The 57671-nt window shown below is 40.4% G+C and carries 47 protein-coding genes and 5 pseudogenes (1 of these 52 running past the window's edge); 16 read left to right on the forward strand and 36 right to left on the reverse strand.

Annotated elements, in window-relative coordinates:
- A pseudogene (locus tag MMP72_RS10075) lies at positions 1-133 on the forward strand (IS5/IS1182 family transposase); the annotation flags it as partial.
- Positions 134-162: 29 nt separating this feature from the next.
- On the opposite strand, the gene MMP72_RS10080 reads toward MMP72_RS10075, so the two are convergent.
- The 4 genes from MMP72_RS10080 to MMP72_RS10095 form a co-directional block, all read right to left on the reverse strand.
- Positions 163-798, reverse strand: coding sequence for a hypothetical protein (locus MMP72_RS10080; protein WP_241316912.1), 636 nt, complete (start codon positions 796-798; stop codon positions 163-165).
- A gap of 39 nt (positions 799-837) precedes the next feature.
- Complete coding sequence (locus MMP72_RS10085) at positions 838-1149, reverse strand: hypothetical protein (protein ID WP_241316914.1); 312 nt, start codon at positions 1147-1149, stop codon at positions 838-840.
- Between the two features lie 89 nt (positions 1150-1238).
- Complete coding sequence (locus MMP72_RS10090) at positions 1239-2663, reverse strand: hypothetical protein (RefSeq protein ID WP_241316917.1); 1425 nt, start codon at positions 2661-2663, stop codon at positions 1239-1241.
- Positions 2664-2665: 2 nt separating this feature from the next.
- Positions 2666-5446 carry a type VI secretion system Vgr family protein gene (locus MMP72_RS10095; RefSeq protein WP_241316920.1) on the reverse strand — a complete coding sequence of 927 codons (2781 nt, stop codon included), beginning with the start codon at positions 5444-5446 and terminating at the stop codon, positions 2666-2668.
- Positions 5447-5632: 186 nt separating this feature from the next.
- On the opposite strand from MMP72_RS10095, the gene MMP72_RS10100 reads away from it, so the two are divergent.
- On the forward strand, positions 5633-6430 hold the full coding sequence (locus MMP72_RS10100; protein WP_241316921.1) for an RnfABCDGE type electron transport complex subunit B: 798 nt from the start codon (positions 5633-5635) through the stop codon (positions 6428-6430).
- Positions 6431-7117 (forward strand): endonuclease III, encoded by a 687-nt coding sequence (nth, locus tag MMP72_RS10105; RefSeq protein WP_241316923.1) that lies wholly within the window; start codon positions 6431-6433, stop codon positions 7115-7117.
- Here the strand turns inward: nth and MMP72_RS10110 are convergent.
- From MMP72_RS10110 to MMP72_RS10125, 4 genes are all read right to left on the reverse strand, one after another.
- Positions 7114-7296: a hypothetical protein gene (locus tag MMP72_RS10110; protein ID WP_241316926.1), complete on the reverse strand. Its 183-nt coding sequence runs from the start codon at positions 7294-7296 to the stop codon at positions 7114-7116. The genes nth and MMP72_RS10110 overlap by 4 nt on opposite strands.
- 61 nt (positions 7297-7357) lie before the next feature.
- Complete coding sequence (gene adk, locus MMP72_RS10115; RefSeq protein ID WP_004670460.1) at positions 7358-8011, reverse strand: adenylate kinase; 654 nt, start codon at positions 8009-8011, stop codon at positions 7358-7360.
- A gap of 82 nt (positions 8012-8093) precedes the next feature.
- Positions 8094-9407, reverse strand: a complete 1314-nt coding sequence (locus tag MMP72_RS10120; RefSeq protein ID WP_241316928.1) for a hypothetical protein — start codon at positions 9405-9407, stop codon at positions 8094-8096.
- Positions 9408-9468: 61 nt separating this feature from the next.
- Positions 9469-9987 (reverse strand): hypothetical protein, encoded by a 519-nt coding sequence (locus tag MMP72_RS10125; protein ID WP_241316931.1) that lies wholly within the window; start codon positions 9985-9987, stop codon positions 9469-9471.
- 239 nt (positions 9988-10226) lie between these two features.
- On the opposite strand from MMP72_RS10125, the gene mrdA reads away from it, so the two are divergent.
- Both mrdA and rsmD read left to right on the forward strand, forming a co-directional pair.
- Positions 10227-12254 carry a penicillin-binding protein 2 gene (gene mrdA, locus MMP72_RS10130; protein ID WP_241316933.1) on the forward strand — a complete coding sequence of 676 codons (2028 nt, stop codon included), beginning with the start codon at positions 10227-10229 and terminating at the stop codon, positions 12252-12254.
- On the forward strand, positions 12254-12805 hold the full coding sequence (rsmD, locus tag MMP72_RS10135; RefSeq protein ID WP_241316935.1) for a 16S rRNA (guanine(966)-N(2))-methyltransferase RsmD: 552 nt from the start codon (positions 12254-12256) through the stop codon (positions 12803-12805). The genes mrdA and rsmD overlap by 1 nt, the downstream gene beginning before the upstream one ends.
- Here the strand turns inward: rsmD and MMP72_RS10140 are convergent.
- Positions 12802-13200: a hypothetical protein gene (locus MMP72_RS10140; protein ID WP_241317096.1), complete on the reverse strand. Its 399-nt coding sequence runs from the start codon at positions 13198-13200 to the stop codon at positions 12802-12804. The two genes, rsmD and MMP72_RS10140, sit on opposite strands and share 4 nt — an antisense overlap.
- A gap of 143 nt (positions 13201-13343) precedes the next feature.
- Here MMP72_RS10140 and MMP72_RS10145 point away from each other — a divergent pair, with 143 nt between their 5' ends.
- Together MMP72_RS10145 and MMP72_RS10150 are read left to right on the forward strand one after the other, a co-directional pair.
- Positions 13344-13679: a hypothetical protein gene (locus MMP72_RS10145; protein ID WP_241316937.1), complete on the forward strand. Its 336-nt coding sequence runs from the start codon at positions 13344-13346 to the stop codon at positions 13677-13679.
- Positions 13680-13729: 50 nt separating this feature from the next.
- On the forward strand, positions 13730-14368 hold the full coding sequence (locus tag MMP72_RS10150; RefSeq protein ID WP_241316939.1) for a DUF2238 domain-containing protein: 639 nt from the start codon (positions 13730-13732) through the stop codon (positions 14366-14368).
- A 27-nt stretch (positions 14369-14395) separates the two neighbouring features.
- Here MMP72_RS10150 and blp2 read toward each other — a convergent pair whose 3' ends face one another.
- The 8 genes from blp2 to MMP72_RS10190 all read right to left on the reverse strand — a co-directional run bounded on the left by blp2 (position 14396) and on the right by MMP72_RS10190 (position 26081).
- Positions 14396-16573, reverse strand: coding sequence for an Ig-like repeat protein Blp2 (blp2, locus tag MMP72_RS10155; RefSeq protein WP_241316941.1), 2178 nt, complete (start codon positions 16571-16573; stop codon positions 14396-14398).
- Between the two features lie 348 nt (positions 16574-16921).
- On the reverse strand, positions 16922-17884 hold the full coding sequence (sohB, locus tag MMP72_RS10160) for a protease SohB (RefSeq protein ID WP_241316943.1): 963 nt from the start codon (positions 17882-17884) through the stop codon (positions 16922-16924).
- Positions 17885-18064: 180 nt separating this feature from the next.
- The gene (gene pstB / locus MMP72_RS10165; protein ID WP_241317097.1) at positions 18065-18976 is read right to left on the reverse strand and encodes a phosphate ABC transporter ATP-binding protein PstB; all 912 of its coding nucleotides are present in this window, start codon (positions 18974-18976) and stop codon (positions 18065-18067) included.
- A gap of 14 nt (positions 18977-18990) precedes the next feature.
- Positions 18991-20385 carry a phosphate ABC transporter permease PstA gene (gene pstA, locus MMP72_RS10170; protein ID WP_241316946.1) on the reverse strand — a complete coding sequence of 465 codons (1395 nt, stop codon included), beginning with the start codon at positions 20383-20385 and terminating at the stop codon, positions 18991-18993.
- On the reverse strand, positions 20382-21761 hold the full coding sequence (pstC, locus tag MMP72_RS10175; RefSeq protein WP_241316948.1) for a phosphate ABC transporter permease subunit PstC: 1380 nt from the start codon (positions 21759-21761) through the stop codon (positions 20382-20384). The genes pstA and pstC overlap by 4 nt, the downstream gene beginning before the upstream one ends.
- Before the next feature lie 98 nt (positions 21762-21859).
- Positions 21860-22891: a substrate-binding domain-containing protein gene (locus MMP72_RS10180; protein ID WP_241316949.1), complete on the reverse strand. Its 1032-nt coding sequence runs from the start codon at positions 22889-22891 to the stop codon at positions 21860-21862.
- 283 nt (positions 22892-23174) lie between these two features.
- Entirely contained in the window at positions 23175-24707 is a 1533-nt protein-coding gene (locus MMP72_RS10185) for an aspartate aminotransferase family protein (RefSeq protein WP_241316951.1), read from the reverse strand.
- Positions 24708-24710: 3 nt separating this feature from the next.
- Positions 24711-26081 (reverse strand): diaminobutyrate--2-oxoglutarate transaminase, encoded by a 1371-nt coding sequence (locus tag MMP72_RS10190; protein ID WP_241316952.1) that lies wholly within the window; start codon positions 26079-26081, stop codon positions 24711-24713.
- Positions 26082-26549: 468 nt separating this feature from the next.
- Between MMP72_RS10190 and MMP72_RS10195 the strand changes: the two genes are divergently transcribed.
- Complete coding sequence (locus tag MMP72_RS10195; protein ID WP_241316953.1) at positions 26550-27251, forward strand: SIMPL domain-containing protein; 702 nt, start codon at positions 26550-26552, stop codon at positions 27249-27251.
- Positions 27252-27435: 184 nt separating this feature from the next.
- On the forward strand, positions 27436-29649 hold the full coding sequence (locus tag MMP72_RS10200) for a TonB-dependent siderophore receptor (protein WP_241316955.1): 2214 nt from the start codon (positions 27436-27438) through the stop codon (positions 29647-29649).
- Between the two features lie 77 nt (positions 29650-29726).
- Here the strand turns inward: MMP72_RS10200 and MMP72_RS10205 are convergent, their stop codons facing one another.
- Positions 29727-30359, reverse strand: a complete 633-nt coding sequence (locus tag MMP72_RS10205; protein ID WP_241316957.1) for a TetR/AcrR family transcriptional regulator — start codon at positions 30357-30359, stop codon at positions 29727-29729.
- 111 nt (positions 30360-30470) lie between these two features.
- Here MMP72_RS10205 and MMP72_RS10210 point away from each other — a divergent pair, with 111 nt between their 5' ends.
- Complete coding sequence (locus tag MMP72_RS10210; protein ID WP_241316959.1) at positions 30471-30938, forward strand: hotdog fold domain-containing protein; 468 nt, start codon at positions 30471-30473, stop codon at positions 30936-30938.
- Positions 30939-30987: 49 nt separating this feature from the next.
- Here MMP72_RS10210 and MMP72_RS10215 read toward each other — a convergent pair whose 3' ends face one another.
- The gene (locus tag MMP72_RS10215) at positions 30988-32082 is read right to left on the reverse strand and encodes an acyl-CoA desaturase (protein ID WP_241316961.1); all 1095 of its coding nucleotides are present in this window, start codon (positions 32080-32082) and stop codon (positions 30988-30990) included.
- Positions 32083-32096: 14 nt separating this feature from the next.
- Entirely contained in the window at positions 32097-33164 is a 1068-nt protein-coding gene (locus MMP72_RS10220; protein ID WP_241316963.1) for a ferredoxin reductase, read from the reverse strand.
- A 140-nt stretch (positions 33165-33304) separates the two neighbouring features.
- Here MMP72_RS10220 and fabR point away from each other — a divergent pair, with 140 nt between their 5' ends.
- Positions 33305-34000, forward strand: coding sequence for an HTH-type transcriptional repressor FabR (fabR, locus tag MMP72_RS10225; protein WP_241316965.1), 696 nt, complete (start codon positions 33305-33307; stop codon positions 33998-34000).
- Positions 34001-34201: 201 nt separating this feature from the next.
- Complete coding sequence (gene dps / locus MMP72_RS10230) at positions 34202-34699, forward strand: DNA starvation/stationary phase protection protein Dps (RefSeq protein WP_241316966.1); 498 nt, start codon at positions 34202-34204, stop codon at positions 34697-34699.
- 47 nt (positions 34700-34746) lie between these two features.
- On the opposite strand, the gene rapA is transcribed toward dps, so the two are convergent.
- The 7 genes and pseudogenes from rapA to MMP72_RS10265 all read right to left on the reverse strand — a co-directional run.
- The gene (rapA, locus tag MMP72_RS10235; protein WP_241316968.1) at positions 34747-37575 is read right to left on the reverse strand and encodes an RNA polymerase-associated protein RapA; all 2829 of its coding nucleotides are present in this window, start codon (positions 37573-37575) and stop codon (positions 34747-34749) included.
- A 188-nt stretch (positions 37576-37763) separates the two neighbouring features.
- Entirely contained in the window at positions 37764-38408 is a 645-nt protein-coding gene (locus MMP72_RS10240) for an RluA family pseudouridine synthase (protein WP_241316970.1), read from the reverse strand.
- Between the two features lie 142 nt (positions 38409-38550).
- The gene (locus MMP72_RS10245; protein WP_241316972.1) at positions 38551-38967 is read right to left on the reverse strand and encodes a heme-binding protein; all 417 of its coding nucleotides are present in this window, start codon (positions 38965-38967) and stop codon (positions 38551-38553) included.
- A gap of 328 nt (positions 38968-39295) precedes the next feature.
- Entirely contained in the window at positions 39296-40594 is a 1299-nt protein-coding gene (gene hemL / locus MMP72_RS10250; protein WP_241316974.1) for a glutamate-1-semialdehyde 2,1-aminomutase, read from the reverse strand.
- 62 nt (positions 40595-40656) lie between these two features.
- A complete protein-coding gene (thiE, locus tag MMP72_RS10255) occupies positions 40657-41268 on the reverse strand; it encodes a thiamine phosphate synthase (protein ID WP_241316976.1) in 612 nt (203 codons plus the stop codon).
- 298 nt (positions 41269-41566) lie between these two features.
- Positions 41567-41856, reverse strand: a pseudogene (locus tag MMP72_RS10260) (DUF935 family protein); the annotation flags it as partial.
- A pseudogene (locus tag MMP72_RS10265) lies at positions 41856-42185 on the reverse strand (DNA adenine methylase); the annotation flags it as partial. The pseudogenes MMP72_RS10260 and MMP72_RS10265, both read right to left, overlap by 1 nt.
- A gap of 194 nt (positions 42186-42379) precedes the next feature.
- On the opposite strand from MMP72_RS10265, the gene MMP72_RS10270 reads away from it, so the two are divergent.
- Positions 42380-43120 (forward strand): DUF4145 domain-containing protein, encoded by a 741-nt coding sequence (locus tag MMP72_RS10270; RefSeq protein WP_241316978.1) that lies wholly within the window; start codon positions 42380-42382, stop codon positions 43118-43120.
- Here the strand turns inward: MMP72_RS10270 and MMP72_RS10275 are convergent.
- The 3 genes and pseudogenes from MMP72_RS10275 to MMP72_RS10285 all read right to left on the reverse strand — a co-directional run.
- Positions 43117-43509, reverse strand: a pseudogene (locus MMP72_RS10275) (hypothetical protein); the annotation flags it as partial. The gene MMP72_RS10270 and the pseudogene MMP72_RS10275 overlap by 4 nt on opposite strands.
- A pseudogene (locus tag MMP72_RS10280) lies at positions 43491-43640 on the reverse strand (subtype I-F CRISPR-associated endonuclease Cas1); the annotation flags it as partial. The pseudogenes MMP72_RS10280 and MMP72_RS10275, both read right to left, overlap by 19 nt.
- 123 nt (positions 43641-43763) lie before the next feature.
- A complete protein-coding gene (locus tag MMP72_RS10285) occupies positions 43764-44135 on the reverse strand; it encodes a DUF962 domain-containing protein (protein WP_241316980.1) in 372 nt (123 codons plus the stop codon).
- 266 nt (positions 44136-44401) lie between these two features.
- Here MMP72_RS10285 and MMP72_RS10290 point away from each other — a divergent pair, with 266 nt between their 5' ends.
- Entirely contained in the window at positions 44402-45850 is a 1449-nt protein-coding gene (locus tag MMP72_RS10290; RefSeq protein WP_241316982.1) for a CYTH and CHAD domain-containing protein, read from the forward strand.
- Between the two features lie 318 nt (positions 45851-46168).
- Here MMP72_RS10290 and MMP72_RS10295 read toward each other — a convergent pair whose 3' ends face one another.
- Positions 46169-46801 (reverse strand): hypothetical protein, encoded by a 633-nt coding sequence (locus tag MMP72_RS10295; protein WP_241317099.1) that lies wholly within the window; start codon positions 46799-46801, stop codon positions 46169-46171.
- A gap of 103 nt (positions 46802-46904) precedes the next feature.
- Here MMP72_RS10295 and MMP72_RS10300 point away from each other — a divergent pair, with 103 nt between their 5' ends.
- Positions 46905-47288, forward strand: a complete 384-nt coding sequence (locus MMP72_RS10300; protein ID WP_241316983.1) for a DUF3144 domain-containing protein — start codon at positions 46905-46907, stop codon at positions 47286-47288.
- A 32-nt stretch (positions 47289-47320) separates the two neighbouring features.
- Here MMP72_RS10300 and MMP72_RS10305 read toward each other — a convergent pair whose 3' ends face one another.
- From MMP72_RS10305 to icd, 3 genes are all read right to left on the reverse strand, one after another.
- Positions 47321-50095, reverse strand: coding sequence for a pitrilysin family protein (locus tag MMP72_RS10305; protein WP_241316984.1), 2775 nt, complete (start codon positions 50093-50095; stop codon positions 47321-47323).
- Between the two features lie 432 nt (positions 50096-50527).
- Positions 50528-51346, reverse strand: coding sequence for a PhzF family phenazine biosynthesis protein (locus MMP72_RS10310; RefSeq protein WP_241316985.1), 819 nt, complete (start codon positions 51344-51346; stop codon positions 50528-50530).
- Positions 51347-51510: 164 nt separating this feature from the next.
- Positions 51511-52767: an NADP-dependent isocitrate dehydrogenase gene (gene icd, locus MMP72_RS10315; RefSeq protein ID WP_241316986.1), complete on the reverse strand. Its 1257-nt coding sequence runs from the start codon at positions 52765-52767 to the stop codon at positions 51511-51513.
- 191 nt (positions 52768-52958) lie between these two features.
- Between icd and MMP72_RS10320 the strand changes: the two genes are divergently transcribed.
- A complete protein-coding gene (locus MMP72_RS10320; protein ID WP_241316987.1) occupies positions 52959-53771 on the forward strand; it encodes an rRNA large subunit pseudouridine synthase E in 813 nt (270 codons plus the stop codon).
- A 152-nt stretch (positions 53772-53923) separates the two neighbouring features.
- Here the strand turns inward: MMP72_RS10320 and MMP72_RS10325 are convergent, their stop codons facing one another.
- Both MMP72_RS10325 and MMP72_RS10330 read right to left on the reverse strand, forming a co-directional pair.
- Entirely contained in the window at positions 53924-56155 is a 2232-nt protein-coding gene (locus MMP72_RS10325) for an NADP-dependent isocitrate dehydrogenase (RefSeq protein ID WP_241316988.1), read from the reverse strand.
- Positions 56156-56353: 198 nt separating this feature from the next.
- Positions 56354-57671, reverse strand: partial view of a PDZ domain-containing protein gene (locus tag MMP72_RS10330; RefSeq protein WP_241316990.1) — the 3' portion only. 386 nt of this gene lie beyond the right edge of the window; the window shows 1318 of its 1704 coding nt (coding positions 387-1704); its start codon lies beyond the right edge, outside the window; it ends in the stop codon at positions 56354-56356.

Here is a 57671-nt window from a genome sequence, read left to right on the forward strand (position 1 = left end):
TTGCATCAAATTATTAGGAGATAAACTCAGTGCAAGGAGTTTTGATAGCCAAGTGAATGAGATCCATGCACGTGTAGCAGTCCTTAACAGATTTACGGAATTAGGTCGACCACTTACCCAAGTTACGCCTTAAATTTGGCTCAATTAGGGGCGCTTTGCATTTCAAATCTTTGTGCAACAAAGCCCTTTATCATACATATATCCCGCACCAACACCAGCAATTTCTGATGCACCTTTTGTAGCAAGTGCAGCTGATGCAGCTACAATCCCGATAACAATTAATCCTGTACCACCTGTAGCCAAACCAACAATTAATGCTGCTGTAAATGTGCCAGCAATAATTCCAGTTCCTAGCTTTGCTGTCTCAACAACCGTTGTTCTTGCTTTATCCCCGGGTGCAGCTTCATAAACTTTTACGCTTGAACTCACAACATCCGTAGCAATAGACACATATCCTGCTATTTTTAGTTGTGTCGCAAACTTACCAATTTTTCCCATTTCTTTGGCATATTCTTTGAGTCCACCTTTAAAGTTATTGTCTCTAACTAATGCCGATTGCTTCAGCATACGGCGCATATTGGTGGTTTTGATGGACTGATCCCAACGTAAGAACTTTTTAGTTGCTTCTTGATCAATCTCTTTGTACAAGCTGGCATACTTTTGCTTAAATTGGGTGAAGTTTTTGGGGTTTGCTAGCCCTGAACCTTTGGCTTGTTCTTCTGCATACTTTAGAGCGAGTTCGCCATGTAATCTATAAACCCTATGTGCGACCTTCCACGAGAGATAAAGAGGCGTCAACAGCCATCTTTTGAGTGAAAAAACTATCCCCTGATTAACTTAAATCATCAACAAAATCACTAAAAATGCAGCCATTAAAACTCCAAAAAAAGTTGACCAATATATATTAATAATTATTTTTTTATAATGGTTATTTATGTATTCAGCATTCTTTGAATCCAAGGCAGGAAATAAAGGGTGTTTTCTTTTATCGAACAACCCAAACTTTTCGGCTTTATTCCTATTTAAAAATGATTGCCCTGATATGATTATTAAAGCAGTAATAACTGCCTGAATATTCGCGATATCCATTCCTTTCTTTTCATATAAATCAAAACCATACAACCTAATTCTCAACTCTTTAGATTTCACAATTCCTCTTGATACCAGTTGATGAAAGATACAGAAAAGTATAAAGAAAATGAGTATTAATATAACGAAAATATCTTGAACATTTAACATTATTCTTTTGTTAACCTTTCATAAGCATATTCAGTTAATGATGCACCAGCAACTCCCCCGAAATATCCAACGCCAACAGTTAAACCAACAGCAACAACACCTACAATAACTAAAACAGGTAATCCTGCTGTTCCTGCAACTGCTGTAACTAACATACCGCCAACAGCAGCTCCTAAACCTGCGCCAGCTAATCCACCCTCAATTTTTCCAGTTTGCACTAATATTTCCTTTCTTGTAGCATCAGAATCTCCAGTTTTATACACATCAGCTACAGCCATTCCACTTTGGGCAACTTCAGCAGTAAATATCAAACGTCCCCCCCATTTTAATGTTTTACTTACTTTTGAAGTTTCATCCATTTTCTTAATATAATCTTCGAGACTACTGCTGTTCTTTGTTCGCATAAAAACAGTTCTACGGATTGAGTCTCTATTATTTTTATAATTTATACCATGATTCCATGAAAAAAACCGTTGACCTGCTGCTTGGTTCATTCTATTAAACTCACTAGCATATTTTTGTTCAAAGAGATAAAAATTACGTCGATATGAATGCTCACTTTTTAAGCGCTTTTCATAATCCATTTTTCTCAATAAGTCAGTATAGCTATTCATTGCCTCTCTATTTGCTTCTCCAACTACTCCCACAGCACTATCTATAGCTACTTTTGAAGAAAAAATAAAAGGATCCTTTTCCATATTCTTTTTAAAGATTTCTGAAAAATCACCGTTTATAGATTCTTTGCTCAATCCAACTAAATCACTTTGAACCTTAATGTCCTGTAATGGATCATAAATTGCAGCAAAATATGCAGGATCAAAATCTTTATCCTTTTTCATTTGCTCCAAATTGTCATGCGCTTGTTGTGCTTGTTTTTTATATACAGGTAATTCCTTCGCTGTGGTTGAATTTGAAATAATCACCACTTGCCCAGGCTGCAAGACCCCCATTGAGACCAAATTAGTCAAATGTGGATTGTTCGCTTTTAAAATTCCCCAGCCTTTTTCAGTCAATGGTTTTTTAAATACCCGCTGTGCCCAAGTCATCACAGGTTCATTTTGCTTAACTAAATACCAAGCTACCTCTCCGTCATTGATTTGAATCTCTTGAACATGTTCTTTGGCTTGCTTAGTTGTTCCAGTGGTCGTTTTAAGCTCAAAAAGACTCCATTTATTGGGTTCAGGATACGCTTTTGCCGTGATGGTTTTTACTACTTTGCCACGATATATAATTTTATACATCAACACTCGATTCGGTTGATAGATATGAAACCATTTGCCAAATCCTTTGTCATCAAAACTTCCCTCATCTTTATAAATGGTCTTACCTAACTCTCTATTTACGACCAAAAATTGAAAGGAAAAGTCTTTATATTGTAGAGCTGGATTTACTTTGAGTTGTAATCGAGAGTAATGCGTTGCCATTGTTATTCTTCTTCCCCGCCCACTTCTTGTGCATCTTCAACTTCGCCATCCATTACATAAGTAATCAAATTTTGCGCCGTTTCTGTTGTCTTTAGCTTCATCAATCCCTCGGAGTTGGTCACTCCTTCTTGCATATTGCCCTCTTGATCTATAATTAAATAAGGCTTATTTGCAAGTGGGATATTGTCTTTATTTTTAACTAAATATTGGAGAACATAGGGTTGATTCGCTACAGGTAGCGTAGGGAGTTTAGTTGAAACTTTCGCCCCACTCTTAAACAAATGCTGCCCAGCTTTCACTTCAAACTTGCCACCCATCGTTGGGAAAATTCCATCACTACTGATTTCAATTTGTGACCCACCCGCAGTAATAATAATTTTCTTTGGGGCAGTAATCTCAATACGCCCTTCAGTTGAGATCACCTGTATTTCTTTACGAGCAATAAAATCAGCAGCATCACCTTGTGCCTGTATCTCAAACTTACCTTTTGCCGCAACCTGCTTAATCCCAGCTTGTGCTGCAAATAGGCTGATCTTTTGACTGGCTTGGGCAATTAGGTTCTTTTGTGTGGTCAGGTTGATGCTATCCCCTGCAAATTGGTTCAATTGCCCATCCGCAGATAAGTGAATGTCTTCTGAAGTACTGAGTCCAATACCACTCGGAGAACTCAGCAGTAGCATGGCTTGTTCGAAGCGAGCAATTTTGTCTTGAATCTGCTCTGCAAAAGCCTGTAACTGCTCAACTGACTCTAGTTCATCAGTTTGTTGATTCTTTGCCACCTCACTCAGGGCTTTAGCGTTGTTTTGGTTGCCTTCTAGTTGTTGCTTGGCAGTTTGCGCTTCGAGATGATCACCCTCGGCTTGTTCTTGTTGGTGAGTAGTAATCAGTAAGCCTTCTCCTGCTCGGACTGCTCCCCATTGGTCGGTACGTAGCTCAAATCCCTCGCCTCGGTCTTCACTTTCTGCTTCTGCTTTGGGGTGGCTGAGTTTACCGAGATTGAGTTGGCTCGCTGCATGGCTGCTTTGTAGTTGGGCGCTGATCTGTCCAGTAGTGTCGTCAAAGCGCAGTTGGTTATAGCCTGTGCCTTGATATTCTTTGGATTTAATCCCTGCCAGTTTTTTGGTGTCAGGTAGTTGTCCGTGGTCATCGAATTTGGTTGGGCTGCGTTGTGCTTCGTGTAGTCGTCCTGTGACATAAGGACGGTCAATGTTGCCATCAAAGAAGTCGATCACCACAATTTCACCGATACGCGGTAGAAAGCGTGCACCATAGCCTTCGCCTGCCCAAGGGGTCAGTACATCCACCCATGCTGAATCGGTGTCGTTGTCATTACTGCCTGCTCCACCATCGTGGCTATGGTCATCGTTTCGGGTAAACAGGAATCGAACTTTGATTCTGCCCCATTCATCGACATGGATTTCTTCGCCTGCTGGTCCGACCACTTTGGCACGTTGTGGGTGGGCCGCTGGACGGTGTTGTAATGGCTGGTATTCGGGTACAGTTTTGATGTTACGGCGTTGCAGGGTCAGTTGGTTGGCTTGGCGTTCTGCTGTGTTATTTTCGGTGCTGCTGTTTTGCCAGTTGCTTTGGCTGATCAAGCTTTGGATTTGTTGGTTTAAATCTTTGGGTAGGTTGTTTTGGTTGTAATAGCTTTTGGCGGTGATCAGAAATTCTTGGTCTGATCCGCTGTGTTGGTCAATTTCAGGGTGTTCGTTGAGTTTAAACCAATAGCCGACTTGGGTATCGCGTACTGTGCTATGTGCGACGAAGTGTTTGGCTTGGGCATCATGGTAGTGACTGAGGTTTTGATTGAGTTTTTCAATTTGGCTATTGCCTGATTTTGTTGCGCCATCTTCGCCATTGAGGTCTTGCATCCATGCTGGAGTGAAGTGCCATGCATCTTCGAGTCCTAGGCTGGCATTGTCATGTTGTTGACTATGCTGATGTTTGCTTTGCACGCTACCTGCGCCATCTTCTTGTTCTAGAGCATCGGCTTGCCAGCGTTGGATATGCACGGCTGTCGGTTGTAGACTGCGTTCGGCAATCAAGCTGGTCATGCTGTCGTATTGTTCGGTGGCACTGCTGCGGTGATAGCGAATTGTTCTTCGCTTTAAAGCTTGGTATTGGTTGTTATCGTCAATCAAACGCAGTTTTTGGGCTTGGATTGGAGTATTACTGTTTGCAACGGTGAGTTGAGCTTCGTCAATCAGCCAGTTAATCCCTTCACTTCTGAGCAGTCGAGTAATAAAGTCATAGTCGCTTTCATTGGCTTGCATCACAAATGGACGGATATCGTAATCTTGTGTCAGTCCACTGATATCAAGGCTTAAACTAGATGCAAATAGTGAACTACGCTGCTGCCATTCCTTGAACAGTATTTGCACTATATCCACAACCGTTTTATTCATAAACACGCGGCTGTTTCTACGTTTGTGCCACAGTGCAGTTGCATCTTGTAGTTTAAGTTTGTACAAGGTCAATGAACCATCACTTTGCCCTTGTACAGCCTCAGTAATAATCCCTGTGGTGCGAAATAAAGTATCTGTGTCAGTGACTTGATTAATTGCAACCTGACTACCGATGAATTGTTTTAATGGAATGGTCGCGTTCGTTGATAAGCATATAAGCTCGGCAGTAATCCCCTCATTGAGGCAATGTGTACCTTCAATACGTTGCAGAAATACCTGATTGGCTAAAGCAGAATTAGAAAATTGAATATGAATGGCACGTTTTTGTGCAGTTAAGCCCAATTGCGTTAATGCTTGGAATATGTTGTTCAACATTTTTTATAAAATATTTACTAAAATCTGGTCGATTCTATAATAAACATACAGGTTAGTCTATATTTTTAATGTCAAACTTTTGAAACGATCACTTTACACAAAGTAAAATCCAATGCATTGATGACTCGTCGCGCTAAACTATTATTTGCTATACTATCTGTCCTGTTTTACGCAACACCCTTTTCCATGTCGCCATCTGCACAACGATCTCTTATTGTCCAAATTGACCAACTTTTACCACAGACACAGTGCGGTTTATGTGGGCATCGTGATGGGTGTTTGCCTTATGCCAAATCGATTGCGGAAGGTGAAGCAGCCAATAAATGCGTTCCAGGTGGGCAGCCTGTTGCCGATGCACTTGCGATATTACTACAACGCCCTCATCTCACTGCCGAGCCAAGTGTTTGGGATATACAAACAGATGGCCGACCGCAAAGAATGAAGGCGATCATTCGCGAAGATGAATGTATCGGATGTACTAAATGTATCAGTGCATGTCCAGTTGATGCCATCATCGGCAGCGGTAAACTGATGCATAGTGTTTTGACTGACCTCTGTACAGGATGCGAACTGTGTATTCCCCCTTGTCCTGTCGATTGTATTGATCTAGTTGCAGATCCTGACCCTATACTCACAGCAGAACAACGTAATATTGAACAAGATGACCTTAGACATCGTTACTATGCACATATCCAACGTGAAGAAAAACGTCGTCTTAGCCGTAAAGGACCTATTGTTCGTGCTGAAATTGATATTGAGTTCTTTGCTCAATTTTCACAGACATTCAATAATATACCTGTTATTACACTAGCAGATAAAGCGAAAGAAAGCCCTACGCTTGATGCCAAAACAACCATTGAACTTGCTAAAATTCGCACTCAAATGAAGAAGTTAGAAAAGCAACTCAGTGTTCGTGCAGATGAACAAAAACAAGCTCAATTCGTTGCTTTACAACAACGTTTAAATGAATTGCAGGATGTCTAAATGCCCGTTAAAAACATGACCAAAAAGCAAATTCAAACCTTTTTTGAGCGTTTGCGCGAACAGCGACCACATCCTGAAACAGAACTCAATTATTCTTCACCCTTTGAGCTATTGATTGCGGTGATGCTCTCAGCACAAGCCACCGATGTCAGTGTCAATAAAGCCACAGATAAGTTATATCCAGTTGCGAATACAGCACAGGCCATTCTGGATCTTGGTGTAGAGGGCTTAAAAAGCTATATTAAAACCATCGGACTTTATAATTCCAAAGCCGAAAATGTCATCAAAACCTGCCGTATTTTGTTGGAACAACATCGAGGACAAGTCCCTGAAACACGTCAGGCGCTTGAAGCGTTGCCCGGTGTAGGTCGAAAAACAGCGAATGTGGTGTTAAATACAGCTTTTGGACAACCTGCAATGGCGGTAGATACACATATTTTCCGTGTGGGTAATCGCACAGGTTTGGCTGTTGGAAAAAATGTTTTAGAAGTTGAACATCGCTTAGTTAAAGTCATTCCTAAAGAATTTATTTTAGATGCTCATCATTGGCTCATTTTACATGGCCGTTATTGCTGCATTGCGCGCAAACCCAAGTGTAATGAATGCATCGTTTCTGATGTATGCAATTGGCCTGATCGTTTTGAGTTTGGCGCAGCCAAAGCAATCTCAACCAAAACGCTCAATTAATCCTGAACATCTTTATTCTTTTTCAATTCAGGATGTAGCTGACGTGCTTTGCCATTTTGCTTATTTTCCAAAGCCTGTTGTGCTTGTACATGACGAAGCATTTTTTGACTTTGATACAATAAAAATAACAGTAATGCAAAACTTAAAATAACAACGATAATCAGGACAATTTTTAGCATTGTTTTCTCCAAAATAAAAAGAGCCCTATATTCAGAGCTCTTTTCCAATCAGCAATTCAGATTATTTATCTAGGATTGCAAATAAATCTGTTTGTACATTTTCGATCGCACGTAAACCATCTAGCTTATTGTACGTAGGTGCATTTTCACCAGAAGCAGCGCGGCCTTGATAGAAACCAACCAATTGCTCAGTTTCCGTATGATAAGACGTTAGACGCTTACGAATGGTCGCTTCTTGATCATCAGGACGCTGTACAAGTTCTTCACCTGTTTCATCATCTTTACCTTCCACTTTCGGTGGATTGTAGACAATGTGATACACACGACCAGAAGCTGGGTGCTGACGACGACCTGAAAGACGTTGAACAATTTCTTCATCTGGTACATCAATTTCAATCACATGATCAATACTGATACCCGCTGATTCTAATGCTTCAGCTTGTGGAATGGTACGTGGGAAACCGTCAAAAATACAACCATTTTCACAGTCAGGCTGAGCAATACGTTCTTTAACCAAGCCAATAATCAGCTCGTCCGATACTAAGCCACCTGACTCCATCACACTTTTCGCTTTTAAGCCAAGTTCAGTACCTTCACGAATTGCAGCACGGAGCATATCACCGGTTGAAATTTGTGGGATATTGTAGCGCTTACAGATCAACTGAGCTTGGGTACCTTTGCCTGCCCCAGGTGGTCCGAGTAAAATAATGCGCATAAAGAACATCCTCATCTAAAAACAATAAATTTTAAATTGAGCAATATCATACAGAGTTATCACTCAACCAACATCAAATTAATTATAAGAAAGCAACAAATAAGTGAATTAAACCAGCCAAGAAACCAGTTACACCACCCAGTACAATTAAAATCCATTCATCTTCTTGGAATGCAGGGCGTAATAAGTTCTGGAACTCTTTCGGTGTTAGTTCACGAATCCGCTCTCTAAACATATGAAAGATTTTCTGCGCACGACTTGCATTCAAGGCTGGATCACATACTGGACCCATGGTAATTTCAATCGAACGATCAATCAAGTCGGTCTTTAGTCTAGCATACTCCCTAGGACCTAAAGATAACTGCAACGATGTGCGGACCAATGGTGTTTCCATGATTTCATTGATATGACGTTTAACGATACGGCGTGTTTTATCTTTCTTAGTCCCGTACATCATCTCGGTCATAATCGACTTCAAGGTAATGAGGTCTTCTGTCACGACACTCGCAAATACATCAGAAACCTCTTCCTGACGCTTCATAAATGCACCTTGAACATTATAAGTACCGATCTTCAGAACTGGTACGACCCAAGGGAATTTACGGTCTTTGGTTAAACGAAAAAACTGCGGATAACGAACTGGATGAGGTTGAATTGGATTGAACACCATCCAAATCGCGATCCAGTTGGTCAAGAAGCCCCAAATCGCGGCCCAGAACGGAACGGTCCAATGCCAAGGCACGACGAACCATACAATCATCTGGAAAACACCGAAGAACATCCCGATGAGTGCACTAATATGCCAAATAAAGTTAATTTCTTTTTGACCAACCTTGAGGAACATACGCACCATTAAACGACGATCGCCTTCCATTTGGCTGACCACCATTTCACGCATATCAACCAATGACTCAACATTCAACGTTAACTCAGTGACAAGTTCTCTCAGGGTATTGGGTAACTGCTTATGTGCTTGTGCATAAATACGGCGTTTAATGGAATAAGGTAAGTTTTCCCATAGTACTGCATTACGATCAATCATGACTTCATCAATGAGGTGCTCAAGCTCAAAACCAACTTGCTCACCAATGATCATCGCCATGTCTTCAGGATCCATTGCTTCTAAAAACTCGCGCAATGACCCCAGTTTAGACAGTGTATTATCAGTAATAATGCCTGAAATACGCCCCGCTTTACGTGGCACGATTCCTTGCCATCCCACAGGCAATGGCCCTAAGTGAAATCCCCAAAAATTAATCGGGTAAAACACCATTTTTAAAGCCATCCACACATGTGCCCAAGTCACAAAAGCAGTTACAGGTATAATACTGAGGACTGCCCAAAAATCTGGACGTGCTAAAAAAATCTGCCACAATTCATTGACGTAATCAAACATGTATGACTCTCAGAATTATTGATACATTATGACTTATATAAAATGAACAGTGTGCTCACCCCTATAAACCAAAACTTAACGAATATGAAAATTGCAACGTTGGTTCAGTTTTCTCAATCACATCCCCACGGTCGTTTTTGAGTTTCTCACCCGCTCCGATTCCCACACTAAAGGTGCTGATGCGTTCTGAATTTAACCATACGAACGCAAGATCTACACCCGCGCCTAAGCGCGCTTTTTCTTCACCATTAATCTGTTTACTTTCTATATGGCCTGCATAAGCACCAACGTAATAACCATTTTTATCTGTGCCAGTGAGATGATATGGATAGCGAAATCCAACTTGCCCCCCTGCTGGATTGTCATCATTTAAGAAAACACCCGCTTTGGCATAGGCAATACCATAAGGATTTACCCATTCAAGATTGGCATGTAATAATTTTTTGGTAAAACCAGCCCCAACATTCCAAGTTGAAACATTTGCCCCTGTCAATTTTGCTTCGGGAAGAAATGCATTTTCACCAGCATGTGCGAAACCATTCGATGCTAAAACCGCGAGTAAAAGATAAATTTTTCTCATTATTTTCTCCATTTTCCCTAAGAGTGTATATTGGTCTTTCCATTTCAAGCAGTTTGTGACTTTAACAGAATTATTTTGCATCTAATATACAAGACCGTACAATTTTAATGTCTGCAAAGTCAAAAACTGTCGCATCATCATTTGCGTGAAGTGTTGAAAATTCTACAGTAAGATCATGCAACTTACGTTAAAATGTTCAGTCAATCTACTCCTCAATCGTATAATTAAGTCGACACCTTATGAAACAGCACTTTCTTTTAAAAAACATGCAACAAGAAAAGCGCATTTATAAGGGTCGAATTTTGTTTGCAATGTTTGTTGTTACGACGTTTTTACTTCTATTGGTCTGTCGTTATGCATATTTGCAGATTGTTCATTACGATGATTTTACAACGGCCTCAGACAAGAACAGAATTCGTCTACAACCACTGCCACCTGCTCGCGGTTATATCTATGACCGTAATGGTATCTTGTTGGCAGATAATTATCCTGTATTTACAGCAACGCTCAGTCGTGCTGATGTCAATGATATTGACGATACCATTGAGCGCCTAGTTCCACTCTTAAATCTCACAGAAGAAGATGTTGAACGCTTTAAAAGCCGCGTAAAAACAGCGCGCAAGACTGAACGAATTACCATAAAACTTAATCTCACTGAAGCAGATATTGCCAAATTCAGTGAAGTCAAATATGCATTTCCCGGTGTGAAAATTGAAACGCAAATGACGCGTTATTATCCATTTGGTGAGTTGTTTGCCCATGTGATCGGCTATGTAGGGCGTATCAACGACAAAGAGCTAAAAAGCATTGATAAAGATTTATATGCTGGTACTAACCTCATTGGTAAAATCGGGGTAGAAAACAGCTACGAAAACTTGTTACATGGCATCCCCGGTTATGAGTCTGTTGAAGCCGATGCTCACGGCAACGTACTTCGTAATTTGGGGCGTAAAGACCCTACTCGCGGCAATGATTTATATTTATCCCTAGACTATGGCTTACAAAGCATTGCATCAGAGCAACTGGCAGGGCGTCGCGGTGCAATTGTTGCAATGGACCCACGCACAGGCGAAATCCTAGCGCTGGTTTCAAGCCCAAGTTTTAACCCGAATCTATTCGTGACTGGCATTAGTTACAAAGATTATGGCGAACTACGTGACAACCTAGATCAACCCCTATTTAACCGTGCAGTTCAAGGGGTGTACCCCCCGGGATCAACCATTAAGCCAATGTTTGGCTTAGGTGGTATTCACTATGGCTTGGTGGATTGGAATACCGCGATTTCCGATCTGGGTTATTTCTCATTGCCTGGGGATAGTCACCGTTTCCGTGACCATAAAAAGAGTGGTCATGGTCTCGTCAATATGCACAAAGCACAAATTGTTTCATGCGATACCTATTTTTATGTCCTGTCTTATCGCATGGGCATTGAAAGAATGAATGAATGGATGCGTCAATTCGGTTTTGGTGAAAAAACAGGAATTGATTTGCCGAGTGAAAGTACAGGGTTATACCCAAGTCCTGCATGGAAAATGCGAACTCGAAATGCCAAATGGTTAAAAGGTGAAACGATTTCTGTGAGTATTGGACAGGGTGCTTTTACCTCAACACCACTGCAATTGGCAATGGCAACTGCAATTACAGCCAATCAAGGTGCCCACGTCACACCTCACGTATTACGTGAAACAAAAGGGACTAAAAAATATGATGTCCACAATGCACCAGATGGGCAAATTCAATTTAATGGAACCCTCGATGACTGGATCAAAATGCGCGAGGCCATGGTTGATGTCATTCAATCAGGTACAGGTCGAGGCATCAAAAGTGGTCTACAATATTCAATTGCAGGTAAAACAGGTACGGCCCAAGTTAAAAGTATTGCACAAGGCAAACGCTATAACGAAGCAGCACTTTCTGAACGTCAGCGCGATCATGGTCTATTCGTTGGTTTTGCGCCTGCTGAAAATCCAGAAATTGCAATTGCTGTGGTTTGGGAAAATGGTCGCAGTGGCGGTGCAGCAACCCAGATTGCTCGTCCAATCTTTGATTATTGGTTAGTACAACGTAAAAATAATCCATTGCGCCCAGCCAACCATCAAGTCAGTGGTGGTCTCATGACCGCTGGTATTAAACCGGGTGAATTACCTAGTGGTAATGGAATAATCGCAGCCACCCCAAATACACCTGCGTCCACACCCACGACATCTACTGGTAATAGTCCAGTGACGACACCTGCTGTTCAATCAAATGATGGAGCAACTGAATAATGAAAAATCAGTTACGTATTATTGGTGGAGAATGGAAGCGCCGTACCTTGCCATTTGCCAGCATAGATGGTTTACGCCCTACGCCTGATCGGGTGCGTGAAACGTTATTCAACTGGCTGATGTGGGATATTCAAAATACGCAGGTCTTAGATTTATGTACTGGATCTGGTGCGCTTGCTTTTGAAGCCCTGTCACGCGGTGCTACAAAGGTGATCATGATCGAACCAAATACCACTCAAGCAGGCTTTTTAAAAGACAACATTCAATTGTTAAAAGCGCAAAACTGTCAATTAATCGTATCGACAGCACAACAGGCTTTAAAAAAATTAAGCGCTTCATCATTTGATGTGGTCTTTCTCGATCCCCCGTATAGTCTTGATCTCTGGCAAGAACTGGCTGAACTGGCTGATCCCATGATTGTAGAAAAAGCTTATATTTATGTTGAAGCTGACCGCGACTTAGCACAGCTAAAACTTCCAGCCTCATGGCAAAAAATCAAAGAAACCAAAGCAGGTCAAGTCAGAGCAGGCCTATATCAAAAAATGACTTAGAAAATACCCAGCCAAAAGAATCGAATCCATTGCCCACGATCATAGGGAAAACTGGATAGATATTCATAACCAATACGATGACGAGGATTGAGTTGATACGCGATGCCGTAGCCGAGGGAAATTGAAAAATCATCTAAGGCAAAATTGGTGGTATCCCCTGTCAGCATTTTTTCATTGAATCGATTGGTTTCATATGCGGTATAGTTATACACTCGCCAGCGCTCATCCTGAAAAAACAGATTATGCAAAATTGAATAATCTGTTTTCATTTGTTGTGGATAAGCTGAATCAAACTTTTCGTTAGTATCATCATTTATCTCAGCAAAAAAATCATAATCTTCCGCATTTGCATGACAAGATACAAGCAACAACAGCACAATCAGAAAACCTTGCATCATTTACATAAAAATCTTATTGATCATAGACCCACATAGCATAACGCTTAAAATAATTTTTATCATGTTAGACATAAATAATTAATATATAAAATCAATCTTTTATACAATAATGCGAACTCTTAAATTTCACCTTATCTCTCATGAAGCTTTTTTTCTTATCTATTGTCACTTTAAGCTTAACGGGTTGTATCTTTGGTCAATCCAATGAAATAAAACGCGCAGAAAAACTCTTGCAAAATTTTCAATGCAACAATATTGAAACCAATCAACTTGCCACCTCATCCATCACCAATTTTCATCAACAAACCCTTGCAGTAAATAAGGAAAAAGTGTCAACTTACATCGACCAATACAAAAACGGTGAAGATCTTTTTGATATTCCTTTGGAAGAGGTCATAGAACAAAAATATCAACTCTATAAACAAGCTTGTCAGGCACTTGGTGGCGTATCTCCACAAAACACCGCATCACATTAGAGGCTGCTGAGTAAAGAAAAAGATGTCTCTGACTTCATTTTGGAAATGGCATGATCGAAAAACAATTGAGTTTAAAGCATTACATCGCACTTGCTCTTCTTCTCGTGGCTGCAATCATCGCCAGTATTCAACCTCTTGAATTTGAATCATACCTACTACATCAAGTAGGTACTGTTTTGATGCTAATCGCACTGATCATTGGCATGAAAAAATTTGGCATCAGTTTCCTGAGTTTTTGTTTCTATTTGCTGTTTCTATTTATTCATATCATTGGCGCACATTATTTATACTCGCATGTTCCTTATAATGAATGGATCGCAAAACTATTTAACTTCAACTTAAACCAAACCATGGTTTGGTCACGCAATATGTATGATCGACTGGTTCATTTTGCTTATGGTGTATTACTCTATCCATTTTTCTATCGCTGCTTTCAAGTTTTGATTCCATCAGCGAAACCATTAATACTGTTTTTATTGGTCATTCAATTCGTAATGGCATCCAGTATGGTCTATGAACTACTGGAATGGGGACTTTCGATAGGCTTATCACCAGAAGATGCGGAGAACTATAATGGTCAACAAGGTGATATGTGGGATGCACACAAAGATATGTTTCTTGCAACTGTAGGCGCAATTCTCATTGGCATAATTCAATTGTATAAAGAAAAAACTCCTATTCGAAAATAAGAGTTTTTGCACAAGACACTTAGATATTTAAATGATCGGGTGTTGCAGGGTTTCTAATAAGGCAAAAGGATCGGATTTGATCGCTTGTGAAAAATCCGTATGGATTGAGCTAAGTTCAGTATTCAATACACTTGTATCAGGTGGAACAACAATGTCCTCAGGCATAAGTTGATCCAGCACCTCGTCAAGCTGGTTGGATTGTGGGTCAGATGGAATTAAGACCTCTTCTAATACAATACTTTCAAACTGGTCAAAAGACGGTGTAATTGATTCTGTACCTGTAAGCAGCGTCGCTAGATCAACCGAATCAATAAGTGCAATTTCGGCATGATCAATTCCAGCAGATTCAATATCTGCAAATGTATTCGCCGTTGTAGGGGCAACCACGGTAAAACTGAAAGAATCGCTGATCTCACTGGTATTACCAGCAGCATCAGTCTGTGTAAGTGTGATGTTATGTGATCCCAAAGCGAGGTCTTGACTAAGTTCAAAACTCCACTTTCCATCATTTCCGACAGTCACTGTTCCAATCGGTTGACCATTATCATAAATGGTTAAAACCGCTTTTGCCTCCCCTCGTCCAGATAAAGTCGGTCGAGCATCATCGGTACTGCCACCTGCTGTAATTGCGCCTTTCACATCTCCAACATCATCCACGACCTTTTCTAATATTGGCTTGGTTGGCGCAATGGTATCTTTATCTCCAATAATATTTGCTTCAACAGAACGATTGCCAGCCGCATCAATTACATAGACCTTGCCGATATTTTTATCGGTTAAAGCAGGCGACACAGCGACGGTGAATTTTCCATCAGCACCGACTGTACCCGTACCTATAATTTTTCCATCTACACTTCTGATTTCTATTTTGGCATTGGCTTCAGCCGTTCCTGAGACAGAGTCTCCATCAGCACTAATTTGCACAACAGCTTGGTCGGGTGCAATGGTGTCTTTTCCTGCACTAATTTCAACTGGCTTTGATTGGTTTCCAGCAGCATCTTCAATAATAATTGAACCCTTTTCACCTGTAGCTAATGCAGGAGCAATATTTACTTCAAATTTGCCTTGCGCATCAACAGTGCCACTGCCAATCACATTCCCATCGGCATCTTTGATTATTACCTTGGCATTAGCCTCAGCTTTTCCGTGGATAGAAGTACCTTCTTTATTCACCTCAATCAAAGGTTGCTCGGGTGCAACCGTATCTTTCCCCGCAACGACCTTGGAGGGTTCTGACTTATTTCCAGCCGCATCCTCTGAAATAACGGTGCCCCCTTGTTCACTACTTAATGGTGGGGAAACTGGAATCGAATATAAACCCTCTTTATTGGCCTTCACCGTACCTAACAGATTTCCATCTGCATCAAAAATCGATACTTTGGCATTGGCTTCGGTTTTTCCTGTCACAATCGTTCCATCTGCATTTAATTGAGCAGTGGGTGCTTCTGGAGCAATGGTATCTTTGTTTCCTGTGACGATGATACCTTGTGAAGTATTTCCTGCTTGATCCACTGCAACCACACTCACTTTATTCCCATTCACCAAAGGTTGATCAAGCTTTATCGTATAATTCCCCTGATCATCAGCCTGTCCTGTAGCAATCACTTTACCAGTGAGATCTCTGATCAGAATTTTCGCTTTTGCTTCAGTTTTTCCTGTGATGGTTTGGGTATCGCTGGATAAAGTGGCTGTTGGTGTAGCTGGGGGCGTAATATCTGGTGATTTATTATTATTTTTATCCTTGTCATCATCTTTCACTGCCCATAAATAGACCCCTTCTGCGGCAAGTGCAACCAGACCTGCTTTCATCAACTGCGATTTGCTGATCCCTGAATCATCGACGCCATCCATAGGCGTTTGTGTAGGGACTGCTGAATATGCAAATTGGGTGAGCTGAGTTGTTGGTACATAACGAATAAACTTTCCTGCTTCATCAAATTGCGCAACCTCATAAGTACCATCCTCTTTGACGAGCGCTAAAGTATGTTCAGTGACATTGACATCATTATAAAAACCACTGATAACAATTTTCTCTCCACTCTTGAGTGTAATGACAAGGTCATCACCTTGCTTCATCATGGATTTAATATCTGCTTGAGTTATACCAATCTGAACAATGGAAGGTTGATTGAGTATCACATCTTGCATTTGTGCATCTTGTAAAGTTATTAAATTTTTCTTTGAAGAAACGACAACCTTTGTCATTATTATACTCACTGATCAATTATATTTTTAAACACTTGTCGATTAATGAATAATTAAGTTATTAATCTAGCAATTAAAATATCAAATGATTGCGATAAGGACAATCTTTGCCGACAGAAGTTTTGTCATGTTTGTTTAACTGACCATTTGTTCAAAATCAGAACTGAACCTAATTTAAAAACAGGCTTTTAAAAATAAAAAGCCAGTCACATAGACTGGCTTTCTTTTAAGAGATCAATAGACCTTTTCATGATTATTTATACCCTCTTTGTCTTTCTCCCATCGGGCGAATGAGGAACGATTGAAGTTCCGCAAGGGCATTTATGAAAAATTTTATTGTAAATTGAATTAGAATTTAGGGTCACGCATTTGAACCAATGTACTGTTCGCTTTAACTAAACTATCCGTAATCTTGTTCACGACAGTCGGAATCAAACTTTCTGCCATTTGCGCAGCTTGTAAGCCAAGTTTTTCACCAAAGGTTGGACGCTTACGTGTATTGATCACATAGACATCATGCTTGGAAAGTAAATTCAGTAAGTACTCATCTGAAGTCTGTAGTTTATCAACCAAGTTTAATGCTCGTGCATCTTCACCATACCAATGCTCACCCGTTGCAACTTGCTCAACATTTAACTGTGGGCGGTATTTTTCAATAAAGTGTTTGAATAAAACATGTGTTTGCTGCAATTCTTCTTCAAACTTGGCTTTGCCTTCTGCGGTGTTTTCACCAAACATCGTCACTGTACGCTTGTACTGTCCAGCAGTATACAGCTCAAAATCAACATTATTATGCTTGAGCAAACGATTAAAGTTAGGTACCTGAGCCACCACACCAATTGAACCTACTACAGCAAATGGTGCTGATATAATTTCATTGGCAATACAGGCCATCATATAACCACCACTTGCAGCGACTTTATCAACACAAATAGTGACATGGAAACCTGCATCACGTAAACGTACCAACTGTGCAGCCGCTAGGCCATAGCCATGTACCATTCCGCCTGGACTCTCTAAACGAACCACAACACGATCCTGTCCCGCTTTGGCTGTGGCCAAGATCAAAGTGATTTCTTCACGAATCGAATCAACTGCCGATGCTTGAATATCACCTTTAAAATCTAAGACATAAATTTTTTGATCATTCTTTTTACGAACTTTTGCTTCTTTCGCAAGTTGTTGAACAAGCTGTAGTAATTCCAAACGAGATGCTGTAGTTTGCGTAATCTTTTTTCTTTGTTCGTTTACACGCGCATTTAAATGGCTAATACGAATTTCAGCAGGAAATTTAGGTAAATGGAATAACATAAAATAAGCGCTCTTTAGTTCGTCTTTATGCGTTTAAGATGTGGGTTGTTTGATCAAAATTCAATAGTGATTTTGCAAAATAGATTCATTTTCATTTATATAGCAAAAAAACACCCTTTAAGCCAGACAGTTGATCCGATTTAAAGGGTGTTTTTTTAACAGATTTGATCGAGCAGATAATTAACCAAAACGACCTGTAATATAAGCTTCTGTGAGTTGATGATCAGGTTGAGTAAAGACTTTTTCAGTTGAATTCACTTCAATCAAATCACCCAAATGGAAATAAGCAGTACGATCAGAAACACGCGCCGCTTGTTGCATCGAATGCGTTACGATCGCAATGGTATATTGTTCAGACAACTCTGAAATCAGTTCTTCAATTTTAGCCGTTGCAATCGGATCAAGTGCAGAACATGGTTCATCCATCAGGATTACTTCAGGGCTGACTGCAATGGTACGCGCGATACATAGACGTTGTTGCTGACCACCTGACAGACCAGTACCAGGTTGGGTTAAACGGTCTTTCACCTCATCCCATAGACCTGCTTTACGTAAACTATTTTCTACAATTTCTTCTAGATCGTATTTATTACGTGCGAGGCCATGAAGTTTTGGTCCATATGCGACATTGTCAAAAATTGACTTTGGAAATGGATTTGGTTTCTGAAATACCATCCCGACTTGTGCACGCAACAACACCACATCAAGGTTAGGATCATAAATATCTTGCTGATCCAAAGTCACTTGACCTGTTACACGACAGATATCAATCGTATCGTTCATACGATTTAAAGTACGTAGAAAAGTTGATTTACCACAACCTGACGGCCCGATAAAGGCAATCACCTCATTTTGGTAAATATCAAGATCAATTCCCTTAATCGCTTCACTTTCACCATAATAAACATGGACATCTTTAGTGCGGATTTTCACATCGCCATGTTGCGTTTTTTTCGTATGGGCAGATGTTTCAAATTGTGCGACAAAAGCTGTACTTTGCTGTATAGGTGTTTCAGACGATGTAAATTGAGTTTGCTGTGGATTCACTGATTTATCCTTTTCTAAGGAGTTCGTGGTATCTATAGTATTCATCATGTTATCTCCGATTACCAACGTACTTCAAATTTCTTACGTAACCAAATTGCAAGGCTGTTTAAACCAATCATTAATGCAAGCAATACAATGATTGCTGCCGCAGTACGACCTTCAAAGAAGTTACGTAACTCATTCCCCTGCCATAAGAAAATTTGCACAGGTAATGCTGTAGATTGATCTAATGGTGACGTTGGTACACTTGCTACGAAAGCACTCATACCAATCAGCAACAATGGTGCAGTTTCACCTAATGCTTGGGCGACACCAATAATTGCACCCGTTAAAATACCAGGCAATGCCAAAGGCAAAACATGATGAAATACCGTTTGCACTTTTGATGCACCAAGACCCAATGCTGCTTGGCGAATAGAAGGTGGTACTGCTTTCAACGATGCGCGTGTCGTAATAATCACTGTTGGCAATGTCATCAAACTCAGAACCAGACCACCCACCAAAGGTGCTGAAATTGGTAAATGGAATAACCCGATAAAAATCGAAGCCCCCAATAAACCAAATACAATTGAAGGGACAGCGGCCAAGTTATTAATATTGACTTCAATAATATCGGTCAGCCAATTTTGTTTCGCAAACTCTTCAAGAAAAATCGCACTCGCAACACCGATTGGAATCGAGATCATGATGACAATCATCATCATGAACAATGACCCCATAAACGCACCAGCCAATCCACTTGTAGCAGGAGAACTACGCGAGTCTGGGTTAACAAACAAATTGGTATTAAAGGTGTTTTTAATCACACCATCTGTTTTTAACTGATCTGCTAACTGACGCAATTCTGGACTTAGCTGTTGTTGCTCAGCGGGTAAGGAACGGTCAATATTACCTGCTAGCCATACGTCAACATTCGCATCAGCCAAAACCTTAATATCTTTAGTTTTGCCCACTAAAGATGGGTCAGCAAATACCATATCACGTAAACGATACGACTCTGAGCTTGTATACAAGCCTCGCAATTCATCACGTTGTGATGCAACAGCAGGGTCTTTTTTAACGATACCATTAATGATTAACGCATCCCAATCCGCCATCCCCATTTTGATTTGCCACTCAACATAGCGCTCTTCAAAATGAGCTGGTGTTTCCCCAGCAAGACGCTTAGGTGGTGCTCCTGCATCAATAATCGCAGGATCAAAATATACAGGAACGACGATCGTATTTTGCCAAAAAGAAGGGAGACCTTTAGACAAGATACTCACAAACAGTAATGCAACAAAGGCTAAACCAAGCATAACCGCAGAAAATCCAAAGAAACGAAAGGTCTTTTCTTTACGATGACGCTGAGCAAGCGTTTTTTCAATTCTTCGTTTACGCTCTGCTCGTAGCTCTTGCGCTGTTTGAGGATTAAATTCGGGCTGATCTACTGGAGTAATATTGGATGAACTCATTCGTATTGCTCACGATATTTACGTACAATGTACAGTGCAATAATGTTTAGACCCAATGTAATCACAAATAAGGTCAAGCCAAGTGCAAATGCCACCAACGCTTGTGGGCTGGCAAAGTCGGTATCACCTGTTAACTGGTTCACAATCGTTACCGTTACAGTAGATACTGCTTCCAATGGATTCGCATGCAATATTGGACTATTACCTGCGGCTAAAACCACAATCATGGTTTCACCAATTGCGCGTGAAGCTGCGAGCAAGAAAGCGCCAATCACACCAGGCAATGCTGCTGGCAAAACCACTCGACGAATGGTTTCTGATTTGGTTGCTCCTAACCCCAAAGAACCGTCGCGCAATGATCGTGGTACTTGAGTAATGATGTCATCAGATAATGATGAGACAAATGGGATAATCATGATTCCCATGACGAAACCAGCAGTAAGTGCACTGGTCGCATTAATGTTCAGACCAATCGTTTCACCGAACATTCTAAAGTAGGGTCCAATGATCATGAGTGCAAATACACCATAAACGATCGTAGGAATACCTGCTAAAATTTCAATGGTCGGTTTGGCCCAAGAACGTAAGCGAGAAGATGCATATTCAGCAAGGTAGATAGCAATCATTAAGCCAACAGGAACAGCAACCAATAATGCGACCCCACTGACCATCAACGTTCCCCATAGCAATGGTAAAATACCATAACTACCTTCGACGCTACCTGAGGTACTAAATCCTGGATTCCATTCTGTTCCGAAGAAGAAATCAAATGGACTAACAAAACTAAAGAAGCGTAAAGCTTCACTAAACATCGACAACACAATGCCGATCGTGGTGAGAATGGCAACGCCAGAACACAAAATCAAAGCGACATTAATTGCACGCTCGACTTGATTACGTGCACGGTATTGTTGGCTAATAATTCTTTTTGCCCAAACTAAGCCTGCCAATGCTGCGCTAATGACCACAGCAATTTTGGCAAAAGTTCCTATACTCTGAAATTTTGCCAACTCTTTAGCGGCAGCAAGTTCATAAGCCGCAGCTTGATCAGTCACACCAAAACCAGATGCAATGGCCTGTATGCGACTAAACAACACTGAGCGACCACTTTCATCTAGAGCTGTATTGACAGTGGCTGGGATATGATTGAAAACAATTTGTTTTAAGACCGTTGGCTCAACCAAGTTCCAAATCAACAAAATTAAAAAGGCTGGGATACCACACCACAACGCGACCAAAATACCATAATATCCAGGACGTGAGTGCAGTGCCGCCGAGTTACTCCCCTTACCTGCTAGGTTACGGCTTTTGCTCAGCCCAATTTGATATGCAATTGCCACAAGGGCCAATAACACACCGATAATTAGCAGATTCATGCAATCTCCACTGTTTTCTCAATTCTTTTCATATGAAAAAACTTAGTCTGACAAAAAAGGCTGATGATATGTATCTCACCAGCCTCATTGACTCAATATTATTTAACCGCTTTACCAGCTTTAAAGTCAGCTAAGATTTTTGCACGCTCGCTATCTGACATTGAGATAAGACCCGCACGCTCTAACTTAGAACCTTTACCTGTCACACTCTTATTCAAGAAATACTCAACATATTGAGGTAATCCTTTAATTGATTTTAAGTGCTCGCCTTTTACATAGAAGAATAAAGGACGTGAAACAGGATACTTACCACTTAGAATGGTTGCTTCAGAAGGTACAACATTGTTGACTGTTGCTACACGAAGCTTGTCACGGTTTTGATCATAGAAGCTCAAGCCAAATACACCAACTGCGCTTTGATTCGTTCTTAGACGTGCCAGTGTTTCTGTATAGTCACCTGCAATCTCAATTACGCGGCCATCTTTACGGAAGTTTGTACAAGCTTTGCCATGAGCATCTTTATCCAAGCCTTTGATGTATTCATAGGTATCACAACCAGCATCAACCATTTTTTCTTGGAAAACTTCACGAGTACCGTGGTTAGAACCAGGGATCACTAACGTGATTGGCTCATTTGGAAGTGTTTTATCGATTTGATTCCAACGTGTGTAAGGATTTGGAACCATTTTGCCATTCGATGGTAGCTCAGCCGCAATTGCTGTAAAAATATGATATGGCTTAAGTTTAAATGCTGATTTTTTAATATCAGACGCAAATACAATACCGTCATAACCAATTTTAATTTCTAGAATTTGGTTAACACCTGCTTTTTTACAAATGTCGATTTCAGAACTCTTGATTTTACGCGATGAGTTTGCAACATCAATCGTGTTATCACCAACACCCTGACAAAATTGTTTTAAACCACCTGAAGAACCGCCTGAACCAACAACAGGGGTTTTAAATTGTGGAAAAGTATTACCAAATTCTTCTGCGGCAATACTTGCAAATGGAAGTACTGTTGAAGAACCAGCGATTTGGATCGTATCACGAGCTGCATGTGCAGTCGATGCTACGGCTACCCCTGTAAATGTTATAGCAAGTGCGATTTGACGTGGATTTAAGCGCATTCTATTTCTCTCTCATTTATGCAATTTGAATTACAACTCTTTTGGATTTAAGTGTTGCACTTTGGTTAACTGCATTTTGAATAGATAATATGACAATAAAGTTACAGCTTTGTGACGCTTTGATGATGATCAATTTTACTTGTAAGTTTTTTGCAGTTTTTCCTAGTTTAGCTATTTTTTATCAGCATACACAATAAAAATTGGCAGACCTAGTCTCCCCTTACCGCCTAAAATAAAAAAAAGGCACAGATATCTGTGCCTTTTTAACAGGATTAATAATGGATTAATCTAGCGCTGAAACATATGTTCCTGCCACAATGGCATCTTTAATACGATCAGTCTCTGTCAATACCAACGCCAGCAAATTCTGTACGTTCTCAAGCGTTGCAACTGGGCTTAACGTGGTCATTTTCAATGATTGAACCTGCCCCACCTTAGTCACCCCAATATTCGCCTCACCGCGTGCAAACAATTCATCTGCAACGTTTTGGTTTAAGCTATCCACAAATTCAGCAGGATAGCCTTCAGGCACAACACGGAACAATACTGATGCAAATTGTGGTTCAATCAACAATTCCAGATCAGCAGTTGCCTTAATATAATCAGCCACTTCACGCGTCAATTTCACACCGTGGTCAATCATTGAACCATAAAGCTCTTCACCCAATGCTTCAACCGTCATCCACAATTTCAATGCATCGAAACGACGAGTCGTTTGCAATGATTTAGACACAAGATTCGGTACACCATGCTCTTCATCATATGCAGAGTTTAGATATTCTGCTTCATAATGCATAAAGCGATAGTTTGCTTCGTCTTTCAATAAGAAAGCGCCACAACTAATACTTTGGAAATAATGCTTATGGAAATCGAGCGTAATTGAATCTGATAATTCAATCCCATCAAGCATTGCCCGATGGTCATTTGAAAGTAACAGCGCACCGCCCCAAGCCGCATCAATATGCATCCATGTACCATATTTGGTGGTAATTTCACGGATTTTCTTGAGTGGATCAATTGCACCTGCATCTGTCGTACCCGCTGTTGCAACAACACACGCGACGATTTTGCCTTCGGCTTGAAGATGTGCCATGGTTTTTTCCAGCGCATCGACATCCATTTGTGCATTTTCGTTCACAGGAACAGTCACAACCGACTGGAAGCCCATGCCCATCATAGCCATGTTCTTTTGCACAGAGAAATGTGCATTTTCAGAACAAATCACTTTGACGTTTTTCATTGCTTCGGCTGGGATACCATCACGCTGTACAGACCATGGCTTGCCATTTTCGTCTTTCCAGTTTTTCGAGATGCACCAATCACGCGCAAGTAAGACACCCATCAAGTTCGACTGCGTCCCACCAGAAGTAAACACACCTGCTTGACCTGCACCATAACCCACTTTTTGGCGAAGCCAGTCAATCAACTGTACTTCCATCAATGAACCCGCAGGGCTTTGATCCCATGAATCCATTGATTGGTTAGTGGCATTGATTAACACTTCCGCAATCTGGCTTGTCACCATGGTTGGGCAGTGTAAGTGTGCTAATGAATGCGGGTGATGTACTTTTAAACTTTTATTCAGAAAAAGCTCAATCATACGTTGTAATGATTGTTGTACACCTAAACCTTGTTTCGATGGATTAAAAGAAATTGCAGCACGCAAATCTTTAATGCTTCCACCCGTGTACATTTTGTCACTTTGCAACCATGCTGAAACGGCTTCAACCGCTTCGCCCATTGCTGACTGATAGTCAGCAATGGATTGAGCATCATTGCAGAGTAACGCTTTACGATGTTCTGCAAAATCAACCATGAATCAGCCTCGCACTGCTTTTAATGCTTCAGCAATCGCTTTTTTGAAGCGAGCAATAACTTCAACACATTCATCTTGATTGATGATCAATGGGCAAAGTAAACGAATAACCGTACCATTGCGACCACCTTTTTCAAGCAATAATTTATTGTTGAAACAAGCCGTTTGAATCGCTGCGGCTAACTGTGCATCCGCAGGAAGAGAACCCATATGATCCGCTGCTTTACGCTCGTCAACGATCTCAATACCAATCATCAAACCGCGGCCACGTACGTTACCAATACAAGGAAACTCTTGCGCAAGTTTCTTCAGCTCTGCTTGTAAGAAATCACCACGCTGTTGGGCATTTTGGGCAAGGTTTTGTTCCTTAATCACTTCAAGTGATGCTAATCCCGTACCCATTGCGAGTTGATTACCGCGGAAAGTTCCTGAATGCGTACCAGGCTGCCAAGCATCAAACTTACGTTTAATACCCAATACTGCAAGCGGTAAACTACCACCAACAGCTTTTGACATCACCACAACATCAGGCTCGATCCCAGCATGTTCAAAGGCAAACATTTTACCTGAACGTGCGAAACCAGCTTGAACTTCGTCCAAAATTAAAACGATGTTGTGCTTTTCAGTCACTTCACGGATTTTTTGCAACCATTTAATCGGTGCAGTCACTACGCCGCCTTCGCCTTGGATCGCTTCAAGGATCACGGCAGCAGGTTTGGTTACGCCACTTTCAACATCTTCGATAAAGTTTTCAAAGAAGTAAGTTAAAGCATCAGCACCAGCTTCACCACCCAAACCGAGTGGGCAGCGATACTCATGCGGATATGGCATAAACTGTACGCCCGGCATTAAACCATTAACCGCATTTTTTGCACTCAAGTTACCCGTCATCGCTAACGCACCATGAGTCATCCCATGGTAACCGCCAGAGAAGCTAATCACAGAACTGCGACCAGTATAAGTTTTTGCAAGTTTAATCGCTGCTTCAGTCGCATCTGCGCCCGTAGGCCCACAAAACTGTAAGCAATATTCTTCTTTACCACCTGGCAAATATGCCAAAAGTGCTTCTGTAAACGCATCTTTTAAAGGAGTCGTTAAATCTAAAGTATGCAATGGCAAACCACTTGCCAATGTAGCTTGAATACTTTGAATTACCGCAGGATGATTATGACCTAAAGCCAATGTTCCTGCCCCAGCTAAACAATCAAGGTACTCAGTACCTTCAACATCAGTAACCCAGCAGCCTTGCGCTTTTGCGATTGCCAACGGTAGTTTACGAGGGTAACTACGAACATTTGATTCCATCTGACTTTGGCGAGTCAAATAATATTCGTTGGTTGCATTAGCGGCAGGATTTACGGAAGTAACGCTCATATCGAATTACCATCTCTGATATGGGTAAAAGAAATAAGTCTGGTGACTTGCGGTCGTTGGACTCGGTGCTTGTTAGAAACTAGTGCAGACACAATGTTTTATATCTTTCAACTAGGAGCGAGATGATACCTAATTTTGAGAGAAAAGAAATACTTTTTATGCCTTACACTGATCTAATATTATTGAAAAAAAAGTTCTTTCAATTAAGTATGATGAATTATCATCATACTATGTGACAAGAGAAAGAAAGTAAGCTTTTTTTAACCAGAGAATTATTTTTAGATAAATGGTCAAATACAACAGACCAAAATACTAATTTATAACAGATTTATGTTTTATTTCTTGGTTGCAAGATACTACACAGATATTACAAATACCCCACAAAATGTGCAGATATTTTCCATGACTTCTTTTTAATATCAAACATGTAAAAAATAAATTTTTGATACTAAATTCCAAGGATTTTTTATGCGTACTTTAGCTCTCATGACCATGATGCTTGGAGCAACACTGAGCCCCACTCTTTTTGCCCATGAGCCAGAAAAACTAAACTATAACATTGTCAATATTCAAGCCGATGCTTCACGTCAAGTCGCCAATGATGAAATGCGTGCTGTTCTCTATATTGAGAAAAGCCATAAACAGCCAGCCGAGCTTTCAAATCAAATCAATCAACTGATGAATCAGGCACAAGCAATTTCCCGTAAATACGCGCAAGTGAAAGTCGAAACTGGTGCACAAAGTACTTATCCAGTTTATGACAATGACAGCAAAAAACTCAAAGAATGGCGTGCTCGTGCTGAAATCCAGCTAGAAAGTAAAGATTTTAAAGCCGCGAGTCAGCTCATTAGTGAACTACAACAGAACTTCCAAACCCAATCCATCAACTTTACCGTCTCAGATGAGCAACGTAAAAAAGTTGAAAATGAATTGATGATTGAAGCATCTAAGAACTTCCAACAACGTGCACAAGCGATTAGCCAAGCTTGGAATAAAGCACAATATAATTTGGTCAGTTTAAACCTGAATACCAGTAATTATTTCCCACAGCCGGTTATGCGCGGTGGTATGGCAAAATTTGCAATGGCGGAAGCTGCGCCAGCACAAGATATGGCGGCTGGTGAATCTAAGATTATCGTCAATGCCAATGGTGCGATCCAGTTCAAATAATATTTACCTTGACTAAAAAACCGTGCATAAGCACGGTTTTTTGTAAATTTAAATGGCTAAAATAATCTTGAGCAAAAAATCAATTAACTTGAGTTAAACAATAGCTATAAATGATAATAATTATTATTTAATTTTATTAAATAAACGATTAATATTCACGAAATTTATATTATTCTTTAACCTTATGAAATTTACTCATTGCTCTACCCAACCTTTAGTAAAATTCCCGCCATCTTCGCTTAGTCTTGCAATTACAATTTTACTGAGTGGTATATCACACAGCGCTTTTGCCAATGAAGATCAACAAAGTGAAACTCAAACACTTGCAACCATTTCTATTCAAGCGCAAGGAAATTGGCTAGAAAATGCCAATGCTGAAAAAGTACAGCAACATGCAGGTGCACGTACCATTATCGATCGCAATCGACTGGATGAAATAGCAACAACCTCTATCCGTGATGCTTTAAAACAAATCCCTGGGGTACAAGTCCAAGACAGTAATGGTACAGGTGGGAGTGATGTTTCATTAAATATTGGGGTTCGTGGGCTCACTTCACGGCTCTCCCCTCGTTCTACAGTACTGATGGATGGCGTTCCGCTTTCTTTTGCACCGTATGGTCAGCCTCAACTCTCTTTAGTACCCGTATCAATGGGAAATATTGAATCGGTTGATGTCGTCCGAGGTGCTGGATCAGTTCGCTTTGGACCACAAAACGTCGGTGGTATTATTAATTTTGCAACACGCGCTATCCCAGAAGAGTTTGCAGGTTCAGTCGGTTTAACCACAGAGTTTGCGACAGGTACAGATCAAATTAAATACACGCCAAACCTTTTTATCGGCGGAACTTTTGATAATGGCCTAGGTCTGGCTCTGCTTTATTCTGGCACCAAAGGAAATGGATTTAGAGAAGCAAATAATAAAATTGACATTGATGATGTCATGTTAAAAACGGCTTACCAATGGACAGACCAAGATAAAATTGCAGTAAACCTCCATCATTACGAAGGATATGGAGAAATGCCTGAGGGTTTAACCACGGCACAATTTGCAGAAAACCCATATCAGTCCAACCAAAGCCGTAATTATTTTTCAGGCCGTCGCTCAGATATTTCAGTAAAATATAGCCATAAAGATGAACTGAATAATTTTGAGGTTTTGGGCTATTACGTCGATTCTTTCCGTACCAGTGATTTAGAGTCGATCGGCAATACAGGCACAAGTACACTCAGTAACTCACCTCGTGATTACAAATACTTTGGGATTGAGCCACGTTACTCTCGTGCATATAACTGGGGAGCTATGGATAACGAGGTGACTGTCGGCTATCGTTATTTACAGGAAGAAAGTTCTGAGTTTTCAGGACGTACAGCAGAATACAACACCATTACGGGAACACCGGGTCAACGTATCGCGAATACCACCAGTGAAGGCGGCACCAAAGCACACGCAATTTATATCGACAACCGCTTTGGGATCGACAATTGGGTAATTACACCAGGCGTTCGTTTTGAATCCATTGATACACACAATGATTTCACAGCTTATCAAAATGGTGTTGCAACCAATACGATTTATCCAAAAATCAAGTCAGAAGAATTCTTACCAAGTCTCTCAGTGCTGTATAAAGCCAATGAAAACTGGAATATCTTTGCCAATGCGGGCGTTTCATTTGGACCACAACAATATAATCAGCTTGTCACGACCAGATCAGTAGCTGGCAAAAATACGGCTGTTTCAACACTTGAAGGCTTACATCCTGAAAAATCAAAAAACTATGAAATCGGAACCAAGTATTTAGGTAACGGTCTTAGTGCAGAGTTAACCGTATTTTATTTAGACTTTGATAAAGAACTTCTCTTAGAGCGTCCTGATAACATTGGCACAGGAATTTGGACAGATTTAGGTGCAACCAGCCATAAAGGGGTAGAAACTGGGATCAGCTATGATTTTGGTCAGCTCACTGATGCTTTAGAAGGTCTCAAAGTTTATGGTAATTATACTTTTACCAAAGCCATCTCAGAAGCAGGAAAGTTTGAAGGAAAAGATTTACCCTTCTACTCACGCCATGTTGGTAATCTAGGTGTTTCCTATAATGTAGACAACTGGTCAATAAATACAGATATGTTTGCTCAATCAAAACAACATGCACCTGGTTCAGGCAACATTTATCTTACCGAAGAAACTGCTAACGGTCGGATTGGCGACATTGCAGGCTATTCAACCTTTGCAGTACGAGCTGGTTATGACTTTAGTTCTCAGCTCAAGGGTTTAAAAATTGCTGGCGGAGTAAAAAACGTATTTGATAAGCAATATTTCACTCGATCATCAGATTCAACAGGCGGTAAATATGTAGGGCAACCGCGGACCTTCTTCTTACAAACCTCTTACGATTTCTAAAAATAAAATGCCGAACTTTTGAGTTCGGCATTTTATATACGATCAATATTTCAATGAATCAACAAGCCATTTATTTTTTATGTTTTAGAAGCCAAATTCTGTAATGAATCCCAAGCCGCTTGAGCCAATGTTTCCCGATAAACTTTAGGATCAGTCACAACTTTTCCAGATAACCAAGCTCGACAATAACTTTCAGTCGCACCAATGACCAATGAGATCATTAGTTCTACTGGCACTGATTTTAATAATTCGGCATCGCTATAGTTCGAAATATAGCTCACTATTTTTTGATTTCTCAGTTTATTTTTTTCATTGAGTGCTTGTCGATATTCACTCTGCATCACACTAAAATGGGCAAGCATTAAGAATTGAGCGAACTTCGGCTGATTAGACACCCAATCCACATAGCTATAAATTAAGGCATACAACAGCTCTTTTAAAGATTGAGTTTTTTCCAGATACTGATCTCTCAGTATTGCTTGATCATCTAGAGCAGCAAAAACCAGTGCAGCAATCACTCCTTCTTTATTTTTAAAATGATGATAAATCGCCCCTACACTACTCTCAGATTTTTCACGAATCATCTCAATACTGGTCGTCTCCAAACCATATTCGAGAAAGCAGGACAACGCATCTAACAAAATTTGTCTTTTAAGTAATGACCTACGTTGTGGGTATAAACGTTCTAATAATTGCTGAGCCGTCTGCATAATTAAGCCAAATTTACCAACTGTCGGAACTATTGTGTCTGACTTGACTCCAACTTACAAACGGAATTATATTCTGTAAAAGAATTTAACTCCGTTATAGAGGATTGCAATATGGCTGCAACTTTAGATTTATGGAACAAAGCATCGGCTTTACCTGCTGGAAAGTGGACATTCACACGGATGCTTTGTCTTAAAGCACCTTATTTCAGTAGTATTTCCCCCTTGTTTGAGCAGTTAGAACCAAACTTCTGCAAAATATCGATCAAGAAAAAACGTTCAGTACTGAACCATATTGGCACTGTTCATGCGATTGCAATGTGCAATATGGCAGAACTAGCCGGTGGAACGATGACGGAAGTTACTGTTCCCACTACCCATCGCTGGATTCCTAAAGGTATGACAGTTGAATATCTAAAAAAAGCTGGAACTGATCTCATTGCACTCGCCACACCAGTTGAAAAAAATTATGATTGGGAAAAAGCTGGTGAATATTTAGTAAATGTTGATGTTTTAGATAAACATAATGACAAAGTTTTCCATGCAACCATCACCATGTGGATATCAAAAAAGAAGAAATAAAAAAAGGCCCCGAATTTAATTGCTTCGGGGCCTTTTTTACATTAAAAATTTACTTTTTAAAGGGCAATGCGTATTTAAAAATACGCCCCACGACTTGTCCGAACTGTTTGACAAAACTGGCATTATTATAATTTATGCCATATTTTTCACAAACAGCTTGTACTTTTGGTGCGATTTGGCGATAACGACGAGCTGGGATATCAGGGAACAAATGATGTTCAATTTGATGACTTAAATGTCCTGATAAAATATGCAATGCTTCTGAACCCGTTAAATTGGATGAACCACGAATCTGACGCATATACCAATGTCCACGGCTTTCATTTTGCAGCACAGTTTTAGGGAAAACTTCAACATCATTGGTAAAGTGACCACAAAAAATAATACTAAAGGTCCAAACATTACGAATCCCATTGGCAACCAAGTTACCTGTAAACACAGGAATCGCTGAAGGCCCTGCAATCAATGGGAAGAACACATAGTCTTTAAACATCTGCTTCAAAATTTTCTTTTGTGCAGGCTGCCATTCACGTTTTAATTGCGCCATTGATTTACGCTTATAAATGACTTTACCTAATTCAAGGTTCTGAATCGCAACACCCCACTGAAATAACAAACAGAATGGAATGGTATAAATCGGTTGCAATAAAAAGCCTGCACTCCAACGCTGTTCTGGAAATAAACGTAATAAACCATAACCGACATCATCGTCCATACCTTTAATATTGGTATAGGTATGATGCTTATAGTTATGGGTTTGACGCCAGTTATCCGATGTTCCTACGGTATCCCATTCGTAGGTCTGACCGTTAAATTTAGGATCATTCATCCAGTCATATTGTCCATGCATCACATTATGACCCAGCTCCATATTTTCCATGATTTTGGCAAAGCCCAATAAGCCTGTACCCAACAACCATGCTGGCGGAAACCACCCTGCAAATAACAAAGCACGCCCTAATATGCTGCTATAACGAATCGACGAGTAGACACGACGGATATACTTGGCATCTTTCTCACCCAAATCATTCAAGACCTCTTGTTTGATCTGATCGAGTTCACGCGCAAAATCCTCTAACTCTGCGGCAGTCAAATCGCGGTTTTTTGGGTTTTTAAAATATTCAATTTTAACAGGCATATTCATAATCATTTTCTCGCTTATAGATCAATCACAAGATCTGATTGAGCCGAATTTACACATATTTTTAATAGCTGAGCTGGTTCATGATTGGCTGAACCATTGAGTAAGTTTTTGGTCGCACCTTGTGCTTTACTACACGCACATTTATTACAGATTCCCATGCGGCAACCATGATTGGGTCTGATGCCTTGTTGCTCCAAACTCGCTAAAATCGATTGCCCTTTTGGAATTGCCACAGTTTTATTGGACTGGGTTAACCTAACGTTAATAAAGCCAGTATCACTTGCATCCACATCAAATTGGCTCAAACTAAATGCTTCGGTTTGAATCGAAGCTGCATCACCAAACAGAGTTTCTGCAGTAGTCGCAAATCCTGATGGTCCACATGCGTACACCGTCATTTCATTTAAACTTGCGAATTGCTCTACATGGCTTTGGTTTAAGCGTTGATCTTGTTCTTGGGTATAAAAAATTTGATAACTAAAGTTTGAAAAGTTTTCAGCAACTTCTTTTAGATAGTCAGCATAAGCTGCATCTTCATGTGTTTTCACCCAATACATCAGTTGCACTGGTTTATGCATCAACTGTTTTGACTGACACATTCCCTCAATCAAACTCAACATTGGGGTAATCCCACTTCCTGCTGCCAAGAGTAATAAATTTGGGGTTTGAATGTGTTGTTGCATTTCCCCATACGGTTGTCCGAAATAGAGAATATCGCCTATTTTACTTTTCTCGACTAACCAAGAACTCACGATGCCTTGATCAACCTTTTTAACGGTTAAACAAAGATTATCCGCATCTAATTGCATCAAACTATAACTACGTTCGTAATGACGACCAGCGATCTCAACCGTAATCGGATGATGCTGACCTGCTACACCACGTTGTACATGGCGATTGCACTGTAAAATAAGACTTACGGTATCTTTTGCCACAATTTGTTTTTTTACGACTTTGGCCAAAGCTTGATTAACTGACCAGAGTGGATTGATTTTCTGTAACCAAAAATTGGCGTCATGGCTGTTCATTACGCTTTGAGCCAATGAATTGAATAGAGAATTTCTCTTTTCGGTTGCATACATGAGCAGGTACTCTGGTTGTTTTTTAATTATTATACACATGTATATATATTTGTATATATACATGTGTATAATAATTTGTATTTCACAAGTTCACAGACAACCGCTATACTCTGAACTAGCTCACTTATATTTTGACAACAATGGTTCATTCTTCTTTGACAGCAGCAACTCATGACACATTAGCGCAGCAAGATGTCAATCCAGTTAAACACCCCATCCGTACTGTGGGTCGAAAAGCGACGATCACCAAAGAAGAATTATTTCAAGCAACCTTAAATTTAATCGGCCCACAAAAAAGTATTTCATCACTCAGCCTTCGAGAGATTGCACGTGAAGCAGCGATTGCGCCCAATAGTTTTTACCGTCATTTTAAAGATATTGATGAGCTTGCAATTGCCTTAATTGATCGAGCAGGTTTGGTTTTACGTAAAATTATTCGTGAAGCGCGATTAAAAGCCGTGTTACAACAAAGCATTATTCGTAGTTCGGTAGAAGTGTTTATTCAGCAGCTAGATGCTGATGAAGGCAATCTCAGCCTATTACTTCGTGAAAGTTATACAGGTTCCACCTCTTATAAAGCCGCAGTCGATCGTCAGTTGATTTTTTTTCAACAAGAGTTGCAAGAAGATCTTATTCGTTTAGAACAAATGAATAACAGTAAGATCAGCCATGCTGATATTGCAGCCAAAGCCATTACCCAATTGGTTTTCAATATGGGGGCAAAAGTGCTTGATTTGCCTGCTGATCAACGTCTTGAAGTTGCAGAGCAAACCATGGTGATGATTCGTATGATTTTAGAAGGCGCACGCCATTTGGATGAAGCCAGTTTAAGATAAATAGTATTCAAACGCTAAATTACAATTCTAAAAGGGTAAGTATCTGAATATTATATACTTACCCTTTTTTTATAGCTGAAGCATTACAAAAGCACAGAAAATTAAAACATTCAGCCCCCCATCATGAGGCGTAGGCTAAAAAGCTGAAATAAACATTTTTATTCACTTTGTTTCACTACACTATAATTGAATGAGGTAACTATGAGTTCTTCAGCAGCTAAAACATTAAAAGTTTATACACGTAATAATTTAGACGACTCAATCAAAGAAGCCACCGTTAAAATACTCAATCAAATTCTTGCCAATCTTATTGATTTATCATTACTCACCAAACAAGCACACTGGAATATGCGTGGCAGTAACTTTATCGCGGTCCATGAAATGTTAGATACGTTCCGTACTTCTCTCATCACCCACTTGGATAATGTGGCTGAACGTGCGGTGCAGATTGGTGGAACGGCATTGGGCACAACACAAACGGTTGCTGAAAGCTCACATTTAAAACCCTATCCAGTCGCTATACACGCTGTACAAGATCATTTAAAAGAACTTGCTGATCGTTATGGGATTGTTGCTAACCATCTGCGTGACACAATTGATGAAATTCAAGATCCAATTTCAGAAGATATTATCCATGCGGCTTTAGAAGACCTAGATCAATATCTATGGTTCTTAGAAGCCAATATTGATCAAAAGTAGACAATAAAAAAGAGGACGCTTGTCGTCCTCTTTCTATTTTTCTTTGCTTAAGGCTTAACCACAACCAACACCTGAATCGCTTCTGGGGTCACAGAAAGACCATCCAATAAACCCAATCCCTCTTGCTGGAATTTCTGTAAACGTTCAATTTCATCTTGACGAATACTTGGGTTAAATTGTTTCAGATAGCTTAAACGCTCAATTTCATATTGCCATTTATTGCTATAATGCTCTTTTGCTTGTTGCATTAATTCAGGCAATGAGGTCTTGGCGATTTCCAATGCCTGCGCATAACGCTCTTCAATCACATCACGACGTGCTTTCACCACTTGGCGACAGCTATTACCATCTAAATGATGTAAGTAAGGACGTAAAATGCTTGGATCAATCTTGGCAGAAAGGTCCTGACCATTTTCACTGAGTAATACGCGAATCAATTGCTTTGGCAAACTTGATGGCAAGTTTAATGCTTTCGGTGCAATCACTTCGACTTTAAACCAAACTTCAAGCAATACCGAACCTTGTTTCAAGGCATTGGATTTGAGCAATGCAACGTTGGTACTACCAAAGGATTGAGTACGGATCATTTCCATCATACTTTCAATAAATGGATGTTCCAACGTCAAGTATTGCGCATCTTCACGGATTTGCGCCTGATCACGGTAGAAAGTGGCAGTCATACCCTCTTCGTCCAAAGTCAGACCTTGAACTTGCATCTGATCAGTGGGTTTGATGATCACCGTACCATTGCTTTGCTCATCAAAATCAATATTGGTCGATGACATAAAACGTTTTACAAACATTGGCAATGTCGTATTGTCATCATAATCTTCAAGCGCTTGTACAATGCCTTGCGCCACAATCGGACGACATGAATTGTATTCTAACAAACGGTCACGACCTGATTGTAATTCAGCTTCCAAAGCCTGACGCTGCACATTGACTTCTTCAAGAAGGTCTTCAAAGGTTTGACCTTGATCCGCCAGCAAACAATCTTTCAGTTCAATAATAAAGTTTTCTTGTAGTGTTTGCGCTGTCGGTGAAATCGTACTGAAAATATTCAGCGCTTCGTTATACCAACGGAACATGCGTTCTTGCGCTGTTCCAATCAAATATGGCACATGAATCTGAATACGATTTTCTTGACCAATACGGTCTAAACGTCCAATACGCTGTTCAAGCACATCTGGATTTGCTGGTAAATCAAATAAAATTAAGTCACTGGCAAACTGGAAATTCCGTCCTTCCGAACCAATCTCAGAACACAACAGAATTTGAGCGCCATAACTGTCTTCTGCAAAATATGCTGCTGCTTGGTCACGCTCTAATAAACTCATGCCTTCATGGAACATCGCGGTACGAATACCCGCATGTAAACGCAATACATTTTCGAGTGCTTCAACCACAGGTCCACTGCGTGCAATCAATAACACTTTTTTGTGTTTTAAATCTTTGCGTAGCACTTCCATCAACCATGACACACGCGGATCACTCTCCATCCATGCACCATCAAGTTGACCTTCTTCTGGCCACATTTGCTCACGCATTTTGCCGTCCATTGACCAGCCTTCAGGTGCTGGCAAAGGTGCTGGTTGGCAATCACGTCCTGGGAAACCTTGAATCGCTTCACGCGTATTACGGAATAAAATACGACCTGTACCATGACGATCTAATAATTCATGAATCGCACGCATACGCTGTTCAGGCTGATCATCAATACGATGACCCAATAAGCCTTCAAGTGCCACTAGATGTTCTTCAGTTAAGGCATCATCTGACATCAACACTTCTGCAATTTTGGCGGTGTGTTGATATTTTTCTTCTTCATCAAGGAAACGATCTAAGCTACTGAAACGTTGCGGATCAAGTAAACGTAAACGTGCAAAATGACTTTCCACACCCAGTTGTTCAGGTGTCGCGGTGAGTAATAAGACACCCGCTGTTTGTTCTGCAAGTTCTTCGACCAGATCATAACGATCATTGCCGCCCTCTTCTTCACTCCACATTAAATGGTGTGCTTCATCGACCACAAGTAAATCAAAACCTGCTTCTATCGCTTGTTCACGTAAATCTTCATGGTCAACCATGAGATCTACGCTGGCAATAATACATTGCTCAGTCAAAAATGGATTGAGATCAGGATCATGTTCTTTGATCGAAGCCGTACGGGTTAAATCAAACAATGAGAATTGCAAATTGAAACGGCGACGCATTTCAATCATCCACTGATATTGCAATGAATCTGGCACTAAAATCAGGATACGTTCTGAACGCCCTGTTTTCAGTTGTTGATGCAGAATCAAACCTGCTTCAATGGTTTTACCTAGACCTACTTCATCTGCCAACAAAACACGTGGCGCAAAACGCTTACCGACTTCATGTGCAATATAGAGTTGATGCGGGATCAGTCCCACACGCGCACCGAGAAAACCACGTAATGGACTGGTGTGCATTTGCGCTTGTAAAAGCATGGATTCAATGCGAAGGTCATACCATTCTTTGTAATCGACCTGACTGGCTAACAGACGTTCCAATGGTTTTGAAAGCTGGATTTGCGCACCGATACGAGTTTCATTCAGGGATTTACGCTCTTGCTCGCCATTTTCTAGGCTACGAATCACATCGTAACGCAATACACCGTGACGATCTTCGATTGACTCAACAATCCATTTAACGCCTTCTTGATCTTGAACTTCATCTTTTACATTGAAGATAATCCGAGATAAAGGTGCATTGTTTCTCGCATAAACACGAGTCTCATCGCTTTTAGGAAATAAAATGCTGATAGAACGTTCATCTACATCAATAAGAACACCTAAACCAAGTTCAGTTTCTGTATCTGATAACCAACGTTGACCAATAGCAAACGGCTGCAATTTATTCCACCTTTATCTCATGTTAGCCTACATATTGTATGTCTTAAACTGACGAAAGTTTAAGCTACTTTATGTAGTTTTAAGTTTGGTATTATGGTGTGATTGAACCACCTAATAACCCCAATATTTTGACATAAAGCAGGCTTAAATAGCGTGCTTTATGTCCTGTTTAATCAAAAAATTTGTTGCTAAAACGGTACTGCACAATCAAAAGTGAGTGCTGCACCTGTTTTAGGATGAGCAAAGCTCAATTGCGTTGCATGTAAACATAAACGCGCATAAAGCTGTTGCTGTTCTGAAGTGGCATATAAAGTATCGCCAAGAATAGGATGACCTAAATATTGCATGTGTACACGAAGCTGATGCGAGCGACCTGTGATTGGCGTCAGCTTGACACGTGTAACAGGTTGTCCTTGAATTTCGAAATGCTCAATCGCTTGCCATTCGGTTAATGCAGCTTTGTGATATGAGGCATCGACGATATGGAGTGGCGGACGTGTTGGATCATAAATGACAGGAATATCGACTGTTCCCTGACCTTCTAAATGTCCAGCAACGAGTGCCTGATAAATCTTTGAGGTTTGACGATCTTGGAATTGACGTGAAATGGTACTCTGACCAAATTTAGATAAACCAAATACCAAAATACCTGAAGTATCCCGATCTAAACGATGGATGAGCAAGGTTTTTGCTTCTAATTCTAATAAACGATTGATTAAACAATCTTGTAAATCAGCAGTTTTCCCCGGCACAGTGAGTAAGCCTGCTGGTTTATGGATGACCATAAAATCTTCATCACGATGAATCAAATGTTCACTTAGAAAATCATTCAAGGTAGCTTTCCAGAGACTCAATCAAAACAAGCGGGCAATCATAAAAAGCTTAGCCTAGAATTACAATGCATGACACGTATTTTTACTGATTTTTTTCGTGTTTCTCTCGATATTTCATCCAGAATCGAATTTAAATGATGATTTAGGTCTGTTGCTCTAGAAATTGTTGAATCGCATGTTGGGCAATTTCTGCATCTTGAAAAGATTGCACGCCCGAAACACCAACAGCCCCTACAACCTGCCCTTGATATACAATCGGCTCACCACCTTCTAACATGCCTTTTGCAGCATTTACTGTTAAAAAGCCGATCTTACCATCACGGATGAGATCTTCTGATGCCTTGGTGGTTCTTCGGCTGACCGCTGCAGATTGTGCTTTTTCTTGGCAAATCTCTGTCGATAATACTGATGCGCCATCCATACGTTTCATCATTAATAATGTTCCACCGTCATCGACAACTGCAATGCTGACATTAAAACTGTGCTCTGTTGCATATTGCAATGCTGCATCAACCAGAATTTCCACATCAGCGGACGTTAAATAATTTTTAGTTTTCATGTTTTACTCCATTCCTATGGGTTTCTTATAAAAAGCTTTTAGATATGATACAACTGCCATCTACAGCCTACGCTAGCCCAAAGCACAGCCTAAGACAAACGCAAATATAGTTTATTATTCAAGCATTATTTTACCTTGCGGTACAGTAAAAATTATTTATCTTTGCTCTTCGTCGCTGAGGCTTATCATACGAACAACTAGGAACTGGGTAAGATTCCGTTAGGATCATCCATTATTTTTAAACCAGTTAAGCACTCTATTCAGCTCAAGCTAAAATGCGTCCATAAAAAAAGCCCGAACAAATCGGGCTTCTGTATGCATTACAGGGTTATTTCATTTCAGCAAAGGTTTCTTTTGCAGCTTGAATGGTATCCGCAATATCTTGATCCGAATGCATAGACGAAATAAACCCTGCTTCAAATGCAGATGGTGCAAGATAAACACCACGCTTTAGCATGCCATGAAAGAATTTCTTAAAGGCCTCCACATCACATGCCAACATAGAATCAAAACTGGTAATGTCATCTTGGTCAGTAAAGTACAAACCGAACATGCCACCCACTTGCTGAGTCTTAAATGGAATACCTACCTCGTCTGCCGCAGCTTGTAAACCAGTCAACAATTTTTCTAACTGCGCAGCAAGTTTTGCATAGAAATCAGCTTCGCGTAAATGCTTGAACATGGCGATACCCGCACGCATTGCCAATGGATTGCCCGACAATGTACCTGCTTGATAAACCCCGCCTAAAGGCGCAATGCATTCCATGATTTCACGTTTACCGCCGAAAGCACCGACCGGTAAGCCTGCACCAATAATTTTACCTAAGGTGGTCAAATCAGGTTTTACGTTATAAACCGACTGAGCGCCGCCTAAAGCAACACGGAAACCAGTCATCACTTCATCAATAATAAACACAGATTTGTATTCATCACAGACATCGCGAATCGCTTGTAAGAAGCCTTCAATTGGGGTAACTAAATTCATATTACCTGCCACAGGTTCAATGATTACCCCTGCGATCTCATGACCAAACTTAGCAAAGCATTCTTTCAAGGCTTCAATATTGTTATACGGTAAAGTTAAGGTGTGTTTAGCAAAATCGGCTGGCACACCTTTCGATGTTGGTTCGCCTTCACCTAAAGTCAGTAAACCAGAACCTGCTTTCACTAATAATGAATCTGAATGACCATGATAGCAGCCTTCAAATTTCACGATTTTGTCACGACCTGTATAACCACGCGCCAAACGAATCGCGGTCATGGTTGCTTCTGTACCTGAACTGGTCATACGGACCATTTCAATTGAAGGCATGATGTCACAAATCGTGTCTGCTAAAGTGGTTTCGTGGACCGTTGGGGCACCAAAACTCAGACCATCTTCAGCCGCAGTTTGGACTGCTTGGATAATATCAGGATGCGCATGGCCTAAAATCATCGGTCCCCATGAACCAACATAATCGACATAACGCTTGCCATCTACATCCCATAAGTACGCGCCTTTTGCCTTTTCAATAAAGACAGGCGTACCACCAACACCGTTAAATGCACGTACAGGCGAATTTACACCGCCCGGAATATGTTTATTTGCTTGTTTAAATAACTGTTCTTGCTTTGGAGATAAACTCATAAAAGACTCAACCTAAATCGAAAATGAGGAACGACTGCTGTTCCACAAGGCGAATGAAAAAATTATGCAAATAACTTTGCCCATGCGTCTACACGAGCAGGAATTTCGGCTGTTGATCGTCCTAATATATCACTAATCACCGCACAAAGGCTCGCCCCAGCATCAATCACCGCTTGAGAATTTTCCACGGTTAGACCACCAATTGCACAAATGGGCACATGATATTTTTGTTTAGCTTGTTGAATAACCTCTATGCCAACATTTCCTGCTTCAGGCTTGGTTGCCGTTGCATATACGGCACCAAAAGCAACATAGCTTGCCCCATCGGCGATTGCTTTGTCAGCCAGCTCTAATGAGTTGAGACAAGTACGCCCAATAATGACATCTTGCGCTAAACGTTGAGTCGCTTCGGTAATTTCACCATCTGACTGTCCAAGATGAACTCCTAAACCAAATTTTTCCGCCATTGCCAAATCATCATTAATCACAAATGGAACTTGGTATTTTTCACAAAGGCTTTTGATTTGTTCGACTTCGGTTGGTTGATCTAATTTCGCTACTTTTTTACGGCGATATTGCAAAATGGCAATATGCCCTGTCCCCAATGCTGCATTTAATTTTTCTAGTAATAAGTGGAGAGGATCATCATTGGTAATGAGATAAACACCGCGCATTAGAATTTCACTATAAGTAAGTTCACATCAGATTATATTTTCTATTCGGAAATTTAAAGAGAGGTTGTGTGTTAGTGATCAAAATTAAGCTGCCTACATGGTTGTGAACTCCTCGATTCCCCTTTGACCTACCTTTTTCTAAATGACGTGTGCCGTCATGAACCACTTGAGTCATTGCTTCAGCTTGAATAAATTCGATTGATATTTTGCATGCATTGATTTCATCAGCGATATGGGAAATATTTTAATTCACAACGTTGACACTCATCACTCCGTGAACTGGATGAATCAATTCGCCTGCACCACTTAGATATTTACCGATCTTACTTGACAGACCATAAGTCTCAAGGAATTCCATTACATCGCGGATACCGTAGTTCTTAAATAGAAAAGACCAACTCAAAACACGATGAAGACCAGCGTGTGCGATGTAGCCTGACTTCGCTTTATGCCAATGGATAAACCAGCCAAAATCCAACATTCTGCGCCTTCATGCGTTCCATCATTGAGACGTAGCTCATTCGGTTGATCATAAGGAGTCATAAAGTTTCGCGGATTAATATGCTCAAAACTCTTGGGCAACCATAATAGTAGAATCGTGCTGCCCGTTGTATATCAGTCATAAGATCGGTACTTGCAGCTTTTAACTACTCAAATATTTGGCGACTGATAATTGCCCATTTAAACTGACGGATGAACTCTTCAAGATGATGCAGTACAACTCGATATAGATTCACCAGCTCACCATTCACATCATTAATAATTTCAACTTTTGACGGCCCTTCTCTCATAAAACAAAGTGCTGAACCACCTGCAAACAATTCGACATAACACTGGTGTTCAGGCATTTGTTGAATCAGTTGCGACACGAGACGTCGTTTACCACCCATCCAAGGTGCAATTGGCTTGGTTTTCATGTTTTCACCTACTGTAAAAGCTTTTCATTTTTGATAGCCTGCTATAACTGTGTGTACAGTAGCGAAGCTAAGCCTGCGGTAATCACTTACCAAAGGGCGGTATCTTGTAGGGCAAGAGATCGTCACCTAATTTTTATTATTCAAAAATTACAGCTTTATAATTAGACGGAAACTCTTCCAATTAGGTAAAAGACATGAGCAATACATTAGTTTTAAATTGTCCTATTTGTAACTCAAATCAAATTACTTTTGATGTTCAAGGATATAACCTGATTAAAAGTATCAATACATGGGAGTTATTTTGTGCCTGCAGAGCGTGTAAAGAATCTAGTTGTGTTCTGGCTGAACCTCGTACAGATATCAGTGTTTTAATCAAAGAGACTAATATTGCACTCAAAAGTTCACAGCCATTCCCATCAAATCAGGATCAATTTTTCTCTTATATACTCAAGAATATCAATAATGATTTAGGTATTTGTTTTACGAAATTCACTTTAAAAACATCTATTCCAAATCCAATATTTCCTCCTGAATATTTACCTGATGAATTAAATAAAATATTTAATGAAGCAACAAAGTGTTTAGCAATTGGTTGTTATAACGCTGCTGGAGCGATGTTTAGATTATGTTTAGACATGACAACAAAACATATATTGAAGAAAAATAACAACTTAGAACCTAAGAGTAACGATAATAAAACTATCCATAATAGATTAACTTGGATTTTCAAAAATAAAATTATTGCAGATGATCTTGAAGAACTATCACGGTGTATAAAAGATGATGGTAATGATGCAGCTCATGATGGAACTATAGGAGAAACTGAGGCCAATGATCTGTTAGATTTTACTTATGAATTATTAGAGCGAGTATATACTCAACCAGAAAGAGTAAATTTAGCAAAAATCAGAAGATCAGAGAGACGTTCTTGTTAAAAACATCCAACATCACTAAACCAATCATAATCATCAGGGTTACTTTCCATCTCTTCACGAGATGGAAGTCCCATAAATTCGATTAGGCTAACCAAATGCAAACTCGCATACCATCCCAAAATCATTGCGACTGCACCATCACCATGACGATATAACTCAGGGTCTTTAATATCCTTGGCACGTGCTTTTGATACCATGTAAATGCCGTCTACTTCTTCAATTGCAGAAGAATCATTTTTCAAATCAGCATCGATTGGTAAATCAATCATATCTTCTTCAAATGTCGTCACAAGCTTCGGCGTCCATAACCCATACCAAGCACGACTCAATTTGATCTCATGCACCATGTGCTCGCCATATCTCTCAGCCGTATATTCCAATATTGATTTTCATTTTTAGCTTCGGTGAGATATAAAACGCGACCATCTTTTTGCATCACACGACAATGCTCAAGATAATAAAGATTGGCACGCTTCGAATGGAGTATTGCTTTTAAATCTGAAGGGTTGAGTTGTTCCATTCTTATAATTTCTCTTATTTTTTATGATAATACTTGAACGTTTGATAATAAAAAAGCTGCCGAAGCAGCTTAGCGACGTATTATGTCGTTTTAACTCTGATTATTTTTTAGCGATGATTCAACTTAAGAATCTATCTTATCAAATTGACGATCAACCAAACTCAAACGTCCACGAGCAACATCGGACAACATCCGCCAATCCGAAATAAAGCTAAAAAGCGGCTGTTTAAAACTTGCAGGTTTATTATGTTCAAAAAAGAAATGCCCAACCCATGCACAGGCATAACCCGAAACCAAACCGTATAATGCATATTTCGCCTGACGTTTACGGATCGCTTTACTAAAGAAATATATACCAATCGAACTTCCAACGACATGTAAACGGCGGCTGGCAATACTGCGATGCTCTGTTAAATAGAAACGATAAAATTCATCATAGTTTTTAATGGGTAATGAAAATTCCACTGGCTTGGTTAACTTTGCTGGCGCATTCATTTTTTGATCATCCTAATCGTGTATATCTCTCCACACGGTACTGTATTTTTTGTACAAAATAAAGTCATGTAAGATAATACGGCCCACTGAATAACGTTCAGCAAAGAAAAAACCTTTCGCAGCATAGGCTCAACTCGCGCTCAGACAAAGCACTGCATCCTTGCTTGCGCTGCACATTCAAACAATATTTGGATGTTTGCTCATCTTCACTCAGGTTATACTCATTTTTGAATTCTTCATTCTAAAGGGTCGGGAGTCACGACATCATGGAAATAGAGCTTAAATTTCAGCTTCCTGTATCTAAGAAAAAAAGTGTTTTACAGGCTTTAAATAAACAAAATGCACAAAAAATTCGATTACAAGCAAAATACTATGATACCGCTGATCGTCTACTGGCAAAAAATCATGTTGCGATTCGTCTCCGTCAGGAAGGCGAACATTGGGTTCAAACTTTTAAGGCTGCCAGTAAAAATCATTTACAACGAATCGAAGAAGATATTCATTTGGGTCAATGCGAGCAAGAACCTGAGCTAGATTTATCACTGTATCAACACAACCAAACGGTTCAAGATATTCTGCGTGACATTCTGGGCGATGATGCTCGAGATTTGTTTTTACAGTTCCAAACCGATGTTGAACGCACATTTCATCTATTTGAATTTCAAGGTTCACAAATCGAAGTCTGCTTAGATGATGGTGAAATTCGGACACCAGATCGCCAAGCCAAGATCTGTGAAGTTGAATTTGAGTTGAAACAAGGCTCTGCTAGAGACCTCATTATTTTTTCTAATCATCTGGTCGAAAAATATCAATTATGGCTTGATGTACGCAGTAAAGCTGAGCGAGGCAATTTACTGGCAATGGGTAAAAAAGTCTCCCCTGCAACCAAAGCCAAAACATTACAACTCAAGCCAGCATTTTCAGCGGAACAAGCGATTAAACTAATCATAGAAAATAGCTTAAATCAAATTTTGCCTAATGCAGCGGCAATTGCAGATGGTGTTGCGGAAGCCGATCATATTCACCAAGCACGTGTAGGTTTACGTCGTTTACGTTCTGCGTTAAAACATTTTTCTCATTGGTCAGCACAGATTGATCCTACTTGGGAAAGTGAATTGGCTGAAATTTTCCGTGCTTTAGGGCAATCCCGTGATAATGATGCCATTCAAGATTCAGTGATTCCACTGATTAAAGAGGTTTGTGATTTTGATTTTCCATTCAACTCTCAAACGACAACAAATGTCACTAAACTTATGGGTAACACCAAAACCACTCAACTGTTTTTATCACTTTTAAGCTTTACATATAGTGAAAATGAATCAAAAACCAAGTTAAAGAAACAAGTGACAAAAAGTTTAACTAAGCTCTATCAAAAGATTTTAAAGGATGCCGCTCAATTTTCTGATCTACCTGTTGAACAACAACATCGCACTCGGAAGCGTGTTAAACAATTACGTTACTGCATTGACTTCATTTCAGGGCTTTATCCTGAAAAAGAGCTTCGACAGTTTTTGAGTAAGCTACAACCCATTCAGGAATATTTAGGTTTTTATAATGACTTATTTGTGGCCGAACAGATTTTCCAGCAACAAGCGGCTAAACAATCACAGTTTTTATTTGCACTCGGTTGGGTGAAAGCTCAGCAGCCGCACGTTTTGAAAAAAGCAGATAAAAAGCTACAGAGCTTGTCTGCTAAAGATATTTTTTGGGAATAAATGTTTTTTAAATGATTATCATAACGGAGTCTTGCTGAGTCCTCATCCAATCTCAGGGTATGCCTTCGGCGACCTACTTTTCTTTTGGGAAAAGTAGGCAAAACCATTTGTCATCCACAAAACCTGAGGTGCGAATAGCAAAGATTAATAATCTTTGTCGCACCGCAAGGCGAAAACTATGCTTGAGTATAGACTACGCACTTCGCTTGTCTTGCACTACGCCAAAGCTTTAGTCGCTTTGACTTGCTCAGGTTGTGGATGACGTTCCCGAGTAGCGTATTTTCAAACAAGATTTTATTAGGGACTATAGTAGATCACTCAACGATACTTTCCGAAAATCTTCCAAACACCATTATCTGCAATCGGATCACTATAACTATCATTACGCTGTTTACGTGGTTTATCCCGTGCATCCACCAATTTAAAATGCGGTTCTACACTTAAAATCATACCATTCATATAAAAACGGGTTCGCGTGTATTCACTTTGCCCATGTTGAAACACATAAGTCCGCAGGTCAATAAATTCACGGTGTGCCACTAAAGCAGCGGTATCATCACTTGCTAACCATTCCTGCATCGCAAAAATCTGGTCAGTATCAAATTGTCCACACTTCTCAACTAATGCCGCCACACCTCTAAACGTTTTTGATTCTTTAGCACGAGTTTTATTAATTCGGATACGATCTACATGAAAGAAAAACAAAGGTAAATTCAAATGACTGGGTAAATGAATCGCATCAACAATTGTATCATCCATAAAAGGCTGGCAAAGCTGTTGTGCTCGTTCAATCAACGGTTGCCATTGCCGATAGTACTCATCGACCTCTTCTTTTAAAGCATAGTAAATCGGTAGCCCCTCCACCTGTTGTAAAAATTGCGGTGGATGGATATGTTGACGAAGTAAAGCAATATCTGTTTTTAAGCTTTGGATGGCGATTGCATCTTGCATCATGATTATTCTAATTGCTTAGGCTATTTTAGATTAAGGCAAAGGTTTAGTTTATGCAAGGCTTTGTCTATAATGTGAAATCTTGTTTTTGTTGGAAAAGACCATGTCTCAAAAAATTAATGCAACTGATGTTACTGATGAAGAAGCTTTAAATGCAGTTTTTTTTGAGCGCGCAGACGAATTCATCAAACAAGCCAATGATTTTTGCCGTCCACAAAAAGGCCAGCAACCAAAACCTGAAGAATTACGTGCCCAAGTCAGTGCGGCCATGTTATTTGGCACGGCCCGTTTTAATACTTGGGTCGCAGCCAATAACTTTAAAGATGGCAATGAAATGCGTGATGCCAAAGAACAAGTGATGTCTTATCTACTCCAACAATTTCAAATGATGTTAGAAGATAATTTTGATGAGTATTGCGAGCAGTTTGAAAACTATCTACGTTTCCGTAAAAACGAAGATTTCCATACACATAAGCACGATCATTAAAAAAACGAAGCCACCTGTTCGGTGGCTTCGTTTTATAGGTTATTTTGTCGGTTGTGCTTGCCATATTGGTCTGCCATAACCTCTACAAACTGATCTAATTTGATATATTTCTTAATCACCGCATCGACGTCGGCTTTAGTCAATGTCGCAAATTCTTGATCTCGAACAGCTCGGTCCAATAACGTTTTGTTGCGTTCCAATTGTCCAGTCAACATCCCATGAATGCGGCGTTCATCTTCTAATGCAGTCACCCGTTTTTTCATGATATCGGCTTTAGCTGCCTCTAACTCTTGCTCGGTTATCCCTTGTTCGAGTAATTCATTTAAGACTTTATGCACCGATTGCGACACTTGATTTGAACGACCTGCCGTGTAATTTGCTGTAATGCTTAAAGTACCATCTTCAACGTCTGGATCCAAACTCAAACCGCTACCAAAGCCATATACCAATGCATTTTTCTCACGTAACTCTTGCGCTAAACGTGATGAAAGCTGAGAATTTCCTAAAATATGGCTCAGTACAATTAAAGCAGGCGCATCTTTATGGTATGAACCCACAGGAAGTGCCAAGATACTTTGATAGCTACCAAACTCACGTTGCTCTGATAAAGCATGGATTTTCTGTGCTTTATATTCTGTATATTGACCTGTGACTTTCTTAAACGGCTGCTTTGCTTTCCAAGAACCAAAAGCTTTCTTTAACGTCTTCTGCATTTTCTTCGGATCAAAATCACCAGTGACCGCGATCTGGGCATGATTGGTCACAAAGAACTGATCATAGAATTGCTTCACCTGTGCTTGTGTCGCTTCATTTAACTGCTTTTTCGCAAAGTCAGGTTCAAAATGATAACGTAAATCGCCTGGTTGATAGATTTCCAAAATCTTAGATAAAGTCATGGATGCAACCACAGCAGGTTCCGTATATGGTCGATCAAGCACGGATAAACTTTGATTTTTTGCTAAATCAAACTCAGACTGAGCAAATTTCGGTTGTTTCACCACATCCAGAATAAAGCTTAAAAAATCCTCAAACTGATCTTTTTTTGCCTGAACAGCAATGGTTAAACCATTGCCATTTGAACTGATGGATGCACCACCACTTGCTGCAATGGCTTTATCCGTAATTTCTTGCAACGTGTGTTTCTCTGAACCGCGTAACATCAAATAACTGGTTAAATCCAATGTCGTCGATTTACCAAATAGTGATTTTTCATCACCAAAATCCAAGCTAATCGTGGCATAGGTTTTATCATCACGTGTTGCCGTTGGGAACAATGCATAACGAATCCCATTTCTCAATTTCCCACGTTGAATTTTTTGCTCATTTTTCTGTAATTGCTGCGCGGACTGCGCGACAAATTGCTCTACTTCTTGTTGATAGACCTTTACATCTTTTAGAGGCTCAGCCGCTTCACCACTTTGATCCAGCGTCTTTGGCTGATCTTCAGCTTTGAGCGTCATGGCCTTTTTCTGATCTTCAGGTGTCGGTAAAATATCGCCTGAAATACGATGCGATGAAACTAAAAAGTCTTTCAGGGTTTGATTCACATCTTTCAGCTTCAAGTCTTGAACGGCTTGTAGGTCCTTAAAATATTGCCCCCATTGACCATGAGATGAAACCGCATAATCACTGAGACGTGAACCTAAAGCAACAGCATCATTAGCAATGGTATCCGCTGAATTTTGAGAGATATTTTTGATTCGCTGTAATTCAGCCTCAGTGAATGGCTGACTATTTTCAACACCCTGTTTTAATGCATTATCCACTTTTTCCGCATCATGATTTGGCGCATAAATTGCGCCCATGAATACGACATTAAAGTCTTGATCTAACCATGTGGTCGATTGCACTGCTGTACTCATGCCTGTTTCAACCATACTCTTATATAAACTGCCACTCGGTTGCATGGTATATAAGGCAGGTGCAAGGGCTAAAGTCGGTTGTAACTGTTTATTTTTCCCATTCATATAAATATGAAACTTCGCAAGATCACTGCCCTTTTGTACCGTAAACTGACGCTGAGTAATTTTGCTTGAATCTAACACAGGTACATTTACAGGTGCTGGCACAGCTCGAGCTGGAATAGGACTAAAATATTGGTCAACTTTACTTAAAACTTCCGTTTTATCAAATTTACCTGAAATCACCATGACTGCATTATTCGGTGCATACCATGTACGATAAAATTGATTTAACTCATTCATGCTAATCGATTTTAATTCGGGTAAATCACCAATCGGCAAACGACCTAAATATTGATTACCATAAGCTGCTTTTAACATCTGATCCATTAAAACAGCAAATGGCTGATCCATCCGAATCTCACGTTCACGTTTTACGATTTCAATTTCAGATGGAACAAACTTTTCTTGTAGTACGAGTTTATCCATACGCTCAGATTCGAGGTACAGAATTTCATTCAGTGCATTTTTTTCTGGACGGACAATATTAATATATTTAGTGGCGTAATAATCGGTACTGGCATTGGTCATCAAAGTGAATTGATCTAAACGGCGTTGAAACTCATCGCCTTTTACATTCTGGGTGCCTTTAAATGCCAAATGTTCAAGTAGATGTGCAAGCCCACCTTTCCCTTTCGGGTCATTCAGTGAACCTGTTAAATAAACGGTATTAACATACACTTTGCTTTCTTTATCATTAGGCGCAAGAATAACTCTGAAACCATTCTCTAATTTATATTCTTCAATATTTTTTTCAGTTTTTACCAGTACTGTCTGAGACCAAGACGTCGCACTCAACCCGATTAAACAAAGCGAGAGAGTAAGCTGCTTAAACCGCATTAACATAGATTATCCAAGTGTTTTTGGTGATTTAAATAAAAAATATAGGGTCTGCTGACATTTCACAGATGCTTGCGACAGAGGTCATTTTTTAGACGATACAAGGCGTGGCTTGTGCAACTTAGACACCCTAAGTAATCAAGACATAACGCAGTAACGGCAAAAAATGTCCCTGTCCCATAGGGTTATGGCTAAAACTGCCACAAACCTCGTTATGAAACTTGACAAGGGGACCGCCATTGCCTGCGTTTCATGCCTTGTTTGCTTTACGGAGCTTTAATCGCTCCTCATTTAGCCTATAACGCAAGACATGGCTGAAATGTCAGCAGACCCTCAGCTATAGTAGAGAACGATTCGCATTTTTAATAGTGATGTTTTGAAAAAAGCTGTGTATTTAAACAGCTTTTTTCTTTGTTTTTATAGAGTTTTAGTTAAAACTTAAAGTGTAAGTTCAGCCTGCATATATAATTTCGCATAACCTGAAATTTCAATCCGATCCTCAGATTCAATCACACAATCCAAAATTCCGCCACGTGCAGATGCTTGATAAGCAACAAGGTGTTTTTGATTCAGTTTCTCAGCCCAAAGCGGCACAATTCCAGTATGAATTGAACCTGTGACAGGATCCTCACCGATTCCCACGGCTGGGGCAAAATAACGAGACACACAATCAAATTGCCCCTCGCCTCTAGCCGTAATCGCGACATCGGGTTGTGATGCAGTAATCGCAGTACGAACCTGACCCAATTGTTTTAGTTTTTCCAGATCAGGCTGCTCATCCAACACATCTTGTACGCTCTCGTACTCTACAATAAACGCTTGAGTATTTCGGTAAACCGCCTTAAATGGTTTAGTCAAACCATCACGTAACTCTTGTGGATATTCAGAAACTAACTCTGCTTTACGAATCGGAAAATTCATTTTAATTTTGCCATCATCGTCTTGACTGACCACAAAAATACCGAGCTTACGCACATGAAATTGAATGATTTTGGCAGAGGTAAAATCTTTGAATAAAACAAAAGCGCTGGCTAAAGTGGCGTGACCACAAAAATCCACTTCATCTATGGGTGCAAACCAACGAATTTCAAAATTGCTCTCATCTATTTGTTTGACAAAAGCAGTCTCTGATAAATTGTTTTCCATGGCGATATTTTGCATCAAATGATCATCTAACCACGTATCTGTCACGATCACTGCCGCAGGATTACCTTTAAATAATGCTTGGGTAAAAGCATCGACTTGATACATTTTCATGCTACAGAACTCTCAATATTTTTCAGTTAGTTTGAACCGATGATCGATAAATCATAGATACAGATTTTTTTAAATTTACGATACAAAATATGTTTTGCATCGCTCACTTTTCAAAACATAAAAAAGAGCGGTCATTGCCGCTCTTCTCAGACCATTAAAATAGGTTATTCGCCCATATGCGCGATAATGGCTTGACCAAACTCAGAACAACGTAGCAAGGTTGCATTCGGCATTAAACGTTCAAAGTCATAGGTTACGGTTTTGGCTTCAATTGCCCCAGAAACACCTTTAATGATCAAATCCGCAGCTTCGGTCCAACCCATGTCGCGTAGCATCATTTCAGCAGAAAGAATGATCGAGCCAGGATTGACTTTATCCTGACCTGCATACTTCGGTGCTGTTCCATGTGTCGCTTCATAAACTGCAATTGCACCACCAATATTGGCACCCGGTGCAATACCAATACCACCAACTTCGGCAGCAAGCGCATCAGAAATATAGTCACCGTTTAAGTTCAGTGTGGCAATCACAGAGTAATCCGCTGGGCGCATTAAGATTTGCTGTAAGAATGCATCCGCAATCACATCTTTAATAATGATGTCTTTACCTGTTTTAGGATTTTTGATTTTAACCCAAGGGCCACCATCAATGAGTTCTCCACCAAAACGCTCCATCGCAAGCTCATAGCCCCACTCTTTGAACGCACCTTCGGTGTACTTCATAATGTTGCCTTTGTGCACCAAGGTCACCGAAGGTTTATCATTATCAATGGCGAACTGAATGGCTTTACGGACTAAACGCTGTGTCCCCTCTTTAGAGACTGGCTTGATCCCAATACCACAACCTTCAGAGAAACGGATTTTGGTGACACCCATTTCTTCTTTTAAAAATTTAATCACCTTCTTGGCTTCTGGTGAGTCAGCTTTCCATTCAATCCCAGCATAGATATCTTCCGAGTTTTCACGGAAAATCACCATGTCAGTGAGTTCAGGATGTTGAACTGGTGACGGTACGCCTTCAAACCAACGGACGGGTCGTACACATACGTACAAATCTAATTCTTGGCGTAAAGCCACGTTCAATGAACGAATACCACCACCCACAGGGGTGGTTAAAGGGCCTTTAATTGATATAATGAATTCACGTAAAGCATCAAAAGTTTCTTCTGGCATATATGTGCCGTAAATTTTGTCTGCTTTTTCACCGCAGTAGACTTCCATCCATTCAACCGAACGTTTACCGCAGTAAGCTTTTTGAATCGCAGCATCTACTACTGCTTGCATTGCTGGTGTAATATCCACACCAATACCATCGCCTTCAATAAAAGGAATGATTGGATGATTTGGAACATTCAGTGACAGGTCGGCATTCACTGTGATTTTGTCACCATCGGCAGGAACCACGATCTTCTGATAACCCATTGTATAGGTTCTCCCTCATGTTGCTGGCGAGTAAATATATGCCTTCTCTGGCATACTTTAATTTTTTATTTGCGTAAAATAGTCTAATGCAATCTAGTTTGTTTTGAGATTTATATGAGAAATAACAACATTTCTCCTATAAATAAAAGCATAAGTTTACCAACCCCCATATCCCAAAGTAGTATTTATTTATGAGAATAGTGGTCTTTAATAAACCCTATGATGTGCTTTCACAGTTCCGAGAAGATACGGCACACTTAACGGTTTCAAGTTTTATCAACGATCCTGAACTGCGTATCGCAGGCCGTTTAGATTTGGACTCGGAAGGTCTGATGTTTCTGACCGATCATGGGGGTTTAAATCAGTTCATTACCCACCCAAGCAATAAAAAGTATAAAACCTACCTTGCTCAAGTCGATGGTGATGTGACAGAAGAAGCGTTAGAGCAGCTACGTCAAGGCATCGAACTTGCGGATGGTCTCACCTTACCAGCAAAAGCCAGTAAAGTAGACGAGCCAGATTGGTTATGGGAACGCACCCCACCTGTACGCTATCGTGCCAACATTCCAACGACTTGGATTGAACTACAAATCTGTGAAGGACGTAACCGCCAAGTACGCCGTATGACGGCTGCTGTTGGTTTTCCAACTTTACGTTTGATTCGCACGCAAATTGGTTCGATTAATCTGGTTAAACTTGGTTTAAAACCGGGTGAAAAAGTCGAAATCGAACCGTTGCTGTATTCTGACTTTAAGGATGTACCAGCGGATAAACCGTATGAAGGTCGTTCTTTTGCGAAAAAGTCGACCAATAAACCACACTTTTCTCGCTCGAAAGATAAAGCGCGTGAAGAAAAAGGTGAAGCACCGTTTAAAGGCAAGAAAAAAGCCAGTGGCGGCACAACACGTATTTGGCAAATGGATGAAAGTGAAAAACCACGTCGTAAGACCAATGGTACGACACGTCCAAATACCAAAGCCCCTCGTGGTCGTCGTCCACGCTAGTTTCCCAAGCTAAAAAAAGATGCTATGTGCATCTTTTTTTTTTGAGTAAAAATTCGCACCCTAAAAGCGATAAAAAAAGAAGCCAGCGCATATGCGCTGGCTTCTTTGTGAAAGTAAGACGAGCGATCTCATCGTACATCACATCAATAATTTTAGACGGCTGCAAGAACTGCGTTAAAAGTCGCACTTGGACGCATGACAGCACTGATTTTATCCAAATCAACTGCGTAGTAACCACCAATATCGACAGGCTTACCTTGCACTTCAGCAAGTTCAGCACCGATTTTCTGCTCATTTTCAGCCAGTGCTTTCGCAAGTGGAGCGAACTTCGCTTTTAACTCAGTATCTTCGTCCTGTGCAGCAAGCGCTTCTGCCCAATACAACGATAGATAGAAGTGACTGCCACGGTTGTCTAGCTCACCAGTACGACGTGACGGTGACTTGCCGCTGTCGAGTAAGCGGTCAGTCGCTTGATCAAGTGTCTTCGCCAGTAACTTCGCACGAGAATTGTCTTCTTTAATTCCCATCTCTTCCAACGAAGCGGCCAAAGCAAGGAATTCACCAAGCGAGTCCCAACGTAAGTGGTTCTCTTCGACCAACTGCTGAACGTGTTTCGGTGCCGAACCGCCTGCGCCAGTTTCGTACATACCGCCACCCGCCATCAACGGAACGATAGACAGCATTTTCGCAGAAGTTCCCAATTCCATAATCGGGAACAAATCAGTCAGGTAATCGCGTAAGATATTTCCTGTGACTGAAATAGTGTCCAAACCACGTGCTACACGCTCAAGCGTATAACGCATCGCACGCACTTGAGACATGATTTGAATATCAAGTCCATCAATATCATAGTCTTGTAGATACGCTTCAACTTTCTTGATCAATTCATTTTCATGTGGACGATACGGGTCGAGCCAGAAGATTGCAGGCATACCTGAGTTACGCGCACGAGTGACCGCAAGCTTGACCCAATCACGAATCGGGGCATCTTTGACCTGACACATACGCCAGATGTCGCCTTCCTCAACATTTTGTGACATCAACACTTCACCTGTTTCAAGATCAGTGATGTTGGCAACACCTGCCTCAGTAATCTCAAAAGTCTTGTCGTGCGATCCGTATTCCTCAGCCTTTTGCGCCATCAAACCAACGTTTGGCACAGTTCCCATGGTTCTTGGATCGAAATTACCGTTCCACTTACAGAAATTGATCATTTCTTGATAGATACGAGCAAATGTCGATTCTGGCATAACGGCTTTACAGTCATACTGCTTACCATCAGCACCCCACATCTTACCGCCACCACGAATCATCGCAGGCATAGACGCATCGACAATAATGTCGTTAGGCGAATGGAAGTTGGTGATGCCTTTTGCCGAATCAACCATTGCAAGTGCAGGACGATGTTCCTGACAAGCATGTAAATCTTCAATAATCTCTTCACGCAAAGATGTTGGTAGAGTCTCAATCTTCTCGTAGAGCCCAGCCATACCATTATTGACGTTGATACCTAACTCGTCGAATAATTTGCCGTGTTTCTCAAAAGCATCTTTATAGTAAATTTTGACACAGTGACCGAACACGATTGGATGCGAAACTTTCATCATCGTCGCTTTGACGTGCAATGAGAATAAAATCCCTGCTTCACGACAATCTTCGAGTTCTTGCTCATAGAATTCACACAGTGCTTTCTTGCTCATGAACATCGAATCAATGATCTCACCATCCTGCAATGCCACTTTTGGCTTGAGGACAATACTATTACCACTCTTGGTAATCAGCTCCATTTTCACATTACGAGCGCGATCAAGTGTCATCGACTTTTCGCCGTGATAGAAATCACCATGTTCCATATGTGAAACGTGGGTTTGTGACCACTGTTTCCACTCACTCATTGAATGCGGATGCTTTTTAGCATAGTTCTTCACCGCAGTAGGCGCACGACGGTCAGAGTTACCTTCGCGCAATACTGGGTTTACAGCCGAACCGAGACATTTACCATAACGAGCCTTAATCGCATTTTCTTCCTCAGTCGTCGGATTTCCTGGATAATCAGGAATTGCATAACCTTTAGATTGAAGCTCTTTAATACATGAAATCAACTGAGCAACTGACGCACTGATATTCGGAAGTTTGATAATATTCGTATCTGGATCCTGCGTGAGACGTCCGAGCTCTGCAAGGTTGTTAGTCACCTTTTGCTCGTCACTTAAATAGTCCGAGAATTCTGAGAGCACACGTACGGCTACTGAAATGTCACTTTTGACAATCTTGATGCCAGCAGGCTTAGTAAAGGTTTCAATGATCGGCAGCAGCGAGTAGGTCGCCAATAGCGGCGCCTCATCAGTCAGTGTGTAAATGATTGTTGACTTTCCACTAGCCATATATAGCCCCTTGTGTTGGATTGAGTTTTGAGGACCGAGCTTTTGGCCCAGTCCCTGAGAACCGATGTGCTTAAATAAAACCCTGAGAGTATCAGCCCTCATCGCATCTCAGTCAACGCAATATCCAGTGATAACGACATTTCGATAGGAAATACTACATAACCATAATATGGACTTATCAAAAATCATACTTTAGGCTTACACATTCAACCATCTATCCATTTTACTTTGATCTTCAACTTTCAACTCAACTGTCGCGAGTGAATCTTCTCCACCCTGAATCTCAAATTGTAAAAACTCATCTCGACGGAATGCATAAACGGTAAATAAGCCTTGCTGCTTCGCATATTGGGCTAACAATTTCTCGGATGCTTTTAAACCATCAATAGCAATAATCACATCATTGGCGGATAGACCCGCTTGAGCCGCAGCACTGTCACGGCGAACTTGTTGTACAAATACACCCTCTGCTTTATCCACAGTTTTCAAACCAAATGGAAGCGCTTTGTCATTTTTGATGAGATAACTTAAACCAAACTCAGGTAATAATTGGTCCAATGGCAGTTCGTCAGTGGTATTGATCAAATGATTGATTTGCTCAATCCAATCATCACCCGTCAATTCATTGCATAACTCAAAAATCGTGCGATCATTGACCTGAATCCCATTTTGCCTATTTTCATACAAACGACGCATCAACGCGTCCAGACTGGAACCACGTAAACGCAAACCCAAGTCTAAACAAAGTGCGACGAGGCTGCCCTTATTATAGTAACTGGTACCTGCGTTAATTGAATTTTCATCCTGACGATAGAATTTGATCCAAGCATCAAAACTGGACTCAGAAACAGACTGAATAAAACGTCCTGGGTTTTGCAAATAACGATCAATTTGTGCTTTTAATAAGTCCAAATAAGATGTTTGTGAAATCACACCACTGCGCAATAAAATCAGATCATCATAATAAGAAGTAAAGCCTTCAAAGATCCAAAGTAAGCTGGTATAGCCTTCTTTGTGCAAATCATAATTGGCAAAGTTTTCTGGTCGGATAAATTTCACTAACCATGAATGAAAATATTCATGACTACATAAGCCTAAGAAACGTTGATAGTCCTTAGATGGCTCTGCTGCTTCATTTTCCTTTGGTAAATCATCACGCGGTGTGATCAAACTGGTACTATTACAATGCTCCAAGCCACCATAACTATTGCCTGTCGCCATGGTCATAAAGCTATAGTTTTGAAATGGTGCTGAGCCAAACATGTCGATTTCAGTACGACATATTTTTTCTATATCCGCTTGTAAGCGTTGTAAATTGGTACTGTGTTTACCTGAAATCACAAACTCGTGCGGAATACCATTTGCCTCAAAGCTAAAACGACTTTGATCAGCGAGTTCAAATGGGCTATCAATCAGTTGATCATAATTTTCAGCTTTTAAAGTAAATCGTCCTTTGACTAAACTTTTAGCTGGCAAGCCAGTGGCAATTTGGAAATGTTTCAATTCATCGGGTAAG

Source organism: Acinetobacter sp. NIPH 2699 (genome assembly GCF_022549355.1).
Lineage (GTDB): Bacteria > Pseudomonadota > Gammaproteobacteria > Pseudomonadales > Moraxellaceae > Acinetobacter.

Bases quoted from the DNA above. Each gene is read 5' to 3' on its own strand.
- MMP72_RS10300 (WP_241316983.1), top strand. From the start codon at position 46,905: ATGTCTCAAAAAATTAATGCAACTGATGTTACTGATGAAGAAGCTTTA.
- adk (WP_004670460.1), bottom strand. From the start codon at position 8,011: ATGCGCATTATTTTACTCGGACCACCTGGGGCAGGCAAAGGTACCCAA.
- MMP72_RS10285 (WP_241316980.1), bottom strand. From the start codon at position 44,135: ATGAATGCGCCAGCAAAGTTAACCAAGCCAGTGGAATTTTCATTACCC.
- MMP72_RS10215 (WP_241316961.1), bottom strand. From the start codon at position 32,082: ATGAATATGCCTGTTAAAATTGAATATTTTAAAAACCCAAAAAACCGC.
- MMP72_RS10145 (WP_241316937.1), top strand. From the start codon at position 13,344: ATGAAGCTTTTTTTCTTATCTATTGTCACTTTAAGCTTAACGGGTTGT.
- nth (WP_241316923.1), top strand. From the start codon at position 6,431: ATGCCCGTTAAAAACATGACCAAAAAGCAAATTCAAACCTTTTTTGAG.
- MMP72_RS10090 (WP_241316917.1), bottom strand. From the start codon at position 2,663: ATGGCAACGCATTACTCTCGATTACAACTCAAAGTAAATCCAGCTCTA.
- MMP72_RS10245 (WP_241316972.1), bottom strand. From the start codon at position 38,967: ATGAAAACTAAAAATTATTTAACGTCCGCTGATGTGGAAATTCTGGTT.
- MMP72_RS10180 (WP_241316949.1), bottom strand. From the start codon at position 22,891: ATGCGCTTAAATCCACGTCAAATCGCACTTGCTATAACATTTACAGGG.
- MMP72_RS10100 (WP_241316921.1), top strand. From the start codon at position 5,633: ATGTCGCCATCTGCACAACGATCTCTTATTGTCCAAATTGACCAACTT.
- sohB (WP_241316943.1), bottom strand. From the start codon at position 17,884: ATGTTATTCCATTTACCTAAATTTCCTGCTGAAATTCGTATTAGCCAT.
- mrdA (WP_241316933.1), top strand. From the start codon at position 10,227: ATGAAACAGCACTTTCTTTTAAAAAACATGCAACAAGAAAAGCGCATT.
- MMP72_RS10150 (WP_241316939.1), top strand. From the start codon at position 13,730: ATGATCGAAAAACAATTGAGTTTAAAGCATTACATCGCACTTGCTCTT.
- fabR (WP_241316965.1), top strand. From the start codon at position 33,305: ATGGTTCATTCTTCTTTGACAGCAGCAACTCATGACACATTAGCGCAG.
- thiE (WP_241316976.1), bottom strand. From the start codon at position 41,268: ATGCGCGGTGTTTATCTCATTACCAATGATGATCCTCTCCACTTATTA.
- MMP72_RS10195 (WP_241316953.1), top strand. From the start codon at position 26,550: ATGCGTACTTTAGCTCTCATGACCATGATGCTTGGAGCAACACTGAGC.
- MMP72_RS10270 (WP_241316978.1), top strand. From the start codon at position 42,380: ATGAGCAATACATTAGTTTTAAATTGTCCTATTTGTAACTCAAATCAA.
- MMP72_RS10140 (WP_241317096.1), bottom strand. From the start codon at position 13,200: ATGCAAGGTTTTCTGATTGTGCTGTTGTTGCTTGTATCTTGTCATGCA.
- MMP72_RS10205 (WP_241316957.1), bottom strand. From the start codon at position 30,359: ATGCAGACGGCTCAGCAATTATTAGAACGTTTATACCCACAACGTAGG.
- MMP72_RS10305 (WP_241316984.1), bottom strand. From the start codon at position 50,095: ATGTTAATGCGGTTTAAGCAGCTTACTCTCTCGCTTTGTTTAATCGGG.
- MMP72_RS10290 (WP_241316982.1), top strand. From the start codon at position 44,402: ATGGAAATAGAGCTTAAATTTCAGCTTCCTGTATCTAAGAAAAAAAGT.
- dps (WP_241316966.1), top strand. From the start codon at position 34,202: ATGAGTTCTTCAGCAGCTAAAACATTAAAAGTTTATACACGTAATAAT.
- MMP72_RS10200 (WP_241316955.1), top strand. From the start codon at position 27,436: ATGAAATTTACTCATTGCTCTACCCAACCTTTAGTAAAATTCCCGCCA.
- blp2 (WP_241316941.1), bottom strand. From the start codon at position 16,573: ATGACAAAGGTTGTCGTTTCTTCAAAGAAAAATTTAATAACTTTACAA.
- MMP72_RS10120 (WP_241316928.1), bottom strand. From the start codon at position 9,407: ATGTTTGATTACGTCAATGAATTGTGGCAGATTTTTTTAGCACGTCCA.
- MMP72_RS10095 (WP_241316920.1), bottom strand. From the start codon at position 5,446: ATGTTGAACAACATATTCCAAGCATTAACGCAATTGGGCTTAACTGCA.
- MMP72_RS10310 (WP_241316985.1), bottom strand. From the start codon at position 51,346: ATGAAAATGTATCAAGTCGATGCTTTTACCCAAGCATTATTTAAAGGT.
- hemL (WP_241316974.1), bottom strand. From the start codon at position 40,594: ATGAGTTTATCTCCAAAGCAAGAACAGTTATTTAAACAAGCAAATAAA.
- MMP72_RS10125 (WP_241316931.1), bottom strand. From the start codon at position 9,987: ATGAGAAAAATTTATCTTTTACTCGCGGTTTTAGCATCGAATGGTTTC.
- MMP72_RS10190 (WP_241316952.1), bottom strand. From the start codon at position 26,081: ATGAGCGTTACTTCCGTAAATCCTGCCGCTAATGCAACCAACGAATAT.
- MMP72_RS10210 (WP_241316959.1), top strand. From the start codon at position 30,471: ATGGCTGCAACTTTAGATTTATGGAACAAAGCATCGGCTTTACCTGCT.
- MMP72_RS10325 (WP_241316988.1), bottom strand. From the start codon at position 56,155: ATGGCTAGTGGAAAGTCAACAATCATTTACACACTGACTGATGAGGCG.
- pstA (WP_241316946.1), bottom strand. From the start codon at position 20,385: ATGAGTTCATCCAATATTACTCCAGTAGATCAGCCCGAATTTAATCCT.
- rsmD (WP_241316935.1), top strand. From the start codon at position 12,254: ATGAAAAATCAGTTACGTATTATTGGTGGAGAATGGAAGCGCCGTACC.
- icd (WP_241316986.1), bottom strand. From the start codon at position 52,767: ATGGGTTATCAGAAGATCGTGGTTCCTGCCGATGGTGACAAAATCACA.
- MMP72_RS10185 (WP_241316951.1), bottom strand. From the start codon at position 24,707: ATGGTTGATTTTGCAGAACATCGTAAAGCGTTACTCTGCAATGATGCT.
- pstB (WP_241317097.1), bottom strand. From the start codon at position 18,976: ATGAATACTATAGATACCACGAACTCCTTAGAAAAGGATAAATCAGTG.
- MMP72_RS10220 (WP_241316963.1), bottom strand. From the start codon at position 33,164: ATGTATGCAACCGAAAAGAGAAATTCTCTATTCAATTCATTGGCTCAA.
- MMP72_RS10110 (WP_241316926.1), bottom strand. From the start codon at position 7,296: ATGCTAAAAATTGTCCTGATTATCGTTGTTATTTTAAGTTTTGCATTA.
- pstC (WP_241316948.1), bottom strand. From the start codon at position 21,761: ATGAATCTGCTAATTATCGGTGTGTTATTGGCCCTTGTGGCAATTGCA.
- MMP72_RS10320 (WP_241316987.1), top strand. From the start codon at position 52,959: ATGAGAATAGTGGTCTTTAATAAACCCTATGATGTGCTTTCACAGTTC.
- MMP72_RS10295 (WP_241317099.1), bottom strand. From the start codon at position 46,801: ATGCAAGATGCAATCGCCATCCAAAGCTTAAAAACAGATATTGCTTTA.